Here is a 57,671-nt window from a genome sequence, read left to right as displayed (position 1 = left end):
CAGAAATCGACTCTGATTACAGGAACACGCAAAATGTTCGGCGTTTTCTTTCTCATCAGTGTGGGCCAGATTTCAAGTTCGACCGAGAGTTTATGGCGTGGGTGCACAACGGCACGACCAAGAACATGGGCGACTTGGCCGACGAATGGATACGCAGGGCAAAGCGCGGCTAAATACGACCAAATGCAACCACCCATATATAATTTTATGAATAAGAACATCGTCATCACATGTGTTGCGATTATTTTGGCACTTAATGCAAGCGCCGAAGAATTTATTCAATCTAAATCTAGCTATGACGCTGCCGTACAAGGCTCATTTGTAAATGTGACGACATCACCTGCATATGTGAAGATTATCGTGGTAAACGCTACCACCGGAGATGAGAAAGTACTCTGTACAACTGCGAACTTCCTTGCCGGCGCTCTTCATATACAACATGCCCTAAGTTATGATTTGAACGGCAGAAAGCAGGTAGCGGACATCGCTCTAAATAACATTCAGCATAAATTCATTTTGGACGAGCGTGCAATACAAAATCTCCCCGCTGCGCATACATTAGATGAGTTGCATGAAGTCAAACTGAAATTTTCCCCACTTACAAACGAGGAACTTATCAGGGGGCTTCGACCAATCGGTGGAGAACTGCATTACGCTTTCCCAGACCGCCGTTATCGAGGTGCAATCGCTTGTGTATTAATCGAGCGAGGCCTTTCGCCATATCAAGCGGATATAACTGGTCAGGTAAATATACGCGCTGACTAAGCGCTCACTTAGCTCGATAAACAGACTACTTTAGTGGGTAACAATAAGCAAAGCGCGTTAGCGGAGGATAGTAGCCCTGCGAGGGGTAAACTTAGACCTGCGGCGAGAGATTCTGTACCTAAGTATCGTACGATGGGAATGGCCAGTTTTGGTGAAGGAGTGCTATTAAGCATCCTATGCATAAAAGGCAGATTGTCCTCCCCAAAAATACAAGGATTACTAAATTTAGTTCGGTCTTGTAGATTTATAGGCGCGCACACTAAGTGTCTATAGCGTTACATTCATGCTAAACTTCCGTGCATGTTCATGCACCGCACAATTTACCGCTTTGCACTCTGGCTCGCCGCACTGGCGATGCTACTCTCGGTGCTGGCGCCAACCATATCGCGCATTAGCAATAAGAGTGATTGGGTGGAGGTCTGTAGCGTAGCAGGTAGTAAACTCGTGCAGGTTGTCGCCAACACCGATGGTGATCAACCAGCAGAATCCCGCGCTAAAATGGATTGTCCATACTGTGCGTTGCATGTCGATCTTGCTTTGCCTACTCTCCCACAAGTTGCGCTGATCGACCATATCATCCGACTTGCATTTGTACCCCGTCTATTCCTACAAGCACCGCAAGCCCAATTTGTCTGGGCACCGGCTCAGTCACGCGCCCCGCCTACTCTGGCCTGATCCATTGTGATTTGTCGTCACGGCATTCCTGCCGGGACAAGAATTCGATAGATTCAGAGGCCGAATGTCCTCGTATTTCAACAGCAGTCGTCCACTACTGGTATAGCCGGTGCTCTGTTGCATCTGTTTGTGCCAACTTACCGTGCTCGACCTGTGGGATATCCGCACACCTCTGCAACTCTCGAAGACACACACCAACGTGATCTTGTTTTCCCATTAGCTCTCAGCAAGGCAAAGTCTCGCCCCTAAATTCGCTATCGCGAAACGAGATATTCCTGTTAGCCAGACGAATGGGAAAGCAGTAATAGGAGGAAAAGATGCAAAGCATAAATATCTATAAAGCTTCGTTACATTTGCGCCCCCGCGAACAATTGCAACATTCACAGACAAATACCTTATGGCGCGTTAGTAAAGGAGTCTTGCGCATTGATCGCCAAATGGCAGATGAAGCATTGCACTTCGTTCGATTAGCGCTACCTGGCGATATCTTGGGTATTGAACGCATCGCTGGAGCCGCTCAGGACGATATCGTGAAAGCGATTACCAGCGCCTCTCTGACACCATTGACGGTTAGAGATGACGTCCACCTTGCCAGCCTGTTTCGAAACGCTACGCTCTGCAACTATCAGCGTTGCCGAGAAACAGCGAGTCTGCGCATTGGGACGGTAGACGAGCGGGTTCGTCGCTTGCTGCTACTTGTCGCAAACGGCAATGACAAACAGCGGGATGAGGTCCAAGTCACCACTATCCCTAGCTTGGTGAATATCGCCAGCATTATCAATGCAGCGCCGGAAACCGTTTCTCGCATCATCACAGGTTTTCGCGAAAGTGGTTTTTTGCGAGAGGAAATGCGGTCCAGAAGAGTAACGAAGTCTTTTGTAGGTCAGCCGCAAATTAATGAACATTGGGCGCTTGCCTGATCTGAAAAGCCTGTGTGACTGAACGCATATCGCAAACAAAAAAGCATACGAAATAAAAAATTTTCCAGACATCTAAGGAATATCTAAATGAAAAATAAAAAATCAGACACGCTCGTGCCTGTTCGTTTAATGTTGAACACCGCAATTGGTCTTGCCTTGTGTTCTGGGGCTTGGGCGCACGAAGCAAACCAGCTTCCCCAACTTCCGACTGTAACCGTCATAGGCGAAAAGGTGTCCGAGTTCGGCATGTCCATAGACGGAAAAAATTTGTCGTCCCGCCGATTAGCTACCAATGACACCGCCACACTTTTAGATGGTGTGCCAGGCATTAGCTTGTACTCTGGCGGTGGTGTTTCGAGCCTGCCAGCAATCAACGGCTTGGCCGACGACCGTCTGAAAATTACCGTTGATGGCATGAGTATCACATCTGCGTGCCCCAATCACATGAATCCAGCATTGTCGTATATTGACCCAGCGGCACTCAGCCAAATCAATGTGTACGCAGGCATCGTTCCGGTTAGTCAAGGCGGTGACAGTATTGGCGGTGCGATAGCAGTGAAGTCAACACCGCCCCTGTTCGCCAAAGCGAATGAAGGAATTAAGACCTCTGGTAATTTCACAGCGTTTGAACGAAGCAATGGGGACGTCAATGGAGTGAGCCTCCAGGCAAATGCTGCGACTGAGAATTTCAGCATAGGCTACACGGGAAATACGGTAGATGCGGAAAATTACAAGGATGGAAAAGGAAAGGAAGTGGCGGCAAGTCGCTACAAGGTACGAAACAATGCGCTGAAATTTGCCACGGTGTCAGGCCAAGACTTGTGGACGCTTGCTCTTGGCTGGCAAGATATCCCCTTTCAAGGGTATCCAAATCAGTCGATGGATATGACCTCAAACAAGAGCTTCTCCATCAATGCTAGCTACGCGGGAAGTTTTAACTGGGGGACCGTAGATGCTCGCGCATTCCGTCAGCATGTGCGCCATAAGATGGATGTACTTTCAGATAAAGCTGCAGCTGCAGGCTTCCCCGTTGCGGACTCCTATATGCCCATGGATACCGATGCGGTGGATCTTGGCTACTCCATCATCGCTACAGCGCCGCTTAACGAAAGCCAGATTGTCCGCTTTGGGCATGAGTTTCATCGTTACACGTTGAATGACTGGTGGCCTCCACTTGTTGGGTCGATGGGAATGGCGCCGAATACCTTTTGGAATGTAAACGGCGGACGGAGAGATCGGCTAGCGTTGTTCTCGGAACTAGATACGAAGTTAAGCAATAAACTATCGACCCAGCTGGGCGCGCGTGTCGAACGAGTGGCCATGAATACGGGTAAGGTGCAAGGCTACTATGAAGCCGACGCGCCATTTGGCGATGCTTATCAGACAGATAGTGCAACGTTTAACACCAAGGACCACAAGCGAAATGATGTGAACTGGGACTTGACAGCTTCTGCACGCTACCTGAACAACTCCAGTGCAACGTATGATAGTGGTTTTTCACGTAAAACCCGTTCACCTAATATGCATGAGCGCTATACATGGTCCAACGAAGCCATGATGGCCGGTCTCATGAATAACTGGTTTGGTGACCTGAACTCGTATGTTGGCAACTTGAATCTCAAACCGGAAGTGGCCTACAGTTTCAAAGCAAACGCTGATTGGCATGATGCAGAACATCGGGACTGGCAAGTGAAGATGTCGCCTTTCTATACATATGTGAAAGACTACATCAATGCAGTTCCAAATACGTCAACCAATCCGTACAACATGAGCGGAATATTGGGGCGTCAATCGCTGACGTTTGCCAATCAGAATGCTTACCTGTACGGCGTCGATGTATCGGGAAAGAAGCTGCTCGGCAAAGCTTATGGTGAATGGACCATACTGGCTTCTTTGAGCTATACCCGAGGGAAGACTACCAATGGTGAAAATCTCTACAACATCATGCCATTAAATTCCCGGCTGGTCATTGAGCATACCCTTGGTTCCTGGTCCAACACGCTTGAGACCGTGCTCGTCGGGGCGAAGGACAAGTTGAATGCTGTCCGCGCCGAGCAAGGTACGGCGGGTTATTCGGTTGCGAACTATCGCACTAGCTACAAGCTCAATAGTTCTGTCAAATTTGATGCTGGCATAGATAACGTATTCAATCGTCAATACGATTTGCCTCTAGGAGGATTGGAATACGTTTCTGCCAATATGACAAATGCACCTCGCCCTCTGCGTGCTATGGGGCGTTCGGTGAATATCGGCATTTCGATTAGCTATTAATTTTGCTTACTGCTGATTGATGTCGGTAGCTATAGGCACTCAATACACCCTCTATAACTTGGTCACGTTGCTCTCCTTGCGCAGGCAAAGCAACGTGATGAATCCATATCTAATACCCTCTAATTATGCACTTCGTTACCTATCCGCGTACGCTTACCAAAAGCTATTTTTTTGGCGCCTATCAGTCCGCCATTTTGCTAACTGCACTACTAGGAGTTACCGCCTTCGCCTATGCTCAAGAACAAACTGATGATGCAGCGCTGTATGTTGGGCGAGTTGACATCAAAGGCCAACGATCCGGGCCACTTTCCGCACGTAGCGTACTGAGCTCGGTGGATGTTTTGGGTGCTGAACTGATCGAAGAACAGCAAGTACAACATGCGTGGGAATTGTTCGCCCGAACACCTGGTGTGATGTTGACCCAATTTCGACAAGGTAATGAGTCGGGTAAGCTGTCTTTCCGTGGATTTAACGGCGAGGGCGAAGTCAACGCGGTAAAACTGCTGATTGATGGCATACCTAGCAATGATAATGCTGGCGGTATGCCTTTCCTCGATATGCTCTTTCCGTTAGAGATTAATAGCATTGAAGTGGTACGCGGCACCAATGATCCACGCTATGGTCTACATAACATTGCGGGCAATGCAAATATCAATACGCGTCTAGGTGGCAATGAAACGGTGGCCCGCGTCAGTTACGGTAGTTTCGCGACGAGAGAGTTGCAACTTGCACAGGGTATGGAAAGTCGGAATTGGGCACAAAATTACTTTGTGGGTTATCAAAAATCAAATGGCTACCGAAGTAATGCAGAGTTCGATAAATTTACCCTCAGCGGAAAATGGACATACACCAGCGACGATAGTCGCACGCGCTCCGGCTTCAGCATTCGCCACACTGAAGGTAATGGGGAAGAGCCTGGTTATCTTGAAGCAAAAGATGCACGCAGCGACCCTACGGCATCTTATGCCTATGCTCAGTCAACCGGTGGCAATCGCCAGATGAGCCAGATCAGCGCATATGTCAGTCGAGAGTTATCAGAGGGTTTATCGTTGACGACTAGACTCTATCGTAACAGCGTGCAGGATCAGCGCTGGCTGCGTTATGCAATTACCAGCTCTCAACAGGAGCGGATTATTGATGAGATACATACCGGCTTACTTGCCAGCGCGACATATCGTCCCCTTGGCATTACCTATGCATTGCTACGTGACGCGTCGATTGAAGCTGGTGTGAACGCGGAGCATCAGCATGACGCTAGTCCTCGCTATAGTACTAATAACAAAGTGAGGGTGGTGACCACACGCGACCAGCACTTCCGCTTCGATAACTATGGTGCGTATGTGCAGGCGGTTTTGCAGCCGGTTCAAGGCTTTAAGCTCATTCCCGGCTATCGCATTGATCAAGTTGAGGGCGAGTTCAAAGATACGTCGAAAAACGTGCAATATGCGATACAGGACTACGGCATTATCAAGCAACCTAAATTGAGCGCCGTGTACGCACTATCTAGTGCAGCAAGTATTTACGCCAACTGGGGGAAAACCTTCCAGATAGGTGCGGGTGCGGCAGCCTATCAGTCCGCTGGAAGCAGTGTGCGGCCATCGGTCAATCAAGGCTGGGAAAACGGCATCAAGTTTGCACCACTTGATTGGGTCAATGGTCGTTTTGCTGTGTGGCGGCAAGATGCCTCTGACGAGGTGAAGCGCCGTCTGAATGACCCTGCTGGGGGATCAGAGAATGTGGGCAGTACTCGACGCGAGGGGATAGATTTGCAATTGAATGCACGAACGAACAACGGAGCCAATGCCTGGTTAAGTTATTCGTTGCAGCGTTCCCGTATTGTTCGTCCAGATCCAGCTGCACCGGCCACACTCGGCAATGAGATAGACCATCTACCACGCAATTTATTCTCCGCTGGCTATGAGTTGCAGCTTAATCCTGCGTGGAAAATTTCGACTTGGGCGAATGGACAAGGCAGCTACTATCTGACCACGGCAAATGTTGGCAATAAGTATGGTGCGTATGCGCTGTTCAATGCAAGTGCAAGTTATCGGGTGAACGCCAATCTGAGTCTTGACCTACAAGTGAAGAATCTGTTCAACCGGTACTACGAGTACGTCTGGCTCAATGATCAGACTCGGCATTCTCCCGGCGATGGTAGAGCCTTGTATCTGGCTGCAAATTTTAGTCTGTGAAGCTTCCAGCAAAGCGGGTGCTATTCTTACTCCATCGTTGGGTAGGAATAGTGCTGGGGATATTCTGCGTTTTATGGTTTTTCTCCGGCATAGTGATGATGTACGTGGGATACCCCAAACTGACAGAGGTGGAGCGGTTACAACATTTACCTGTGCTCGACCCCGCTATTCCAATGCTGGCGCCTGCCACTGCGTTGCAGCGGGCAGGCGTATTCGGTCCGCTGCGGGAGTTAAGGCTGGCACAAGCAAGTGGTGCACGTCCGGTTTATCTGGCACAGCCTGCCACCGTGAACACTACGGTGCAAGCGGCAATGCCAGCTGTGATCGTAATTGATGCGCAAAGTGGAGTGCAGTTGCCGGCCGTTGATGTGGCACACGCTGTGGCCAGCGCACAAACGTTTGCGGGAAGACAGATAGGTTTGCAGTATCTTGATCAAGTCCAAGAGGATGCCTTTACGCACACAAGAGGACTTGATCGCCACCGGCCGCTACACCGAGTACTGTTAGATGATGGGGACAGGACACTACTGTACATTTCAGGACAGACAGGCGAAGTCGTGCGCGACGCAACCCGCAGCGAACGTTGCTGGAATTACGTCGGCGCGTGGATACACTGGCTGTACCCATTACGCGGCAATGTATTTCAACCGTATTGGTCGTTCTTGCTAGATAGCCTTGCTATCGCTTGCAGCGTGGCCGGGCTTTCAGGTGCTTGGATAGGGACTCTGCGCTGGCGTTGGCGTCAGCGATATCGCAACGGCAACAGTTCGCCATACCAGAATAGAGCGATGCGCTGGCACCACCTCGGCGGTCTGTGCTTTGCGTTGATTGTCGTGACATGGTCGTTCAGCGGCCTGATGTCTATGAATCCTTGGCACATATTTAATAGTGGACGCTCACCTTTACAGCAACAAGCAATTAGAGGCGACGGATTATATTTGACAGAAAGAGATGCGGTACCTGCGCTGCTATTACAGAGTGCTGGCGCCAAGATTCGTGAGCTTCGATGGCAACAGGTAGTGGGGCGAACTATCGTATTGGCACAGGCAGATACGGGCGCCCCAGTAATTCTTGATAGCGCCAGTGCGTATCAAATGGTGCTGAACCAAGACCAGTTGCTAGAAGCTGCTCGGAGTTTGTTATGGTCACCGGTGAGGGCCGTTACATGGCAAACGGAATATGATTTTTACTATTACAATCGTGACGCCCACAGCCTGTATGGTGACCGGATCAAACCGTTACCTATCATACGTTTGGAATATGACGATGCCTATAGGAGTTGGGTCTATTTAGATCCGCATACTGGCCAAGTTATAAGCGAGTTAGATCGACGCCAACGTTTTAGTCGGTGGCTATTCTCAATGTTGCATAGTTGGGATTGGCTTCCGTTGCTAGAAAATCGCCCCGCATGGGACATCCTTTTAATTACGCTGAGTCTGGGCGGATTATTAACGGGCGTAACAGGATGCATTATTGGCGCTCGTAGGCTAAGTCTCAAACTGGGAAAGCGATGATAGCTACTCCGGTCGATCGTGACTGAATCATTACTAGCTTTCCGGATACTCCGCAGACTTGTATAGATTCGCAAGCAAAGCAGTGTCTTATTATGCCTTTGAATAATTGGCAGCCAAAAAATAAGGAATTAGATATTTAGACGAAGGTCTGCAATGGGGCGGAAACGGACTCTTGGTTTGGCTGCTTAGTTATACTCAATTGCTGAAAAGTGATAATTGCCGTATTGTGTGGATGAGCACCTATTCTGGTGATCGTGACCGATGATTCCGGTGCATCGTGACTACTGCGCATCAGTGGTGTCACGCGGGTCAAATTCTAATTGCTGCGGTCACGATGGGTCGAGATTTTTCTCCTTTTTGCTGGTTTTTCGTTCCTGTCGCAGCGAGTCGCCGGTCAAGGTGACGCGGAGTTGGCGCTGCATGAGGCGGTCGAGGATGGCATCGGCCACGGCGGCGTCGCCGATAAAAGCATGCCAGTGCTCGATGGGTAGCTAGCTGGTGATTATGGTGGCCTTATGGGCGGCCCAGTCGTCGATGATTTCCAGCAGATCCGAGCGCGTGGCGCTTTCGATAGCGCCCATGCCCCAGTCATCGAGCAGCAGCACATCCGTCTTGGCCAACTGGAGCAGTCATGTAATGATGTAATGACCCAGCGTTTCCTGCTCAACTTAAGCCGCTAAAGCAAATGCCTCAGCGAGTGTTTTCATCCCCAGCGCTTGATGCGGGCGCAGGTTGTTGTAGAACCCGATCCAGCCGGCGATGACCCGACTGGCGTGCTGCAAACTCTCAAATCGGTGGTGGTGCACGCATTGTTCCTTCAACGTCCGGATGACGCGTTCCACCATGCCGTTTTGTTCCGGGCAATGCGGCGTGATGAACTCCTGGCGCAGTCCATAGCTGCGAACCAACCTGGTGTAGCTGCGACTAGTGAAAACCAGTCCATTGTCGGATCGGAGCAAAAACGGTGCCTCGACCCGGCCCAAGGTGCCATAGCGGGCAATGAGTGCCTGCTCCAAAGCCGCCTCCGCTGTCTTGGCTTTGCCTGAGCGGGATAGATGCCAGCCCAGTAGTTCTCGGGTATGGCAATCAATCACCAAGGCCAGCACAGACCAGCCATCACGGCCAGCCCACACGCGACACATATCGGTCGCCCAGTGCTCGTTCGGTGCTTTCGCTACCGAAGGCAAAGCTTGGACGCGTGGACGGAAACCGACTGGCCGTTTCCTCACCTGCCAGCCACGCAGCTGGAAGATGCACTGGACCGTGTTCTTGTTGAAGCCCAGCAGGGCTGCCACCGTGCGATAGCCGAAGGAAGGTTCCTCGTTGATCACTGCCTTGATCGGATCGGCAAAGCGTGGCTGCACCTTGGGCGCTGCCTTGACCGATTTGTAGTACACCGTCCCACGCGGCAGATCGAACCACTGGCACAGCTTACTGATCGAAACCTTGAATCCTTCTTCTTCCAGTCCCTGGCGGATCGTTTCGATCACTTCTCTTCCTCGCCCAGCAGGGACGCCAACTTTTTTCTGGCACGCAGTTCCAGCATCGCTTCGCCGTATGCTTCCTGGAGTTCCTTGATCTGGCGCTCATACTGCTCGCGCACATCCAGCGGCTTGGTCCGCAGGGCGTTCTCCATGCCGCGCTTGGCTTCGTCCACCCATTCCTCGATTTCCGACGGCGGCATATCGAAGGCACGACTAGCCTCTGCAACCGTCGTTTTACCCTGAATAATTTCAGTGACCAGCGCTGCCTTGCGCTTCGCCGTCCAGCGTTTGACTTCTTCTTCCATGACCATGCTCACGTGATGTCCTTTCCGTATTATCACCTGAGCAGGAATTCACTGGGTCATTACAGTCATTTGCCGAAGGCGCCGCTGCCGTGGCGCACCCGCAGCTCCTCCGGTAGGCGTGGGACGCGCTGGTAAAGGGCGCTATATCCACGCCGGAACCCGCTGCACCACTCAATCAGCACTAGAAACTTTGTATAGATCCTGCTAGTAGCCCGACTTCATGATGCTGCTTGAAGAACGATTGTGATTTAGTGAGACGGGCCAGAAATTGATTTTGGGTTGTCTCAAGATGGCGTTTGGTTCTTGCAATATTACGTGCGAGTTCTTCTTCGCTCAGCACAGAGCTAGGCACAATGGGATGCGATCGCCGTTTTAAATTTTTTGATTTTTTCATTATTTGTTGGAACACAAGAAATGAAGGTCCATAAATCGGCTTTTGATGACCAATGTCGTTAATTAGTCAATCTGTGTTATCTGCAGAGATGCCATGCTCTGTTCGCGTTGCCTGCAGCTTTTTGGCTTCGTTCAGAGTAAAGAGACCGAGACCTATTCCTAAAATAGCAACAATTGCGAGGAGTATGTAGTCAAGCATGTTAGTCTTCCGCAACGATAAATCCGAAATAAAGAATGACATGTAATAGCTTATTTGCCAAGATAAGAAGCTTTGCGGAAAGGTAAAAAAGATCACGGGATTCTTCCAACTTAGTCATGTGCGAAGTCTTAAAGCAATCTTTTAAAATTCCAGACGTTCGTGAACTATTTGATAATGCAGGCGTCAGTACAGTTTCAATTTAAGAACAAATCGACGGTTGTTCGTCTTAGGTGATGTACGCGACCAGATCCAGCGGGGCATAGAAAATTCTCTACCACATCAGGAAATGGATCAATTAACTTTCCATTATGGTACTAATGATATAAAGACGCACTGGAAAGAAAATATATTTGAAAGGGCAAAAAAGTGAAAACCGAAACTCGATCAGCTCACATAACTCCCATTAATGGAAATATCTTCAAAGACCTCGGGTTCAGCCCTAAGCAGGCCGCTGACATGAAGGTACGTAGTGATCGCATCATATCCGAGCAGTTGGTCATCAAGCATTCGCTCATGGAAAATCCAACTGAATTCAAGGATTGGGGTACACGCGCCAACCAGCGTAAGGCCTAATAGTTAAGGCGCTTTCAAAAATGAATTCTACTTGCCGGTAAAAGTCTTCTTGAACAATTTATACAATGATACGAACGGCGACCAATACATTGTCCAACCTTCACGTACACCTTGGTTCCAATTCTCAACAATAGCGTTCTTCTTCATAGCTACCTCTTACAAAATATTTCTACATAGATACGCTAGCAATTCCAGCGACCAATGTCAATTTAACAGTGCAACTGTAGTGCAAGTGAGCGTAATTGGTACTAACCGGATGCCCCCCATTTCCTCGTATGTGTTTCCTTCGTACTTGTCTACGTTCGAATGCACATTCACTTTTTTTACCATACGTATCGGAGTAATGAATGGGTGTTCGAAGCATGTTTACTTGTTCTAGCAGACTACGCAGTATCGCCAACGTTTGAATGCCTACCGGGGAAGTAAGGTTGCATTCACAAATTTGCGCATCACCATGAACTTCCTTACCTCCCTGATAGTAATTTCTGCTTCGAGGCCTAAATCGACAACTTAAATGGAGTGCCAAATGCTGTACATGATTATCACCAACCCTTTCGAAACTCTGCTGGTTCTGGCCGCTATCGCTACCATCGGCAACGTGGACCTGAGTTCCAACGAAACTGATGACGAATGGGCTGCTCACCCGATGAATAAGGAAGGCATGAACTACAAGGACTGAATCACCACTACTTTCCTAGATACTCTGCAGCCGTAAAAAATACCTCATTTCAAACTCGACTGGCGATAGCCGTTCATTGAAACTGTGTCGCCGCTTTGGATTGTAAAACATCTCGATGTAGTCGAAGACGTCTTGCCGGGCTTCGTCACGTGTAGTGTAGTTCTTGCGAAGAACTTGCTTCCGTTTCAGCAACTGGAAATAGCTCTCGGCATCCTTGGGGACACTGTAGTGCTTCGCCCAGGCATAGATACTGTGAATGCTCACCCCAAGCCGCCCGGCTACGTCGGCCGCCGGGTGCCCACGATCGGTTACATGATTGACCGCCGCAATCTTGAATTCTTCTGTGTACCGCTTTCCACTAAGTTCTTCCTTCCCCCGAAAACGCTCAGGAGAAATAGTGTGCTATCGGGGGCTAGTATGCTTATTGGTCGTCGACCTTTTCTCCATTTAACCTCATTGCCACCACCTGCAGTGCTGCAAGGTTGGAATGTTGCGGCGATGCCCATGGACTCGCAAAGCGTTTGCTGTGCTGCTCCCATAAGTAGTGAATATGTTTGATAGTTGTGCAGACATCAAATTCTTCAAGTTCTTCGACCATTTTCCTGCAGTGTGCCTTATGTTCTTCTGGAACATTGAGTAGCGTTGTGGGTGGAATTTTGTTAAGCGCAGTTTCCATGTTGATTTGGAATAACGCTAAGCGATCAATCGGGGCGCCAGTCTTATATTTGAATGCGCCGTAGTACGCGGCCGTGACGATGATTCGGCTATGCCCCAGCAACTCACTAATTTGCGCACGCTTTAGATCCAACACATCTTTTTCCATCTGATTGGCACTGCCGCCCAGTGTCGGTGGAATGAGTCCGGCGATCAGAGCAGAATTTTCGGCGTACTGGGCACGTAAACCGTGGCCTGTAACGCCGTCTTTCAGTTTGGTGATGCCGATGCTGGCCATCAGTCGATTGTAGCGCTTGATGTTATAGGCGAGCGACGCGATGGTGCCGTTTTCTTTTGTGTGCCAGCCTAGTGGCTCAGTCTTACCCACCTGCGATTTCACATAGTCCAGAACCTGACGTTGATCATTGTTGTCGATGAAGATGTCGCGCGGACGTCCGCCTTTCGCTTCGCCAGGATATATCACCAACTTGTTCCCGTGATCCGCTTTCCAGACTCGCGTGTGCATCACCTCTTTTCGGCGTAGGCCGAAAGCTAACATCATTCGCAGCATTAAAGAAAATCGCTTATCAATATTCTCAGCCAATGCGATTTTCTCTGAAATGTTGACTCCATTTTCCGTCCAGCCTTTGCTTACCTTGGCTACTTTTGTAACGCGTAATTCCTGCTTTGGAATATTGGGGAGATAATCTGGCAGCGATTTTACCATTCCCTTTTTGCCGATCCACCCCGAGAAAATACGAAACTTCGATAAATAGTCTTGTATCGTAGAAATCGCCTTATTTTTACCGTGCCAGTATTCGCATAGTGCTTTTATATGCGTTTCATTTATATTCCGTGGATTTTCTATCCGATACCCAATTTCATATAAAACATCGAAACCCATTCGCAATACTTCACCATAGGCGGTAGTTGTTCTATCGCTTGCAACTCGCCCATTAGTCCTCTTATGCGCATTTTCAGCCAATATCGTGCTGAGAATGCCGTGCAATTTCTCTCTACCTGATCCCATATATGCCCCTTTCTTGTCATTTACCTATAAGCAGCATGCCTATTACTTCGCTGGCTTTGCCAATTGGCAATACGCATGCTGCCTACTCTCAAACTCTATTGCGCATCGGGTGAAGGCCCTTCTTAAGAATACTCCCTTCGATCTGCATACCTTCTGATGCTATTTTTGCAAATCGCCCTGCCCTCACGGTCACAGGGTCACTTACCCGTAAGTAAGTCCCGGTCTGTCACGCGGTCCTCGCATAGCGCTTCTGGCCTCTAGCCAGTTGTGGGGTGGCGCTATCACCCGTCCTTAATGCTTTCCCACCCGTAGGTGTCGCAGTGTTCACCCTCCTTTGCCTTGCAGCTCCAGATTGTGTGGGCCAGGTACCCAACTGCACTGTCTTATATGGTCTTGCCTTACTCGGCGCGTTCCATTGCCTGCCTTAACCGCTCTTGGCGGATAGGTGAAGCATCTCGCGCTCTTGATGACTTCTTGCCCCTCCTCGGGTGACGCATAAAACTGTGCGTAAAAATGCAGTTCAGTATCTATTTAGTATTCCTAAATTCCTTCTATCCCTTATGTGACAACGATTTCGTCGATACTCAGTATTTCTAAGTACTGAACGCAGGGTTTAAAAAATGCTGACTATCAGACGCAAAAAAGCACGCCGATGTCAGCTTCGAAAATCTAATGAATGACCACCAGAGCGGTGGAAGATGTGCCGCATAACGGCTTTGGGAATCTTGGCTCTCTAAACTGGACAGCGAAGATAGGCAAATTGAATACTACGGGATGAAATGCCGGAGGCCGACAGAGCAGAGAATAGACCATTGCCTTCTGTAGCGCAATCCCCTTTACCATGATTTCTTTAATCGCCCGTATGTGACCACTCACGCCGGCGGGGACACCTCGGGGACATCTCGGGGACATCTCGGGGACATCTCGGGGACATCTCGGGGACATCTCGGGGACACCTCGGGGACACTTCGGGGACATTGAAACAATCGGCCCACGAAACCTAACGAATTTTCTAGTCTATTTGATGAGGAGTCATGCTTTGACAAGTCTATGATGGTTTGGAATAGCGCTCCTATGCGGCTAGAGAACACCATTTTGTCCGAAGCGGTGCCTTGTCTTGCTTTGCCTTAGATACAAAATTCACATGAGTGATCTGTCCCGAAATTTTCCGGCTGATGCAATCGAGGGAAATATTTCCATAAGTAAGCGATTGCGACTTTTGTTGCCAGAGATCGAAGAACTGTCCAGAAAGGGTATTCCACGAAGGATGATTCTGGAATATCTCAATTCGAACGGATTCAGTTTAAGCATGGATACCTACGCAACCATATTAAAACGTTGGAGAAAGGATGTAAGAAGTAAGAGTAGCGTGGCTTTAGTAAACGAAAGCAGTCCTATTACTACGGACAAGGCTGACCATCCTGTATCTGATGGATATGTGCGCCGCGTTCCAATCGTATTAGGGCAACGAGCAAAGAAATTTGAAGTAAACCCCTTCCCTTCGGGAAATTGGCTTAAAGCAGAGGATAAAGATAATGAATAATGTACATATGATTTTGACTGGCAAGGGTGGCGTAGGTAAGTCGTTTGTTGCACCTGTATTAGCGCAGTTTTTGGGCGATGAAACCTTTTGCGCCGACACAGATCCTGTTAATGCGACCTTTGCCAGTTATAAAAAGATCGGTGCCAAGCACTTTAATATCCGCTCTATCGATTCAGAGAACAACGTTGATAAGAGTATGTTCGACCAACTCATGGAAACCATTCTCGAACATGAAGGCGATACCGTTATCGACAATGGTTCGACTTCGTTCTTGCCTTTGATGGCCTATATGCTGGAGAACGACGTCATCGATATTCTAAGAGAGGCCGGTAAGAACATCATCATTCATGCGGTGCTAGTTGGTGGCCGTGGTCTTGGCGAAACGATGAGCAGCCTAGAAGCTCTATTGAAATCTCATGCGGCACCGGTCGTCGTGTGGGAAAACGAGTACTTCGGTAAAGTCGAGCGGGATGGCGTTAAGTTCATCGACACCAAGATCTTCAAAGAACATCAGAACCGAATTTTGGGTGTTGTGAAGTTGGCTAAATATGATTCGGACACCTATAAGAAAGACGTGGAAACCATGACGTCAAATCTGTTGACGTTTGACGAAGTCATGCTATCCCCACTGTTCTTTACGTTCAACCGTCACCGAATTCAAAAAGTGAAGACTGCTATCTATAGCCAGTTGGGGCAGATTGAGTTTGACTACGCATGATCGATCTTGAAGAACAAAAGCGCATAGCCGTAGAGATATTTGAGACAACCGGCTACAAGGTCGACCCTGAAGATCCGGTTGTCATCGCAGGTCTCTTTTATTCCGAACGTTTGCGAACAATCAGCCAAAAGCACGAGAAAGCACTGGCGGCGATATTGAACGCTTCACAGGAGGAAATGGATAAGCGCGCTATTGAATTGAAAAGTGGCATTCAAGCCGAAGTGATGTTAGCCGTGGGTGCGATGGCAGAAAATTTTGCAAAGGAGCGTAAGGCGATCAAAGGCGATTTTGATCAGATGGTCATTATTGCCAAGCAAGGTGCTTTGGGTGAGGTGCCGGGCATTAAACGTGATCTGAGTAGCTTCTTTGAAAAGATGAAGGCCTCACTTCCCCTCTCCGAAATTCAGGCGCTAACGATTTCGGTACCAGTATTTTGTACTAGCCTTGCATTGAGTATGCTGGCCGGCTCCCTTGCATCTTATATCTTCCTACACAGTAGACCTAACGACTTAACGACCGGGAATGTAGCCACGACAGGTCAATCCGTAGTGCGTCCTCTTGCCTCGCAGGCGCCCGTCGTAAAGAAGGAATCGCGCAAGTGATCCATAGTCAGTATCTAACAGTCCAGCAGATCCTTCAGCGTGGTTGGACAAGGCGGTTGATCGAGCACTATTTGGGCAAAGAGGACGCCAGAACTGCCCCAGGGCGGCGTTCTGGTCGCCCCGCGTGTCTCTATTCATTACATCGTGTTATTACAGTCGAGCGCACCAATCCAACGCTTCAAGGCGAATTGGCACTTGTGCAGGATCGAGCGGGAGCCGCACGCGATCGAATCGTACTGAAGTGCCAAGTCTTGCAAGACGTTGTACATCGAATTCCTCTCCCGCTCTTTCTGTCCCTCTTTCCGAATTGCTCACGGCTACAAGCGATGCCAGTGACTGCGAACATCGGGTTGCATTGGGAAAACTCGTTGATAGTATGGCCTCATTGGGTGAGCTATTAAACGTGTATGCCAGTCACCCCGGCGTTCGCGAAGCAAGGAAGGCTTTGCAGGTTAGAGTTCTTAACCATATTCGCGAACATTACCCCTTGCTCACCGATGAGGTTCAGCGTCAACTTGAACAACTCGCGGAGTAGCAAGTTAAGCAGCGATGGAATGAGAGGGAAGCACTATGTTCGCCAAGGAGCCGCAACTGAACAACGATAGTATCTGGAGCACCGATTTTTCGGCCGAGTCGCGTCGTAAGGCCATAGCTCGGATTCCAGCTATGCGCGTACGTACGCCTCGTGTCGCCGGCGCCGAAACAGTTGGTCGTGGTGTCTGGATGACCGACGTATCTGGTATGGATTCGCGCTCTGTCAAGCATTGGCTGCGTGGTGGCTTCTCAGCACGAATCCTCTGGTGGAAGGTCGCATCGGCAGTATTGATGCGGTGGCACGGTGGCTCGATGGAGCATTCGATGTATGATTTTCATCGGATGCATCATGGTGTAACTATTCTCCTGATAGAGTTCGCATCGGACTACAAGGCGATTGTACTGTGGGTAACTGGTCATCTCGCACCATCGCGAATTTGATCAAGTGTGGAAGAGAAATGGCGCCATAGGCGCCATTTTCACTTTCCTGTTCGTTCCGTTGAATTCCTTGGTCGTCGCGTTGTATTGGCATGCCCCTGCATCTTGCCCTGGTGGTATATAACTACCTGTCCCCCTAGCGCCGTGGTTCCTGTCATTACTCAGTTACTCGTGCAATGTCGCCGCTAAAAGTCACTGTGCCAGAGGTTCGTACTTTGCCTCTCGACAGTTGAGACAGAATGGCCAGCATCTCGTCCGCACCAGTCGGAGTTCCTGGCGCCAGAATTTGCCTAACGATTGCTACATATCACCCATTCATCATTTTGATCTACAAACCACTTGTTCGGACTCCTTTGGTTTTGATATTGGTCGCGTCAAAGACGCACGTTTGATTCGTAGCACCAACCGATACCGTCCAGCCTGATTCATCCTCGCCAATATTAATTAAGCAGTGGATCGCGGCCTTACAAAAGATCGCCCGCCATTGTGGCTTCAATATCTGTTCGATTGGCCATGAAATATTGAGCGACAACTTGCTGAAAGCCGGTTAGTTGCCCGCCAGTTGCCCGACCTATAGCTTGATTGGCGCCCTGCATCTTCAACTTTATGCCAGCAGCGAGCGCCAGCACCCGACAGCTTTACTGGGATCGGTTTTCTAGAATTTTCTTGTGGGCTAATAGCTAACAACGCTGATTTCCGTAAAGCTGGACCTCGCTTGCATTGGTACCTAGTGGCTAGATACTACCCCTATACCACCGTCGTTTTACCCGCCGCTTGTGGTAGAGAAAAATCTACTTTTAACTTAAGGAATATTCACATGAACTCCACCATTAAACATTCGCTTTCGTTGCTTGCGCTATCGAGCTTAACCGCTTGTGGTGGTGGCGGTTCAAACACTGGCAGCTCAACTAAGCCAGCTGTTCAACCGCCGATTATGGTTATCACTCCGACCGTAACGCCGGCAGATATCCAGCAAGCCGTTCCCTCTCTCACATATGCGGATTCGTCGCAGGAATTTGCTTTCGTTACAGCTTATAACAATTTTCGATCGGCGATGGGCTTGGGGTTGTTGACTCAAAGCGCGCCCTTGGATAAGGCCGCAAGAAATCACCTATCGTATGTAATGTCGAACAGTAGCATCAATGGTGGAACTGTTGATATGAGCTCGATTAACCCGATCTATAACATTCCAAATTTCCACATTGAAGACCCATCCAAGGCTGGCTTTACCGGAATCCGTGTTGCTGATAGGGTTAGTTTTACTGGTTATGTAAATACAGCTGCCATTGAGGAGGGAAGCTATGGCGCTGGCGCAGGTGCAACTGCGGCCGTTAAGACCTTACTCGCAACGATCTACCATCGGCAGGGTTTCATGAACCAAGGCATCCGTGATATTGGGGTAGCAGTTGGGGCTGATTTAGCCCAGACGACGATTATCAATCTCGGCTTTGGCGTGAAGTCACAGAGCAATTCCAGCGATTACGTCGGAGTGTATCCTGCAGATAAGCAGACGCTGGTCCCACTATTCGCATCTCCAGAAGCCCCCAACCCTTATACCGAGATTAGTGATGTTCTCAATGATACGCATCGCCGTACGACCTATCCTGTAAGTATCGCAATCAAGGAGGGTTTGAGTTTGGCGATCGAGTCTTTCACCATCACCGAGGCTGGTCACACCCAGGCCATCAAGGCTCGCATTTTTACTAGTGCGAATGACAAGGCAATCTCCTCCTCAAATGCTTTTGTAGTTGGCTATGAGCCATTTAAGTCGAACACGACCTACTTGGTATCTTTCAAGGGGACGGCGAATGGTACAGGCATCAGCAAGAACTGGACCTTTACTACTGCTGCTTCCTGCTTAAACGTATTTACTTGCAATTAAGGTTCGTGACTGATAACAACCCGCATTGTCGGGTTGTTATCTTTACAAATGGCATAGTAGCCCACCACGCATTCGTCAGTTTGACTGACGTATAGGATTTTGAGATTGACTGGATGTGGACGTGTAATCACAAGCGTCCCGATATGGGCCTCGGCGACTTCACGCCAAAACAGAAATCGGCGTTTGCCAAATAACCTCTACTTTTAACTCGCGTTAAAAAACGTGGGGACTAACACTGGGTACTCTACTGCCTTCAGTATGACGTCATAATTAGCTCACGAAAGGCATGGGGCTGCTGGATTTTCGCACATAGTTGCACAGTTTTTTGCGAGAATATTGAGTAAATTCCCATAGAAACAATGACATAGTTTGCTCGTCTTTAGAATCTCAGTTTCAAATTGATGGGATCTTTGCGGTAATCCTCTAATTAAGAATTCTCATAACTTTTGATCTCACTTCTTGCGACGTATTGGTCCGTTGCCTTCCTATTCTTCAGCAATTCTCCTTTGGTTTTCGTGCCCAGAGCATGAGGCCGCCGCCTACGATGTGAATGTTCGCGTTTGTATGCTTGCTCATGCCCAGCACTCTCCTTCCAGATAGTTCGAATTGGCTTAGGAAAATCAGCTAAATTCAACTAACCAACGGTTATAAAAATACCCTCAAAACCCTGCTTAAGCCGCTGACTTCGGATATAAACCCCAGCACTGCCTCGTGCCAGCCCTCTGCGCGGCAACAAAAGAGCAAAGAGAACAAAGAGAGTGAAGAAAGTCAAAAGCGTCTACAAAGGGACGGCCTCAGAATTCAGCGGCTTGCACCTATCAAAAGCACACGTAAAATGTCGGTTAGTTGAATATCGCCTAAAATGGCGTTGAATTCGTGGCCAATGTGGCTACCAGCCGAGAAAACACATGAACTCTGTAATCGAACAATGGGATGCAGACCCCATCTCCTGTTTTGGCAAATTCGTCGAGACGATTGAATTCGTTCGCACCGGCTCTCGCCCTGCAGATCAAACACGCGAGACACCCATGCGAGCGGAGGGGGCAAAGGTCTACAAGTTCATGTTCGGTAAATTCGCCCGCTGGTTGGCCAGCCGCGGCGTGCCCTTCTCCAAAGCCACACATTACGACCTGCTGATGTTTCTGGAACTGGGGAGCGTCGTGGGCAATACCCAGGTCCAAGACCTCAATAGCAAAATCTCGTACCGCTACCTTCGCCTGATCGAGCGTTGCTACCACCACTTGAAGATCGCGCCAAATCCGGCGCGACATGCAATATTCGGCGCCTTGAAGCAGCAGCGCTATTTCAAAGACACGGCAATGGTGGCTCTCAATGCTGGTGAAATAGAACGCTTCATGGCCGCCCTACCCTACTCCCTTGCGCCTGCAGAATGGCGTCGGCGGCGCGACCGCGCTATCCAGCTCACGATGCTGTTCGCTGGCGTGCGTGTGTCGGAAGTCCTTGGGCTGTTGGTGGATGAAATCAGCCTACAGGCCGAACTGGACGGTTCGCATAAAATCGAACTGACCCCACAGCAGAAGCATTCCACCAGCTACGAGCACACGACAATACTCCGGCCACCAGCGGTAAAGGATGTACTCGCGTGGCTTGATGAACGCAGCCGCTTACAAATCCCGGGCTCGCTCGCGTTCCCTGCACCCAGTGGCAAGCGCCTCAATGCAACGACAGTCTATCTGCAGGTGAAATCAACGCTGGCCAGCGCCAAGATCGACGTCAAGCGTTCCGGCGGCCGCACGCTGCGCAACACTTACGCAGTGCAGGAAATCACTCTCGGAACCGAGAAGGCTACGCTCACCAAGCAGCTCGGCCTCGCCCTTGAGCGCTCGACCGATACCTACATCAACGCGAAGCGCCAGAATGAAAATCCAGACCATACATGACGTGCTCCGAGCAGCTGGTCTTGAACCATTATCGAAGGCGCAGCTCGTAGCCATTGCTCAGTCACCGTTAGGGAAAAAATTCGAGGCCGCCCTCCTCGCCTTTGGCGCTGGCCAAACGCCCGCACGCCAAGTGCTTTCACTCGTCTCCACGGCGCACATGCCGGCAATCCGATCAAAGTTGCGTGCAATGGGCTTCGAATTTGACCAGGTGCAAATCGCCAAACTCCTCCTCGATCACGGCCAATCGGTCATCACCATGATCGACCGGGCAATGACTGATCCGCGGGAGAGGCAATTCTTCCTCGCATTCATGGCCGGCTTGGGCTTTCAGCCAACCCCTGAAGGCACAGATCCGAATGCCCCGCCCTATTACAGTTATATTCACTAAGAAGTGTAAAGAAAGTCGACTTTGCAAGCGCTCGACTGACATCCGTCGAGCGCAGCCGACTTAAAATGACAACAAGGCCTGCGATTCGCGTAGTTGTTTACGTTGTTCCAGCAGGTTCCTTACATGTTGTCGACGATGCATAATTTGCGCCTATTCATCTAGGACCCGTAGCCCGTCAATCTCGCAATAATTCTGGATTATCTTTGCAAACAGAGTGTACTGCCATACCAACGCCTACGCCGTGTAATTCTTTCATCTGCGGCAAAAAATAAACCATCATGACAATTTTTTTTTGTTCAAGCGGTGAGAGCTCACCCCACGGAACTTCCTTCGAGTAAACGCTCGTGGTCGCCTGTCCTGTATCCCTTGATGTAGCCGCCATCTCTGCGAACATATGCGATTGTTTGCCATGGGCACGCACCTTGGATAACTTTAGATTTTTCGCTTTTCCCCGTGGGCACCAGCAGTGTTCTCAGCAGCCTGCCAATATAGGGATTGATGGATGTCCAAGGGAGCAGAATTCGCGGGTACTACGAAAGGCGCTCGTCGAGGGCCCTAGCCTATTTGGTAACTTCTCTGTTAACAATCGGCAAGGGCTGCGACAGAAATGCTTCATTAAGTCCTCGTGAGTGTGCGTTATACGCCCAGGTAGCGAACTTTTCCATGAAGCGGTTGTTCTCCATCCGCAGCCGCTGGTTCTCGCCCTCAAGTCTCGCTATCCGCTCCAGCGCGGCTTGTAATTCAGAAGATGATCCGCCCTTTATGTCACTGCTTCCCGGCTTTCCTGTCACCGCACTCTTGCGGAGCGCGAACGCGTTTTTGATGCGCTCATGGTTGTTCAGGGCCTGACGGGTGTAGACCGCCTTGCTGCGCCGGGCGATCGCCTTTATGAGCAAGTCCCAGGTTAGCTTGCCCGACCATCCATCCAAAATTTTGACGATGGCTTCAATGTCGACGGTCGAAAGATTCTTGGCTCGTGTCATGCTTGATTTCCGGTAGAGTCAGGGCTGCTGGCAACCCTCAGGCCTGAGTATTCACGTTGTTGGCGCGCCTGTTCCAAACGGGAGGCCGAGATCACACCAGTTGGTTGGATGATGGCGCCGTCCGGCACTGCGGGGTCATCCAAAATAGCGCACAGTTGGTCCAGACGCTGGAGCGTCAAGCTTTGGTGCTCCACCCACCGGTTGGCGCCGAACTCATCCTCGCCGAACGCTTTCCTAGCACTGTCGAGCAGAGCGGTGGTCTCGCTTCGATGGAGGCGGATGGCTTGTTCGCGCACTTGGTCACCCTTGACGCACAAGTGCTCGTCGCAATTAAGGCAGTCGCGATGGATTTGGCACGGCAACATCGAGAAATCGTGGATGCAGTACCCGAAGTCTGTCGTATGGGCGGTGAGAACCTTTAAAGACGCAAATTGGTCGCGAGTGATGAGCGTGTTCTTCGGGATGTGCGCCAGAGGGCCAAACATTTTTTTTTCATCTCCGATAGCAGCACGCATCATTGCAAGCACATCGCGGTCGGATTGGTGGTCGTATACTGCGTTCTGCGCGACCTTCGCACGGCCGCTCCACTTTGCGATGTCCAGTTGGCTCAATCCGCCCATCTGCGCAATGGTATTCAAATAGTGTCGGAACTGGTGCGTGGTCAGGCGCAGAGGCTCTTTATTAGCATCCCTATATCCAAACTTCTCAAAAATAGTTTTTATGAGCGGCGTGCCAACTAGGCGGACCCGCACGAAATCGTAACCGACCAACATAAAGGCACAACGATAGGTGGTGTGTTTTGCACTCATCTCATTGCGAAGCACTAGGCAAAGCGCGTCACTGTAGCGCAGACCGGTTTCCTTGTTCGCAATAGGGAAACCGGACGGCAGCAGTGCCAGCACAGCCCGCTCTACGTCAGCAAACGCAACCGTATTGCATCCACCTTGTTCACGACTACCACCCTCCCAGCGGGACTCGATATGGTGCGTGGCGCACCAAGCTGCGCCACGCTGTTCGTCGCGCTTGATATTAGCTGGATCCCGGAAGACAACGGCACAGACTTCCGGGTTCGTGAGGCGCACCTTGGTCCGCAAATGCTCGAGATGCTCCGGTATATAAAGTTTGTCGGGATTCTTCTCATACCAGAGCGCAACAGCTCGAGCTTCTTTGGATAGCTTACGCAGATTTGCCACGGCTTCTTGGGCCACGCTAGCCATCGAATACACGACCCACTTAACTTGGGCTTCTCCGCCTTTGGATGGCAGCCAGCGTAGACCGTACGTGGCTTGCCCATCAGTATCCGTTGTTTGCACTTCGCAATCAAACGGCATATGCAACAGTTCGTTGATCCGGCTAGGGGCTGATGACAGAATGGCGCATACACTGGTCACGAAGATATCTGACGGGTCCTTCGCGACATGGAAAATCTCCGCGATGGCACTAAGAGCATCGGCTGATGGAAGCCGAGCATTTCGGAGGGCGTCAAACTCGGGGCCGACACGTAACATACCGTTCCAAGTCTTCGGTTTCGCTTTTCGCCACACAATAGGCGTCGAAACCAGATGATTCTCTGCGAGGAATTGCGAGATGCGTTCTAAGTAAAGGAGCGAGCTATCCGGGTTCTGGAATCGCTCGGTCAGAATTTGCGAGGCTCGCTGGAAGTGACGCAGGGTGGTCATGGTAGGCGAAGCAACCGGTTCAACATCCTGCAAGGCTTGTGCGAGTGCGCGTAAAGCAGCGATAGTGTGTGCCCCTACCTTGGCCTCGCTCAGGGCATGATGGTTTCTTAAATAGGCCTTGGCAAAGGACTTAAATGGCTCCGGCATTGGTACGCCGTCTCTCTTGCCGCGGCCAGACGGGAAGCAAGTAAAGCGCAAGCGCAGGGTAGTGTTTCGCGCCTTCAATGATGCCTTTGCTGTGACGTCCCATTCATCGGATTCAAAGTCCAAATCGGAACTGAACGTGGTCAGCTTCTCCTTGGCAAACTCGACAAAGTCCCTCAAATTCGCTTCTGCGTCGCACTCCGACTTTGGCTTAAAGAGTAGCACCTCAGCCATTGGTGCCCTCCTTCACCACTCGGCAAAGTTGAACTACTTGGGCGACGGCCAAAATCGTTCGGTCGTTGACCGCACTAATGCGGGGGTCCGATACTCGAGTACGTTCATTCAGAAGGTGGTCAAGGACGGCTTCGTGGGGGCCGTCCCACCAGGGCTCGAAGCTCTTGCAGGTGTAACAGGCAATCGGCGCGGAAAAGCCGCAGAAGCTGTGTTGACCGCATGAGCCCATAGGAGATGCGCTGCGATCAATCCGAAGGTCGACGATGCGACTGCGCGCATCGGCTCCTCGTGTGGCTTCTGATTCGTTCTTGATGAGATGTCCACGAAAAGCCTGAGCAAGGGGAGCCATTTGAAGAGCGATTGCTTTGTCAATACGACCAGCGAGTTCGGGGGGCGCAGCAATATAGACGCCAGCGCTTTCCGTGCCGGAGTGGTCAAGGAGCTCAGCAATGACGAGAAGCTCGTGACCTTCCTGGGCTGCGTTGGTACCAAACGTTCGCCGGAATCTGATAGGCGGCATATTGAGGCGTTCGCCGGTGCGCTCGGACATCACTTGTAGCTTGTCCAACGCTGTCTTCAGAGTTTCCTGCAGCCCAGAACGATTACGGTGAAACTTCGCCCAGCCCTCAATATTGCAAGATGCTTCGTATTGTTCCTGCACCGGAAATAAAGGTGACTGCCCCGTATCAGCGAGTTTACCATCAAAGCGAGCTCTAACCTTCTTGGCATAGGCATACAGTGGCTTGCCGATTTGACTTACCAAAGGGCGAGCCTTGAAGGCGTCTCGTGGGGAAGCGTTACGTTGCTTAGCTCGAGGCACTTGAAGGACATAAGCCTCAGTCCCATCCGGTGCTACTGTCCGCGACAGGTCACAGACCTTCAAAGCGGAAATTTGGACAGGCCGAGAACCCAAAGCGATAAAAAGCCAAGCCAACAAGAACGCTTCTTCGGTCACCTTTCCGGCACTGTACGCATCGTTTAAGGCATCCTGTATACCGGCCTGCTCAATAGGAGAGAATGGACCCATTATTGGGTCGAGCGTCATGACCGCCACGCCAGTCGGCGCGCCTTTTGTTCGAATCTGATCCAGTACTGAGATGACGTCGTTCGACACGCCTGGGAGTCGAAGACCCGTCCATTTGCGGAGTACTGAGGCCACCTGCTTTAGGCGGTGTCCAAAGGCCGCCCGTTGATTTAACACGTCGGTGCCAGTGATGACGCTTAGGGCGTCGTCAGCCGAATCGTACAGGTTTTCGACGAAGAACGAGAACTCTTGGAAAACACTTTCCATGTAGCGCGCGGAGCGGTTCTCTGCGAACCAAATCAGCGTGCACTTAAAGGAACGAAGCAATTCCTCGGTCATGGGCAGCTCAGAGTAGTCTAGACGAATATTGTCCAATCCATCGCGGAAGTTCCAAAGATCATCCTGCGGGTTGAACACTGCACCTCCCTTCGTCGTCACAGACTTGGGCAGTAGCGTGGTATCCCAAGCTATCAAGATAGCAAGATCAGATGCCATTGTTCTTCTCTCCCAGGCGCAGTTTAGCTTGCAGGGCCAAAGAGGCGTCCTTCGCTTTCTTCCGAATATGGCGACGGGTATAGACGCTTGCCATTGACGAGGTGTCCGACCAGCCCATGAGGCGGGTGCGCATCTTGTGTTCTTCTGCCTCAGACACGCCGGCCAAATCCATCTCCGCTGAAAACACATCGTTCCATGTGTGGCGCATCACGTGAGCGGACAGCGACTTAGGTAGGTCTGGTACCCGTTCACGCAGAGTAATGAATATTTTATGGAACCCCGAGAGGCTCAAGGGGGCACCGCTACCGTTGGCTACCCACAAAAACTCATGCTTTCGAGCTCCCTTGATTGCGCGGCGATTTTTCATCACATAACGTCGCGTGAGCTCGGCTAGATCTTCATCAAGGGCGAGTAGACGGTCGTTCGTTTTCGTGCGTGGCTGCTGGGCACGTAGGTCAGCAGGATCGTCCGCCCGTCGAGGAATCAAAACCTCGTTCGTCTGAAAATTGATGTCTGAGACTTTCAATGTCAGCAGTTCCCCCCGGCGTATCCCGAGCGATAAAAGCCAGCGGAGTATCAGGTAGTTGCGTAATTGCGCATGGGCGTTCTTCCATGGATTTTCCGACGAATGCGGGTGAATGACTTCGATGAGTCGCTCAAGAGCAGCAGAGGGGATACCTTCGCGAGCCTCAACAGTATTGCGTCCCCCGCCGCCAGGCGTACGTGCGTCAATGGCACCCAGCACTATGTCGGAAATAGCTCGCAGCCCCGCAAAACGAGGATGTGTTGGGCCGATTCGCAAAAGAGTATCTTTAGTTAGCCAATCGAGATAGCTTCGAATAGACCGCAAACGCATTCCAGCGGTGAGCGGGTCGACGGTCTCAGAAGTTTTTTGATGCAAATGAAATACCTTGCTGTCCGTATCGGGACTGAGTTCCTGTAGCGTAAATTTGCACTTGTTTGCTAGTTCTTCAACTTCAACCAAGGTTAACAGCTGGCCCGATTCAAGACGATCGGGCAGGTGAACATCCAGCTTGTCGAGAATAATGTAAAGCACCATCAAGGAACGAAGCGCCTGCTGGATGGTGGCACTCGCTTGGTTAGTAGCTCGCAGTTCGGTTAGCGACCAAAGGGTTGGGCTGTGTAGGGGGAGGCCAGTGGCGCGGCAGCATAGAATCGGGAGATGTTCGCCCGTGGACAACCGAATTGACTTAACGAAGTAGGGACTAATGTTTACACTTTCAAAGGTGAACTATATTTTATTATAGCAATAATCCATAATAAATGTAAACAGCATGGAATCCTCCTTTAAAACAGTGAGTTAGGAAATTTTTCTTTACTTTTTAGTTAGGTGAATATTCTTACAGCTTCAAGATTTTCGGTCAATCGGCAGCATTAACAATCAGCGAGGCTCGAACGCGCAAGACAAACCTGTTCACCGTACAGGTTGATGGCGCGCGTGGCCTGACAGTAGCTGACCGCACGACGTACAACTGGCAGAGCAAGTTGGTCTTTCAGTTGTCACCAGCGGAGATGTACCAGCTGCTTGCGGTTCTTGAACGCAAACTACCGGGCGTGAAGTTCACTGGCCACGGGCCAGCGCACGATAAGTTCATGGACTGCAAAGTGCAGGACGGCGGCTTCTTTGTTCGAATGGGGCAGACTGGAAGACCGATCATTCCAGTACCGATAGTTCCGGCCGATGCTGTTCGAATCATTAGCCTTCTGTACAAGCAGATACTGGCAAACGACACGCATTTATGTGCCTCAGATCTTCAGCAGCTAATATCCTCCATGGCATCCATGATGTCGACCAGCACAAGCACCTAGTACCTGACGGCGTTTCCTGCCAATTATGCGGCCAACAAAAACAGTGACCTTACGCATACAGTCAGAACTAACGAGCCTCCAAAACTCAACGGCAAAGTCACGCTTTTTGTACCGGTGAATCACAAAGTTATGTTTTTGAGGCACGCAAGCAGGTCAAAGTCACTGTTTTTGTAGGAAATTTGTGAATACTCACTCTCATTGAAACCCGCATTAACATGGAAAGGTCACTAAATTTGTAGTAGTTCTGGCGCCAGACAATAGAATTCCCGCGAGCTTCACAAGCTATACCCAACGAATCACAACAAATTTAGTGACCTTTTCAATTTAAACCGAGAAAAAAACAGGTGTATAACCGCCGTTCTTCAAATCCAACAACAAATCTAGTGACCTTTCAGTCCTCAAATGCTGGCCACGCGCTGATGACCTAATACCAATATTTTTAAAAAGTACATTTTTAAGGCTGAAACTTATCAAAAATTCACCTTTTAGCGTTCATTTTTAGCGACAACAAATACAGTGTCTTTGCCCTACAAATATAGTGACCTTCGTATTCCCAGAATCGGAACCCTACAACAAATACGGTGACCTTGCGCTACAGAAAATGACCTATCTCTACAAATCTAGTGACCTTGCTCATCGTAAACGTGACCTTTCTTCACTAAGTCCTTGTTTTATAAAGAAAGCCGATTCCTCTGTATGTATGTTTTGTTTTTAAAAAAAACTAACTTACGGCCAAAATTCTGTGGATAACACAAAAGACTCAGAACATTAAATTCGCGAATCAGACACAAAGTCACTGTTTGTGTTTTGACACGGTGACTATTTCCAGTCACTATCTGTCACTATGAATCTGACGAACAAAACCAAGGATCGAACTGTGAACGATGACCGACAACTAGCACTAATGCTGTTTGACTCTCTTTCACAGCAAAGCAAAAGCATTACCAGTGCCCCCACCAGTCTCGGGTATCGTCGCAATAACGCTTTGGTTCAAATCGTTGATTTGTCACTGGCAGGCCGCCGATTGCTCGATGTTGCTTATTTCATCGTAGCTACTGAAAGCGAAGTAAAAAAGACCTATTCAATTGAACTGGGTCTGTTTAAGTGGTTGCTTGGCACAACAAGCGATAACCGAGCGCACATCAAACGTCTGATTCGCGAAGCGCAAATGGCTGCTATTGAACTCAATGGGACTGAAATCCAATCCGATAACACGTATCCATGGGGTTCTATTCCATTGATGGGGACAGCACGCATAAGCAATGGTCGGTTTATCTTCGATCTAGCTGAGGAACTGCAATTGGTCATTCGTGACCCACGTGCTACGCACTTTTTAGCGCTTCGATACGTCTTCAAATCGGTCTACACTAAAATTTTGTATGACCGCCTACAGCCCTACATGCAAGAAGGTGCAACACCTTGGTTTGGGTTAGAAACACTCCGGATATGGTTGGAGTGCAACAAAAAAACGTACGAGTTGTTCAAACACTTCAGATCACGCGTTCTCGACGTTGCGATCGCTGAAATCCACGAGGTGACTGGTCTAGAAATCACTATGGTCACTCAAAATGTACCAGGTTCTAAAAAGGTAAACGAAGTTCGTTTTGTGTGGGACGAAAACAATCGTGCCGACGAACAAAAGGCTGCCCTGGTTATTCTGAAAACACTATATGAGACGCTCAGGAACGAGATTGGGTTAAGCCACGCGGATATCGATGAAATCATCAAGGACCGAGCTCGTTATTCTGATGAAGTAATCCAGCAAGCCATTGACTACACTCGCCACGCTGCTGCTGCCGGCAAGATTAAGATTCGGGTCAGTGGTTACTTTATGAAAGCATTACGCGAAGGCTACATCATAGGGACTCTGGATCAAGATCTCCGCCAGCGTAAAGCGATAACGGCAGCAGATAGTCTGGCAGGCGCCAACGCGAAAGAAGTACGAGAAAAGTCGGCAGATAGAGAATTCACAGCCAAGCAGAAACGTGACGCAGACGCCGGCTGGGAGGCCTTCGAAGCAATGTCAGCCGACGATCAAAATAAGTTAGCCCGAGCATTTGCAAACCTATCTACTTCCGCCCTATTTGCCACCAGACTTGGTATTGAAACTCATGAGCTGATTGACCACCTGCAAGAGCCAATCGTGCATCAAAGTTTCGGCGCCTTCGTGACACTCCAGCTTCAGCAACAAAAGAAGGCAGCCAAGATGAACAAAGGCCCTGGACTATTTGCTGCCGACAACTCCTAATCTAACAAATAAAACGGAGTCGATTTTTTAGAACCGACTCCGTTTTTATATGGTCACTAAAATTGTAGGACTATTCTGTTAGGCCAAAGCGATCGCGTAATTCTGCGATTAGCTTCTGGCGCTCTACGGCATCGATAATCTTTACATCGAAAGATACTCGACCCGAATCCCACGTTTTCATAGATCCGATATCACGACCGTCGCGCGTAATCTTATATGCACGCGACGTTTCTTTCTGCTTACGCGCAGTTTTTGGTTTCTCGTAAATTTCACGTGCGTCGGTGATCGTTTTACGACTCACCTCCCCTGCCAAGATCCCTTGTGTCAATTCGATAGCTTGTTCAATCGGTGCCGATTCAGCGAACAGCTTCAATTCATATAGCAAACTAACTTTGAACTGTACCGGGTTCTCACGCACAATTGCCAAGATGGGTTCTGGCAATCCCAAAATAGCCATTGTTTTATTGATCGATGGCAGTGAATAGCCGGTTACTTCTGCGATTTCGGTTTCACTGGAATACACGCCTTTATCAATCAGGTTACGCCACGCCAATGCATTATCGAGCGCAGTTTCTTCTTCGCGATCATGATTCTCACGGAAGCTTTTTGCGTATAGCTCTTGGTCGCTCATAGGCGGATAAACAACCAGCAGCATTGGACGACCAAGGCGCTTGAGAGCCTTCCAGCGATAGTGGCCAGCGATCAGAATTACCTTATCATCTACAGCCACCGCTGAGCCCGGCGTTTCTTGTCCATTAGCGCCAATACTGGTCGCTAGTTCATTCACTCGCTCTGGCCGATAGATGTGCCGCGCATTAAAGGGATTCGGTTCAATTTGATCGAGTGGAACTTCACGCAATACTCCACCGCCAGCAACCAAGACCGGTGCGGCTGTTGTAGCTTGTGCAGCAGGCACTGTCGCATGAATTGTTTCGACAGGAGCACTCTGGGTCGTGGCTTCCTCTTGAGGCTGAGAGGCAGGAAGCACTGGATTGAGTTCCGCCCTAGCAGCAGCGTGTGCAAACCGATTATTCAAAGTGGGCGCAGACGAGACTGCAGAGCGCATCCGCTGAGATAAATCCTGTTTTTTAATCTTGTTCATTTCTTAGCTGCCTTGGGTTTTTTGAGATTCAGACCAACTTGGTTCGCCAGTTCATAGGCAACCGCCTCGATTTCATTTTTTGCTACAGATGCACCAAAGGCTCCTACAGAACATCCGTAAGCCTGGCACTCTGGGTAAGCATTCCGCATGCCGACCTTAGAACTCATGATTGGGAGTTTGCTGTCCTCTTTAAGGGAGTCAAGGCAAGTATCAAACACTTTTCCTTTTCGCATCACACTTAAAAGGTACGTCGCGCCCAGCACTTCGTTAGGACGTTCGTCGCGTGCTTTAATAATAAGATCTTCAGCTATCTTCGATGCCCATACGTTATCAAGAACAGGGATGACGGGGATCACGGCGTAATCAGCAATCAGAAGCGATGTCCATGGTACTGGCGATTCAATCGCCGGTGGGCAATCCACTAGGATGACATCGTACTTATCTACTAGCTGCTCAACTTTGTGAATGAAGTTCTTACCGAGCGGCGCAAAATTCAGCACTTCAGCTGGGAATGGAGCTTCAGCAGTTGCTTGCAAACTCCATAACTTGGCCGTGTTTTGTGGGTCCATGTCGATAATGCAAACCTTCAATCCAAGCATGCCCCAAGTACCACCAACCTGCATGGTAGTCATCGTTTTAGCACAACCGCCCTTCTGGTTGAATATCGTCACAATCTTGGCAGTCATCCCATCCTCACTTTCACCGGTGAAAGCGGCATACCGTTACGCCGCGATAAAGCAACATCATATTTTATTTTTTATTTTTACGCAAATAATAAAAATTATGTTCACAAAATTACTCGCAGAAATTTCGGTGCAGTATTCTACTAATTGCATACAGGCTTTCACCGGTGAAAGTGGTGCAATATTGAATCGATGAGCCGCAAATAAGTCGTGTCATCTGAGTCGAAAGCGGAAATATCAGAGTCTTGAGTCAAGGTAGATGCGAAGGCCTGGCACATTCAAATAGAACACAATCGCGTACCGAATATGACATATTCGGCGTGTCAACTTTACGCATCGCTACCGATCAATTTCGCCGGTGAAAGTGGACGAAATTGGGCTGTCCAAAAAAGGACCGAGTAGTGCGCAATAGCCTTCAATGTTCTCTCCAAACACGTAATGACAAGCCACTTTCACCGGTGAAAGTGGCTCAAGAGAGGTATCAAATACTCTTCAGCAGCTTTTGCTTAAACAGGGCAGTAGCCCCCTCAACTTGGAATGTTAATCGAGGCATAGCCTGTCCCACGTCACGCATACTGAGACTGGCAAAAGGCGAACTGGCATCCAAGAACACGAAATTATCGCCCTGTATAGCGGAACAGCATGGGCAAGTATTCGCCCAATACTTCCCACCATAAGCGCGAGAACTTGCATACTTAATTGAACTAGGTGCCGGTGACGGTGGCGCAGTTTCAGCAAAGGGGACGCCAGGCCACCAGTACAGCACAATATCCTCACTGCATTTATAGCACGACACCACTGCCCCTACATAGGGATCATTAGGTAGTAGTTGACCGCGCTTATTCGCAACTGCCTTAATTTTTCTCGCTTGATCTCTACAGTCCGGGCATAGGGTGTCTTTCAATCGTTCTTGCGTCGGCTTCCAGTAGTACGGATCATTAATAATGTCCTTGGCATCTAACTCTATCCATGCAACCCGAAGTGCTTCGCCCTTCGCTTGATCCACAGCGTGTGTATTGATCACTTCGATTGCTAGAACCGCACTATCTCCCCTGTAGGCCATTACATCACAGCGAAACGCACCCTCCTGCACTTCATTCACCGCGCGATCAAAGGCTCTACTACCGAGCACAGTATCGAACTGCTTTCGACACTTGCGACACGTACATGACAAACGCAACTCCTTAGCTGAGCGAGTCATTTCATTAATCACCTGTGCAACGAGTTCCTTTGCAATTTGATGGAGCACGGATTCACCATCACAACGAGATCCAACGTTGTGAGCGAAGTGGCGAACCCGGAGATCGCCAGCTTTAAGTGTTAGCGGTGCGGCACAACTTAAACAATGGTACGGCTCCGTCGAATCAGCATCATTTGCACATACAAGAACACCATGTGAGTTGATCCCGTATGGCACGGCCAGTCCCTCAACCTCACGAGGCCGAGTAGCCCAGAATCTCTGTGGAGGTGGCGAAGATATCGGTGGTGAAGGATGCTTTCTGCGGCCACCCTTCAAACGTAAGTAAGCATCTGCGTCATCAATCGTTGCCTGAAGTTGCCCGGGTAATTTCGCATTGCGCATGGAATACGGATCGGGTATGCCTGCCTGTCTTCGAATGTCTGTAAGTGTGAGCAAAGCTCGATGGCGAGTGATGCCTTCTCGACTGTGATTGTCATGAATGAGGTGATTAATTTCTTCACCTGAGATGCCGATCTCTAGCATTTTAAGTTGCTGAAACTCCAACTCTTTATGCAAGCTATCAGGGATAAAGCTAACAAGACTCAGCAACGCTCGAAATTTGAATTTTTCATCTGCTACATTCATTTATCACACCATGAATTCGGGACACATGATCGCCGTGAGGGCGGGGAGGCGTGCTTGACACTATAGACTAGCCGACCAGGTTGGAGTTCGGCTATTCCATGAAATTAAGGTAACAAAACGTTTTCACTTTCACCGGTGAAAGCTGCGCTGCAATTAACTGCGATCCCTAGATTGATGCGCTGGGATTACAGCAATTTCTTTAAGCCATGATACCGCTGTGGTAATATATGACGGTCGCCATGCGGCATATCCCTTCATTACCGTCTAGCTGAGTCAACGATTCAGCTATGCACAGCATCCTTTAGCTGGCCTGCATTTCCAACGCCGATTCTCGGCATTCGCTCTACGATCGCCATCGCATGCTGGTGCGTCGCAAAGTACTTCACCTCAATGAGCTCGCCAGCTCACAATCAATAAGGATCTCATCATGATTAATGCAATCTATGCGGATATGCTCGCCATCATCAATAAACATCAGTTCGAAGTCGCCACGTTGTACCCAGTAGATCTGATCTGTGATCGCAGTCGGCTGGAGGCTAGTGCGACTTCAGGTGCATCTATCGCATGGTGCGTCGGCAATACCCATATCCACATCGTGTTTCTTGGGCTAGAGCCTGAAAATAATGAGATGGTTCATTGCTTTACAAACCTCAGTGCCGGCGACAAGTTCTACCTGATCAAAATCGGACAGAGCGACTACTCCTTCAAAGAGATGGATCGCAAGCAGTTCGCCGACCTCGCCAGTACCAGAATCCCGTACCGCATGCTGGGTACTGCGAGCGATTTCACGCTGTACAAAGATACACGTCGTCTTGCTCGCTGCGTCACTCAACGCCACGGCACTTACGAGAACGTCGTTTTCAAAACCAAGATCACTGCGTTCGAATCGCTACATAAACATGATCGGGACGCGGTCGAGTTGTGGTGTAACCGCAAGATCAGCGAGGCCAGTGGTTCGGTGTTCAGCAAGCGCGAACTCGACTGGCAAGAATCAGGGCAGGCGTTCCAGCTGCAAGCTGCGTAACTCCACATCGCAACATCGATTCAATCAGCAGTACTTACAACACCCACCAATACGGCGGCCAGATCCGCCCGAAGGGGAGGGCGGCCGCAAGGAAGCTGACATGCAAACTCATATTCAAACACCTATCCATATCGCTCCGAATCTGGGCGATTACTACTATCCCGAGGATTACTCTACCACCGGCAATTCCCTGATTTTTGATCGTTATGCCAACAGCGTCATGCGAAGCTGCTTATCCAAACTCATCGGCGTGGAAGTACGCGGTATTCGCGACACTGAGGATGCTCAGGCAGATTGCTCGTTCGATGACACTCATCCGCTGATCTTCTCGGTCTTCGTGACTGCTCGCGATGGGGGAGGGGAGCGCGTCGGAGACTTCTCGTCTTATGCCGATGCTCGATATTTTGCGTCTGAACTAGGTATGGAATATTACTTACCGGTCCACGACGCGATCCAGGTGCAGTACGAGCGGTATGCGAAATTCCATTTCGTAGAATACCGGGCTGATGATCTAGTGGACGCATATCCACTTTCCAACGGCCGTACTGTATTTCGACGACTGGCACCAAACGGTTCCAAGGTCGTCTTCATGATGGATCGAAATACATTATCTGAAGCAGAGTTCCAAGAATTCCATCGACTTCTTCGGCGCAGTTCGGCAGCCTTGAACTGACCACTTCAATAGTTAATGCCACCCAAGACCCGCAAGGTCTATGGGTGGCATTTTTTTTGTCCAGTCGAAGTAGGGGAGATTACGCTTCCTGAATCAGCACTTCGATTTCAACTGCACCAGAAAGTAACTTGTTCAACTCGCCGTTAAGTTCGTCCCGGCGATCTTGCGTGACGTTTTGATGGGCGTTAGCAAATTCCTTGAGCGAATCACTCGAAACTCTTCCTCGCCAAGATGGCCATGGATCAACGGGAGATAAGTTGTCTTGAAGCATCTTTTTCAACTCAGCACCGTTCCACCAGAATGCGAACACTTCGCCAGTGGATTGTCCATGTTGATCTAGGCCAGTCAGATGTACATCTAATACCGTCATAACAAAATCCCTTCAATGGGAAAAGTGAGTCAGAAAAACACGAAAAACGACGACAAAAAAATGGCGTCTCAGAGGTCGTGACATCACTCTATCAGTTCCTTCACTAATCGAGAATTTAATGAACCACATATACCACTTCTGCCCGCTTGTTCACCGCAAAGTTGTGCTCAGGCCTCTTACACTCTATCTCGAACCACTTGTCGGATCATCTCGACCGATAATCTCGACTGAGTGTGCATGTTCCGAGGAAGATCAATGCGTCTCTAGCCTCGATAAAGCTTGCCGGCGACGACAGATCTGTGACCAATCCTAAATCTTAGTGAGTGGACGGGCAAAGGCTAAATGGCTTATGCCCGTCCCTTTTTTTCACCACGCTTTGCGAAGTACTTAGCACCTTCCTCCAAGATGCGCTTGGTCTTCGCCTGCACGTAGATGGCCGTGGTGGATGGACTCTGGTGCCCCATGATGGCTTGAGCAACATCGAGTGGCATACCATCTTCGACGGCCAGCGTTCCCCACGTGTGCCGCAGCGCGTGAGGCGATGCCGCCTCCAGTTCATTGAATTGCTCGCTGGTGAATCCTTCAATCGCGTCCGGATCGAATTTCAGGCGCTTGAGCGTCGCTTGGAAGAGGCGATAGAGCGAGTCACCGGTATAGCCCACGACATTGGGCGTGGCATGACGCTCGATCGCTCCCTTATGCTGCGGAATGATGAGTGGCGCCAGAAGTGGTATGGGCTGATCTGCCTTATCGAAATCGAGCCCGCGATCAATCCAGTGCGCGCGCAGCGCATCCAGCGTGCGGGGGCTAACCGGCACGATCCGCTCGGCGCTGCGCTTGCCGATCACGGTCAGCTGGCCAGCGTCGTATGCCCATTTATTCGGTTTGAGCGCGTCGCGCATCGCGCCGGCGGCTTCTTCACGGCGCAGGCCGGAGTCGCCCAAGAGCAGCATCATGGCCAGCGCAATGCGGTCCTGGCTGTTCTCGGGCAGCTCGCACCGTTCCGTCAGCCGGTCGATGACTTCATCCCACAGGTCGCGCGACAGGGCTTTATCGATCTGCATCTCGTGCACTTTCTTGACCACGACCGGATCTTTGACGGCCAACCACGGGTTGCCGGCCAGGTAGCGCACTGCGACGAGGTAGGCGAATGCCGAACGGATCACGACGATGGCGTGCAGTTGCGAAGCAGGGGAGAGCGGTTCCTTGCTGAAGGGACGCCAGCGGGTCGAAGAGCGTGGCGCGCGGTCACCGACAAAGCGGGCGCTTGGGCGCTTCAGAAACGCCTTGTAGGCCTCGCAATCGGTCACCAGCACCGAGGAGAGCGGCTTATTTGCCTCCAGCACGCACCAGTACAGGAACCGCTCCAGTTCCTTGGTGTAGGAGCGCAGCGTGTGCGGCTTGTCGCTGAACCGGTCTAGATAGGCTCGTATTGCCTCCAGATCGTTCTGTGCGCTGATGAAATTGAACCGATGGTCACGGTTGATACCGGCCGAACCATCGAGCCAGTCGGGCGCTTTGGCGTGCTTAATCGGCACCATGTACTCGTTCTGGCCAACGCCGAGCAGTTCGAGCTGGGTAGGGGAGGGGACATAGTTCCCCGTATAGATGCTGCCGAGGCTCGCCTCGTGTTTGCGCATCCAGTTGGCGATCGCCTCGGCGCGGTGTATGCCCACACGCGGCACCCCGCGCCACCAACTCGGACCGCGGCGCAACATAAAGGCGCGCAAGTCACCCAACGTGACTAGCTGCTCGGCCTTCAGGGCGGCCGTCGTGCGTGGCCGCATCCACATGGCGATGGTTTGCTCGGGCTTAGGTGTCGCCGGCGGCGCCTCGGCGATCTGAATCAGGAGATCCAGCGTGCGCGAGGTGATATGGCCGTTACGTCGCGCCGTTTTGAGGTTGTCGGCCAGCAGCGGGTTGTTCACGCTGGCGCGTTCGATCAGATCGTCGCGCATGGCGATCAGGTAGCGTTCCAGACCGGTTTCGAGCTGGGGCGCGTCATGGCTGTAGTAGCGGTCGGCGATCACATCGAGGGGGATTTTGAGGCAGAAGGCGCGCAAGGCGGTGTAATCGCCGCGGGTGTATGCCAGTGTTGGCAGAATAATATCGCTATGTTGCGCCATCGAGCTATCCTGTATGAGTGATCCCCAAACAATAAAGTTTGACACTGCGATTGCAAGCGCGAATGCAGCAGCTGGTCGCGATAATAAAGTTTGACACTGATCCGGGCTGGAGGCCGCATGGGACCGTGAAGCCCCTCGGAATTCGCACTGCAATGGTGCAAATAATTGTCAGACTTTTTTATTTATTGTCAGACTTTATTCCTGCAAGAAATTTTCCCCGTGTCTAAACCCCTCCATAATAGCGTTTCACGGCTAAAAACACCATAAATGCTTTCCCGATAATTCGGATTATCAGGTAAGGAGATCCCCAAAAAAACGCCCATTGCGCTGAATCGCCACATGAATCGCAAAAGTGACACTTTTGCTTTCCCACTACGGCTTCCTGGCCGCGCTAGACGCCGAGGGCAAGAATGAGGACAATGACCTGTGATGCTCGTCTCACAACTGACAAGGCATGCTTGCGTCAGCCCCCCGGTGAGGTGTGTTACAATACTTGAAAGCCCTTTTGAGGATGTTGTGATGCTAACAAAAGAAATGAAACTTCAGGCTTTCATGAAGCTGCGCACCGAGAACTACCGCGCCAGCCTGCGCCTGGAGGGCTTGACTCCGCGCCCGACTTCCACCCACAAGCCCGCGTCCACCACGGCCACGCTCAAGACCAAACATGCTCGATAAGTACGGCACTGGCGGGGACACGCAGTACTGCTATCCCGGCTCCGACGTATTGATCAACAAGCTCGGCCTCACCAACGAGGCTGAGCTGGAAGCGGCTGAAGTCGAGCTTACCCAAGCGCGCATCGAGCAGTTCCAACCCAACTTCGACAACATCTCCCTGTCGGGCTTGCGCGACATCCACCACTTCCTGTTTCAGGACGTTTATGCATGGGCGGGCGAGCTGCGGACGGTCGACATCAGCAAGGGCTCGACCCGTTTCGCCAACGTGAGCCGGGTCGAACCTGAGGCGGACAAGCTCTTTCGGCAGCTGGCGCAAGAACGCTATCTGGTTGAACTGCCGCGGGAACGCTTCGTGGCCCGGTTTGCGCATTACTTCTGCGAGCTGAATGTCGTCCATCCTTTCAGGGATGGTAACGGACGCGCACAGCGCTTGCTGTTTGAAGTGATCAGCATAAACGCAGGCTACCTGCTGCATTGGGAGCCGATCGGCCGCATGGAGTGGCTGGACGCCAATGTCTCCGCTTACAACTGTCAGCTGGAGCCGTTGATGGCTCTCTTGGATCGGGTACTGACGCCGATGTGACTGCCGTGAAGCGGTAACAGGACAAGCCAACAGGACGCCAGGCTGACGTCACTGGACATGCCGTAGAAGAAAGCAATTGTCTCACCTGTTACAACGCTTGCTTCCCTCTTGACCGTTATTGGAAAGTGACACATTTGCGGGCACGTCCAAGACTGCAATTGTGTCAACGTGCTGGCCGCCCGCTTTTGGTTAACCCACTTTTGCCAGCATCTTCGTAAATTGCGACAAGTGACAAATCGTGGTCGGCGGCATATTTCTCGATAACATCCAGCTGATTTTTTGTTGAGTATTCTTGACGCTCAGTGGACATACGGACGTATGCTACCGCCCTGTTGGTTTTTTGTGCCGCTATCTCAGATGACGACGTCTCACCTAGTCTCTTTGTCATCCCATCCCCCCAAGGCAGTGCTGATTCCTTGATTCGTCGCAACGTACCTAATGTAGGATAGGATGAGAATTATCAAATGACAAAACAGGCGTATAAAGTCTTTCGCATGGGGGTAGCCATGGACCGGATTGGCACCGCCTTATCTCATGAGGAAAAGAGTAAATCAATGCGATGGGCCGTGGCTTGGGGCATCGCAAGTGGAGCCGCAGTACCCCCACGTTTTAAATTAAGGGTGCGTGACGTTCTAATCAAGACCAGCTGAATTTTACTCAGGTTTGCAGAATGGAGTTGCCTAGTCCTGATGTGAGATTTCGTGGCTTCTTAGGGATGAGTAAGTAGTGGTCCAATGTACCTGGATACTGATTTGGGTGAAAATGCTGGCTATGTAAGGGGGGGAGCAAGCAGCGACGTTTTCCTCGGGGTTCAAACGGCATGCGGCATGCTTGGTGCTTCGGGCAATTATCTTTTAGGTGAAATGGTGTCGACTGATTTCGAATTTCGCATGCGCAGTGAACTAGCAGCTGTCCCTATTCTTGCAAATGCGGTAGAGGCATGGTGCGAACGACAGTTACTAGCGTTGAAGGAAAATTTGCAACTAAATTTAGTCATAGAAGAGTTAGTGACGAACGTCATTGTTCATGGTTGGCATGGCAATAGTGAAGGTCACATACGACTTAGACTAAGCTGCAGTACCTTGGGCATTGAACTCGAACTTTCCGATGATGGCCCGCCCTTCAATCCGTTGCGTTACCCTGCTCCGAACGTCAATACGTCATTGGCTGAACTGCCGGTAGGGGGCTTGGGCATTCACCTGGTACGTAGCCTGACGACGCACGGAAGTTATCGCCGCCAGAATGAGAAAAACGTATTGTGTCTTTGCAAACCTTTCAGCGTTCTGTCGGATTGACAGGCCGTGCAAATTCATCAAGGCCTCGCTGCACTCGTAGTTCTGTATCGTGACTGGCTTGCTGGATATCCCTCCGCAACCGCTCTATAACCGCTAGATTTCAAGCCAGTTTTACTACAATCAAAATATTGCGTACCCTCTACCTATCCGAGCTAGCAACAGGGCGCTCTCCAAATTGTGACAATTTGAGGAATTTTCTAGCGCCTGAATTGCTATCCTCGATAGGTGTATCTGGCCGTGTTCGGCCACAATCGCCAAAAGCGGCCTATCGGTTTTATTTCAAAAAATCAGGAAGTATTTTTTATGCCTGAGCACAACCATAATTTTTCAAGCTGGCCCTTTCCGAATGCGGTGAACACAGCCACTTAGTTTGTGATACTTCAGGCGCAAGAACAGGACGATCCGCATCGATTGGGTCAGTTTGCCGAGCGCCTTAGACTAGGTGACCTTGTCGACGAGAAGTTGAGCAGCGACCATGTCGCGCTTTACGGTGAGCAAAAAGTCGATGGTTTTACTGCGCTGTCCAGTCCGGCGGCCGTGCGCCGTTATTGGTCCCGCCGATTCAATATATATACACATCAGAATATCACAATTAAACAGTAGACTTGCCTTTAATGTGATACTAAACTGTGCATATGGATGAACACTGCACATTACAGGTCTATCTCGATGGCCAATGGCACGATGCGGCCGCCGTGACCTTGCAAGGCGATGTCACGCGCGGCACGGCCACACCGACATGGCTCAGCTACACGGTCGACTATGCGCTGGCCCATTTTGGCCGGAGTGATGCGGCCGCGCTCTCGATCAACCACCCGATCGGCATTGCCCTGCTCAAGCACGACAACTGGCCGCCCTTTCTGGTCGACTTGCTGCCACAGGGCTATGGCCGCCAGGAGTTGCTCAAGCAGCTACAGCGCGATGTCCACGCCGGCCCGGCGGCAGACTGGGCTCTGCTGGGTGCCGGTGCCGGTAATCCCATCGGCAACCTGCGCATCAAGGAAGCCCACGCGTGGAGTGGGGAACAATCCGCCAGCCCGCCGCGCGGTTTTACCCGCGACGAGGTGGCGCAGCGGGCCGGTGACTTCAATGAATATCTGGCGCAGCATGGTCTGTTTCTGGCCGGCTCGTCGGGGGTGCAGGGCGAATGGCCGAAGATTTTACTGACCCAGGCCCGGGACGGCCTGTATTACCTTGACCATACGCTACCCGACCAGCTGGCCCAGCGTCACTACATCGTCAAGTTTGGCCGCGGCAGCGACCCTGCACTGGCCACGATCCTGCGCTGTGAAGCGCCGTATATGGCACTGGCGCGCCAGCTCGGCCTGCGCGTGCATGGGGATTTGCAATTGCATGGGCGCTCCCTGTGGATCCCCCGCTTCGACCGGCAGATCAGCAGCGGGCAAGTGCTGCGCCATGCGCAAGAAAGCCTGGCCTCCGTGTGCGGACTGCACCAGTTTGGTGACGTTCCTAGCCATAATGTATTTTTGCAGCGCTTGCGCGCCAGCGTGAGCGACTGCGCCAGCGAAACGGTGGAATATCTAAAGCGCGATGTAGCCAATATCGTGCTGGGCAATACGGATAATCATGCGCGCAACACGGCCATCCAGCGCGACGCGCAAGGCCGGGTGCGTCTGACGCCCCTGTTTGATTTCGCCCCCATGTTCCTGCATCCGGACGGGATTGCCCGCCGCATGCGCTGGGCGAAAGATGACCACGGGGCGCCCGTCTGGGCCAGTGTCATCGCCCAGGCGGCCCAGGCCAGCGGGGTCGATGCCGCGCTGCTGCGCACGGCCCTGCAAGCGATGGTGGCGCCCTTGCGGATGCTGATGGCACAGGCCCAAGCACTTGGCATTGCCGATGTGCTTGTCCTCAAAGCCCGCACCATCGCCGCGAACCTTGAGCAATTACAGGCACTCTGATGGATAAACGTTATTCCGTGCTGAGCCCCGCCGAGCAGGTCGCCCTGCGGCGCGACCTGATGCTGCGTCTGGAGGCGGCGCCGGCCATGCCGATTCCGGCCGTGATACGCGAGATCCGTAAGACCTTGCGCCTGACCATACCCGAATATGCCCGCCTTTGTCAGGTCTCGCCCCGTACCTTGCAGGATATCGAACGGGGCGTCGCCAGCCCTACCTTGAGCACGGTCGATAAACTGCTGCAGCCCATGGGCTTACGGGCCGGTGCCGTCGCGGCCGCAAGCTGGCCATAGGACGGGCACGGCTGGGCTGGTCCGCCCAGATCATCTGAGGGGAATTGCCGACCAACAGACGCTCTGGCGCCAGCGCCCCGCCATATGCTTCCTAGCCCAGCCCCCACTGCACCGGTGCAGTGGCACTGAAATACGCTACCTGGGTGGCCATCCCAACGCGCCGTAGCGGAGCATGGCTGCGTCCGGCACCTCGATGTCGCTAGTCTGCAGGCTCGGCTGGGGGGCAGTGCGCATCCGGCTACCACATTCGATAAACACTTCGCTGCGCGCCGTCGCAATCCCACGTTACGCATCCGAGAAGTGGTTCCGCTTGATTGGACAGCCAAATCGTTGGCTTAAGTGGAGCCTTGCGTAAAGAAGCTTATCCACGGCGCCGCTCGTCGCCCCATGATCAGGGCACGAGCGTGGGGCGCGGTGGGTAAGCTGGACCATCGCCTATGCCGCCAGTTTGAGCGGCGGCTGGTGCGCGCAGTAGAACGCATCCGGTGTCGCTCCGTCAAGCGCCTGGTGGGGCCGGCGCCCATTGTAAAAGGCGAAATAACGAGCCAAGCCGGCGCGCGCCGCGCTGACACTGTCGTAGGCATGCAGATAGACCTCTTCGTATTTAACCGACTTCCACAAGCGTTCGACGAACACGTTGTCGCGCCAACAGCCTTTGCCATCCATGCTGATGGCGATGCCGTGGTTGCGCAGCAGCTGCGTGAATTCGAAGCTGGTGAACTGGGCCCCGCGGTCACTATGATGGATCAGGGCGTCGTCACGCTCGGGCTGACGGGCATACAGAGCCTGCTCCAGCGCGTCCAAGACGAAGTCGGTGCGCATCGAACTGCTGACACGCCAGCCGACGATGCGGCGGGCGAACACATCAATCACGAAAGCGACGTAGATCATGCCTTGCCAGGTCGAGACATAGGTGAAGTCGCTAACCCACAGCTGGTTTGGCCGATCGGCCCGGAACTGGCGATTGACCCGGTCCAACGGGCACGGCGCAGCAGCATCTCCAATGGTGGTGCGCACGACCTTGCCACGCACGGCACCGCGCAGACCGGCGCGACGCATCAAGCGCTCGACCGTGCAGCGTGCCACTTCGATCTGCTCACGCTTGAGTTGACGCCAGACCTTCTCGGCACCGTAGACCTGCATGTTGGCATGCCACACGCGATGGATGTGAGCACTCATGAGTTCGTCACTGTGGCTGCGTGCGCAGCGCAGGGCCGGATTCCTTCGTTGGGCAGCGTGAGTATTCTCATCAAGCCGGACACTCATTCGCATCTCAGGCCGGACACCCAGTGGCACTTGAAGTCGGACACCTGTTGGCATGACAAGCCGGACACCGATCCTCCTATCCGGACACCGTCAATTAGCAAATGATGGGCATGTCTGCCGTCCTCGTTGAATTGTGGGAATGTGTGATATTTTCATTTCAGCAAGCTGGTATCCTGTTGTCTTGGGCCGAGATCGGCCAATAGCAGCCATTGAATATTGAGAGCGAAATTTTATGAGGACGCGTGTCCCAGTCATTTTTGCATTGCTTGTGATTACGCAGGCGCAGATAGTTTTTGCCGAACCTATGGCCTGTTTCAAATACGAACCGGAAACAGTTGTGGTGACTGGGACGCTGCACAGGGAAACGTTCCCTGGTCGCCCAAATTACGAAAGTGTAGCGAATGGCGATGAGGCTGAGACTGGCTTCTACTTGTCACTAGATTCACCAATTTGCACGGTTGGTGGTAACGGTGCGGACCGGGCGCCCTTTGACTCGGTTCGGGAAATTCAGCTTGTGCTTAACGAAAAGCAGTACGCTGCACTTAGGCCAAGACTAGGCAAGAAAATAGACGCACGAGGAAAGTTATTTTCAGCCCATACCGGACATCATCATGCGAAGGTATTGATGCGAGTTTCAGAATAATAGGCAGAAATCGGCCAATAGCAGGCTCTGTCGCATAGAAAGATAAAAATGAAACGAATGAAACTTAAGAGTTTTTTCGCAGGTGGAATTGGAGCCGCCAGCGGCACCATCATTTGGGAATGCTACAGTAAGAGTTGGGCAAATGTTGATTGGTACAGGGTCGTCGTTGTAGCGACGTCAACCATCCTGTTAGTAGCCCTTGCATCTGTTTTTCTACCAAATAGAGATACGGAAAAATTAGGCTAACTGCCAAGAGCAGTCTCTTAGATTCAATCAGAACTACTACGCACTCGCTAAGAATAACTCCATGCCTTTAATAACGCCGCCTAACTGCTTTGCATTGGTACTTATGAGCAGTGCACTTACGTTCTTACCCGTGCATGCTGCGGCACCTGCATTTGCGACTACTAAGTTCCGATTGTGTCAATCTTGTTCGATGCCAGCTATTCCAGTTACGTTACCCCACCAAGGTATTGTCCTCTCATTCGGCTCTATCTTCGGTGAAAATTCGAGGTGGTATGTGGTCGACTTGGAGCGGTCAGAGGCTACTCGAATTGTCGCCCGCGTGGACAGGGTTACTAAAGAACTTACGATTGTCGAACGTGTGACCCAACCCTTGTCGTCTGGCCCTCAGTCGGAACTTACCCAAATCGCTAATCGTATTTGGGGTTGCGAAGATGCGTTGCCGTCGAAAATGGCTACCGACGTGGTCTGGAGTTTGTGGCTATTGGATGGGGATGACGTGCGGCACGAATCTGCAGCTGGCAGACCTGAGGGGATGGCGAAGGATATCGAGCAAATTATGGCCCGGCTAATACGTTAGGAATACCCGCTGGCTAAAGATAGAAGTCTATAAAGATATATGTTTGGTGAGAAGGATTATCGCAGCGCATTTACTGCTAACGGCCAAAAGCAGCCGCCCATCGCCGCCCAAAATCGGACATGTGAGGGACTGGTCTATTCAGAATCCTATGACTTCTATGCGGATAGAATGACTGGATTCAGATTTGTCGTACCTCTTGTCGTTGATACATCAAGGCATTCGACTTCACCAATCACATTTCCTAACTATTCAGTAAATTATGGACAGTAAAGAACAGCAGAATCGACAAGCTTTCTTAGATGAGATATCCCGCTACCCATATATCCGGCAGGACGGTCGGCTTATCCTGGAGCCGTTCTGTGTATATCTTTCTCACTGTTTTGGCTTCGACGGCATTCTTAAATTTTCTCCCCAGCCAAGAGACGTATACATGCTTCTAGTCGAAATGATTCGTGAGCGGTTGGGCGACGACGAAGCAAAGAAAAAAATCCAATTTCAGAATATCGTTGACTGGCGACCGGAGTTAGCCTACATCTACCCGGAAAGGTTCATGACCTGCATTCACATCGGAGCCCTAGTAATGGTCTCACACGATTGGATTTACGACATTGGCCACTCCCTGATGGGGATTCCTGAGCCTGAAGAGCCTGGAAAGTATTTTGCTTGGGCTAAGGAGGAATGGCTAGCTGTTCACACTTTCATTAACGGTTATCACAATGCATTTTTCTCTTTTCAGAAAGAACTTGATAGGGAGGGAATAAGCAAGTCAGGATTTTCATTGTTTGAAGCATTGCACTTGGCCCAAGCTAAAGACATCGACTTTGACGAGGCGGTTAACGAGTTAAAGGCGCGTCATAGCGCTTACCAAGCAGCGATAGACCAAATTACAAAAGCCTTGCAGGATGGCTACTATCTGGAAGCAATTGCACTCGAGGAGTGCTTGATTAGCAATTGCTTATTCAACTTCTTGAACCGTATTGGCAGCAAGCTTTCAAACCCGTCATTTCACTCGTTACTAAAGGAAGTGTCGGATAGGCAAGATACGGCGTGGGACTATCCACGTGAATTGCTGGGCGAATTGGATAAATGGCGCAAAGCAAGAAATACCGCTATCCATGGGTTCATATCCTCAACAAGTGTAGAGCTAGACTTTTCACTTGCGAATTTCCGCGAATCGGTCAAAGCCACTGCTCTATCTGGGGAGGAATACTGCAAGGCTATAGTCTCGTGGTATGAGGTTGAAAGCGTGAATTTCGTCCGACATGAATTCCCTCGGGAGCGTAAGGTGACTGTTCACTGATTGGGCCGCTGCTTAGTCCCAAGTATCGGTCATCGCCACATTGGGACTCGTGAACGTCAGCACTAGGGCGGATGCGTCACCCTGGTGAACGAGTACAATCGGCCATGAGCAGACTTTCGAAAGTATTTTCTTGCAGATTGGACCTCAATTGGCACTTGAGGTATTCAGATAAATTTTTGTCTTCTTACATCCCAGCACGTTAATGCGCGCAAAATCCATATCTGTTATAGCATTCACTCTCATACTTTGCAGTATCTTTGCAATTTTCTTTCCACGTTCTCAGCTTGGGAAAGACGCAGAAAGAGTAGGAAGCCCCTCCAATCCCAACTTGCACTCTTTTGTTTTCCTTGGATGCTCTGGAGACTGGAAAGATAAGAATTTTCAGCCTCAAGTGTGGCGGGCTGGAGCAAAGGACAAAATCTCATTCTTAATAAAGCACCCGGCTACATGTGGCTATACAACTGCGTCTGCGCCTAATGCAAGTATCACAGATTCTTCAATTGTATTTAGCTATTTGATGAGTAATGAAAGTGGGCTAGCGGCTGCGTGCGATTGCGAGTACTGGGCCATTTTTGAGTTGAAATCCGCGCCAGAAGAAATTACAAAAATCTCAGTCAACGGGGTAACTGCTCAGTTGATGAGTGGTTTGTCGCAAAACAACTAGATTCGGAAGTGAAGCACCGAAGTTGACATAATTCTCTTAGCCGTCGAGCGACTAAATTAGATGAACATTGCAATGGTGTATATCAATTGGCCTGACGAAGGACTTTGGCGAAGCGTCAAGCATGTATCGCAAGGGCCGCTGCAGCATGTTTCCCTTTGATGTGATAATTCGTGAACATTCAAAAAGGGCAAGATGTTACCCTTCGAATCTTCGGCCGACAACGGCCAACACCCGACATTGTCACAAAACTGTATTGTTTAACCTTGATATTGAAAGTGGAGCTGTGATGGCACGTCGACCAAAGAAGAGTCATCTAGCGCAAGCAATCAACAACTCTAGCCCGGGGGTAAAACTCTTCTGGCAAATCGTGATTATTTGCGGACTCGCTTTCGCATTTATCATGGTAATTGCAGGCGGTCGCTAGCGGCCATAAACTGCCTTTCGAATTCCAATCCAAAACTACAAAATTGCGGCTACATGAATTCCATCCTTCAAAGCGGTCGCGTTTTCTCATAGGCAGAATAATGGCCCTTCCGATCAAGTCCACCGCCCCATCCGCTAGCAAAATTGCAGCGCGGTTACCAGGTGCGTATTTCCATGATGCCTGGGCCATACCAGCAGCTTTGCCGGAATTGGACGCATTGGGGCAATTTCTCCGCGTTGCGCGCTCTACACCTAAGTGGATCGACCGAATGATGGTCCTACGAAATCAAGTGGTTGGCTTGTTTGGACTAAAGAACCTCGGTCGGATTGCCGGTGTCGATCCGTCCAAGCAGAGTTCCGACTACGTGCCTGGCGAAAGGGTCGGCATTTTCACTCTTATCGAAAAGACAGAGCGAGAAGTTCTCCTCGGCGATGACGACAACCACCTCAGTGTCATTGTGTCTGTTCACAAAGACGTGGATTCCTGTGATGGACAAACTGTCATCACAGTGACGACTGTCGTCCACGTTAAGAATTGGATCGGTCGCTTGTACATGGTGCCGGTAGCCCCAGCACATCGCGCTATTGCGCGTACGATGGTAAAGGCTGTCGGAAATGCTGCCTAGATGCGCCGAAATCTGAGCTGAGGCGGACTCGGCAAGCAAGACGTTCAGGTACTTCAGCGATTTTCGCCCCGGCATCAGTGATCCGAGTTAGCGAGCCAGAGGAAATAGTGCTTGCCATTGATCCAAAGCACGACCTTAGCGAGATGCCGTCTATCGCCCCGTCGTGGTAGCCGTCGACGCAACCCATTGGCGGATTGTCTCGTGGGTCACGGCGATGCGCGGGATGACGATCAGCTCCTAGATGTCGCAAAAGCTTAGCGAGAACCGGAAACAAAGCTCCCAATGACTGATGATCTCGCGCGGGTAGCGGAAACCGCGGAAACGTTGGGAATTTGTCATTCTAAATTTTCAATGACGCATGGCGGGGGCTGCACCTTGAGAGTGCCGCTAAGATTCATGCAGTTGTTGATGCATTGGGTACCCGGTGTGCTGGCTGCTGACCGGCGGCGAGGTCGCTGACATATCGCATGCCCAACCGCATCTTAATGGATTGCAGGCTGACGCGGTATTTGAAAAATCGCCATCATCGATGGCATTATGAACGTCCAGGCAAGATTTGGAACACGCATGAGTGTACGAAACTTCATATTTGGGCTTGATTCAAGAGAAGCTCCTTCTGCTCCGGTAGTTCGGATTGACATCACTCGACCCGAAGGGGTGCGATATTATTTGCAGGCTTCGCCGACCGTCGCACAAGAAGGGAAACGGCCATTGGTGATCATTCTGCATGGTGGAGGCTCATCGGCAGAACAAGTTCTCGGGATGGCGTTCCCAGCCTCGCCATTGTCGGTCTGGTTGGAAATTGCCGAACGGGAGCAAGTGGTCGTGATCGCGCCCAACGGGAACAGCCAAGCGGGGCGGCGCGCTTGGAACGATGGATTTGCTGATATCCCGAGCAACCCCAGCACGGATGATGTTGGTTTTATTTCCGCAATAATTGATCGTGCAGTTGTTGAAGAAGCCGTTGATGCTAATCGCATCTACGTAATTGGCGTTTCCAAAGGAGGGATGTTGGCATATCGCATTGCCGTCGAATTAGCGCCTCGTTTAGCCGCATTTTCAGCTGTTCTGGCAGCGATGCCAGAGCGGCCCATTTATGCGCAGCCGTCGTTACCCTTGTCCTTCCTACTTGTGGCAGGTACGTCTGATCCCTTCATCCCCTACGTTGGTGGAAAATTTTGGCACACCTTAGGCTTCATTGGTCGTACAAAGAGCGTTGAGGCAAGCGCAAACACTTGGTGTAGCCTCGCCCGACTGTCAGACTTGCCGGTCACACATACCGACGGAGCGGTAGTGCGGCAAGTTTGGAGGAGTGATTTCACTACCTTACAAGTCAAGTTGATCAAGATCGTAGGGGGCGGGCATGCTGAGCCAAGCAAGAAAAAGCGCTATCCGGGCCTATTTAGATTGTTTCCTGGCATACAAAATGGTGACTTTGAATTAGCCGAAGAAGCATGGTCTTTTTTCAAAGATAAGCGCAAGCTGAATCCGGTCCCGTGACGCCTCGGCCCTTGCACCATCGAAACGAGGATAGGAGGCAAAGCGCCAAGCGCGCTTAAACGTTGTAAAGGTGGAAGGTCATCTGAACGTCCGCAACGGGGCGTGCTCGACAGGCCGCTTTGGGGCGTAAGCGGGCGCTCGCATCGCTTACACCCAGATGAAATTTTGGGTATTCTGGCATCGTGACCGCTCATTCCGGTCAAGTGCAAAAATCGGTCACAATGGACCAGAATAGCCGGTCACGATAGACCAGAATCGGCGGTCACGTTCGACCGGAATGGACGGTCACGTTCGGCCAGAATACCCAGCTTTAGATCAGCCATAAAAGAAATCGCGCGGCCGCCTCACTTCGAGGTAGCAGGGCTTTTTTTTATTCTCCTCTGTAACTTTGCTGGCCCGGGACGTTCGTCCTGCTAGCGTGCAGCGTTCATGCGCTGAACAGGGCCTGCAGCATCTGCTGTAATTCCATGCGCTGATCTTTGTGCAGCAAGGCGATCTGCTCTAGCAGTTGCTGGCCTTTTTCCTTCAGATGAACTTCCACGCAGCGTTTGTCGGCGCGGCCTGCCCGCCGCTCGAGCAGCCCGGCTTTTTCGCAGCGCGACACCAGCGCTACCACGCCGTGATGATGTGCTTGCAAGCGCTCGGCCAGTTCTGCAATGGTGGCCCATTCTCTGCCCGGAAAGCCCTTAATCTGCAGCAGGAGCAGGTATTGCAGATGGGTGATGCCATGAGCTTGCGTCAATTCCTCGCTAAAGCGCAGGAAACTGCGCAAACGATAGCGAAAATCGGCCAGCCGTTCGTAATCGTGCTTGCTGAGGGGCGGCTGGGGAGCAGTTGAGGGCATGGGCGTAGGGGGAATTGGATCAGCCGACGATCATAGCTGATTGCTCCAGTCGGGCGTAGCGATTTCTACCCTTGCCCCGGTGCCTAGTCGCCTAAATATATATCACAAGATGATATAATTAATCTCTTTCCTCTTAACCACATACGTCGGCCGCCGCGCTTATTGACCGGGCTGCCCTTGCCCGATCATGATTATCCGACCCAGGCCGAAAGGCATAGAGTATTTTCTGCTATTGCGCGGATCGATATTGCCGAATATCTGGCGCAAGCTGGCCGTCACCATCGTCATGGCCGTGCTCGTGACGCTCATGCATGGGGCGCTCTACCACGTCAAAATCAGGCTCACCACCATTCCTTTTACGCTGATGGGTCTGGCACTGGCGATCTTTCTGGGGTTTCGTAATTCCGCCAGTTACGAGCGCTATTGGGAGGGCCGCCGGCTGTGGGGCAGCCTCGGTACGGCCAGCCGTAATTTGCTGCGCCAGCTCTATGCCTATCCGCAGGTTTCGGACAGTGGCGGCCCGCAGCAACGGGCGCAATTAGCGCAGTTGCAGAAGCACATGGCATACGCGACGATCGCCTTTGCGCATGCTTTGCGACACCAGTTACGTGAGGAAAGCTGGGGTGAGGAAATTGCCCGCCTGCTGCCGGCTGAGCGCGCCCTTTGCTGGCAGCGGCTGCAACATCCGGCAGCCGCCATCTTGCAGGCCATAGGCAGCGATGTCGGTTGCGCTATGGCCAGAGGCTGGCTGGCTGCGCCACTGGCCCAGGAGATCGACCGTAGTCTGAGCCAGATGAGTGAAGCGCTAGGTGGCTGCGAGCGGATCAAGAATACGCCGATTCCATTTTCCTACTCCGTTTTGCTGCACCGTACCGTGTATGTGTACTGCTATTTGCTGCCATTTGGCCTGGTCGACTCGATAGGCTTGCTGACGCCCGTAGTGGTGGGGGTGGTGGCGTATACCTTTTTCGGGCTCGATGCCATCGGCGATGAGATCGAGGAGCCTTTTGGCCTCACACCCAATGATTTGCCGCTCACGGCCTTGAGCTATGGCATAGAAATTTCGGCGCGCGAAATGATGGGGGAAACGGCGATCCCCGCCATGCCCCCCCCAGTTGATTATTGCTTGCAGTAAGGGGGAGCCCAACCCAGCAGACGGGGCTTGCCTTTTAGATTTTATGTCATATGATGATATAAATGCCGATGCAATGGCTCAGGCAATGCCCACGCTGACTAGCTGTCCCACTCTATCCGGGAGCAATATCATGAACCTGGTGAATCTAAGCAAAATGCCTTTTTCATTTCATGCCGGCTGGGATGAAGTGGCCGTCGTCCATCATCCCGTCATCAAGACCTTCCTGCTGCTGGTGCTGCCTTTTGCGCTGCTGCCGCCGGCGATTCTGTTGTACGCCAGTAATGAGCCGGGCTCACTATTGCGGCTCAATGCAGCGGCGGCCCGCTGGCACGAAATAGCGCTGGTGTTTTTTGTGGCTGAACTGCTGACGGTACCGCTGATGGGCTGGCTGATCAGGGCTAGTGCAGCGGAGCGCAAGATCGCGGCTAGCTTCCGGGACACATTCCTATTGGCGGCCATTATTGCTATTCCCATGTGCCTGTCCAGTCTGGGTTTGCTGCTGCCAGACTGGTGGAGCATGCTAGGGCTGGGGCTGGCTGGGCTGATGGTGGCGGCCAGCCTGCTATACCACGGTATGTATGTGGTGTTGAAGATGGACGAGCAGTTCGAGGCGCAAGCGCTGGCCTATCAGGTGTTTGGCTTTGGGGCGCTGGCCTGGGCCTTGCTGTCGGCCTATATCTTGTTGCAGCTGTTAGGCTAGGCGGCGCTGCGCCAAAGTAAAAGCGCAGCCCGAGGCTGCGCTTGCTTTGCTCAAGCGGGACTGCGCACGGTATAGCGTGTGCGCAGCTTGGGCTTAGGTGCTCAGTGGCTTGTAGCGGATACGCTTAGGCTTGGCGCCTTCTTCACCCAGACGTTTCTTCTTGTCGGCTTCGTATTCCTGATAGTTACCGTCAAAGAAGGTGACTTGCGAGTTGCCTTCGAACGCCAGAATGTGGGTGGCAATACGGTCGAGGAACCAGCGATCGTGCGAGATGACCAGCACGGAACCGGCGAATTCCAGCAGCGCGTCTTCCAGTGCACGCAGGGTTTCCACGTCCAGATCGTTGGACGGTTCGTCCAGCAGCAGCACGTTGCCGCCTTTGAGCAGGGTCTTGGCCAGATGCAGACGGCCGCGCTCACCACCGGACAGATTGCCGACGATCTTCTGCTGGTCGGAACCTTTGAAGTTGAAGCGGCCCAGATAGGCGCGCGACGGCATGTCGAAGCGGCCCACGGTCAGCATGTCGGCACCGCCGGAAACGTCGTCGAATACGGTCTTGTTGTCGGCGAGCTTGTCGCGGCTCTGGTCCACCAGCGAGATGCGGGCGGTCTGGCCGATCACGACTTCACCGCTGTCTGGCTTATCCAGACCGGCAATCATCTTGAACAGCGTCGATTTACCGGCACCGTTAGGGCCGATGATACCGACGATGGCGCCCGGCGGAATGGTGAACGAGACGTTTTCCATCAGCAGACGGTCGCCGAAGGCTTTCGACACGTTCTTGAATTCGATCACGTCGTTACCCAGACGTGTAATGACCCAGCGATTCCTGCTCAACTCAAGCCGCTAATGCAAATGCCTCAGCGGGTGTTTTCATGCCCAGCGCCTGATGCGGACGCTGGTTGTTGTAGAACCCGATCCAGCCGGCGATGACTCTGCTGGCGTGCTGCAAACTCTCAAAGCGATGGCGGTGCACGCATTGCTCCTTCAGCGTTCGGATAACCCGTTCCACCATGCCGTTCTGCTCCGGGCAATGTGGCGTGATGAATTCCTGCCTCAAGCCATAGCTGCGAACCAACCTGGTGTAGCTGCGGCTGGTGAAAACCAAGCCGTTGTCCGACCGCAGCAAGAACGGTGCCGCAACCCTGCCCAAGGTGCCATAGCGGGCAATCAGCGCCTGCTCCAGGGCCGCCTCGGCCGTCTTAGCCTTGCCCGAGCGGGACAGATGCCAGCCCAATAATTCTCGGGTATGGCAATCGATCACCAAGGCCAGCACCGCCCAACCGTCACGACCGGCCCATACTCGGCACATGTCGGTCGCCCAGCGTTCGTTTGGTGCTTTCGCCACCGAAGGCAAGGCTTGAACGCGCGGACGAAAGCCTACTGGCCGCTTCTTCACTTGCCAGCCACGCAGCTGAAAAATGCGCTGCACGGTGTTCTTGTTGAAGCCAAGCAGGGCCGCAACAGTGCGATAGCCGAACGACGGCTCCTCGTTGATCATCGCCTTGATTGGCTCGGCAAAGCGCGCCTCGTAAAGGAAAGCAAATTTGTCTGCAAATTCTGGAGGCTCTCCCCTCTGCGCGCATGTTTTGCAGACAAATTTCCCCGCACGCACAAGAAAGTAAATTTGTCTACACAGAGCATTGGCAAGTAAATCTGTCTGTTCGCAGCTTCAGGTCGTCACCAGTCGGCGTAAGTTGTTGAAATCATGAATGAAACACGCTTCCAATCTGCTGTTTCAAACGCCAGGCCGCGAGGTGTGCGCGTCATCGAGGCGTACAGCCCAAAACTCGGTCGGCGATTGCAGTGTTTTGGCGAACATGTGTTCGGCCAATGGGTTCGCCTGGAAGCGGATCCAACGGTTCAGGCATTTTGCGAGCGTCCTGCCTACCTGGATCAGGCTGGCAAACATTTAGCGGACTTTTGGGTACTGCAGGAAGACCGGGAAGCGCTTCTCATCGTCGATGGGGAAGACCAGCCTGCAACGATCACGATCGGCGATGCAGAATTGCATGTTCGCAGCATACCGCCCGCCGAACTGGCGGCTGCCCGCATCTGGATCGGTAACTGGGAGCGCATGCTGCCCGTAATCACTTCCTGCCGACCACAAATGGCGCCAACGTTTCTGCGTTCTATCCTGAAATTCGTTTCCGAGCCCATGCAACTTTCGCGTATCGAGCAGGAATTTGTCACAGGCGATCCGACCTTGGTGCGCGCGGCAATCTTTAATCTGCTCCACGCCGGGAGCTTGCAGGCACCGCAGCTGCACACGGAACAGCTTTCGTTTCTAACCTGCTTTCAACCCGTGAGGCCCTGCCATGAATCGTCGCCGCGATGACCTTCAAAACATTGACACAAGCGCGTGGGCTGCAGTAGATCCGAATGCATTGGCAGCCGCAAAGCGAAAGACGTTCGAGGCGCGCTACGAGGCGATCAACCTTTATGCCACCGGACAAACTCTACGCGAAATCGAGAAGCGGACCGGTATCAACAGTCGCCAGCTCTACGGACTGCTCGATCGCTGTCTGACACAGGCAGACGATGGACGGCTCGTCGGTTTTCGGGGCTTACTCAAGCACGATCGCTTCGGGTCCTACGCGCGCACCGCCAAACTGCCGGCTGAATATTCCGCCAGCGGGAGAGGACTGGTTGGCGCGTTTGCGTTCCTGCTTGAACAGCATCCGCCGCTGGCGCAATGGCTGACGCAAAAGATTCGCAAGCACGCCGTCACGCTACATCAGGTCAGTACTGATGGCCCGCTAAAGACCAGGCTGAACGGACTGGGCAATCTGCACGCCGGCTTTCTCACGCAGTGCAGAGCCGTCGGCATCACGGCCGCCGACTACCCTTTGAACACGGATCGCATGGGCATCCGGTCATTGTCTGCCTACGTGACGGCGCAAATACTCACCAACTTCGGTGACGCGGCGCGCACGGCCGGCGCCACCCATCTCAAGGGCATGCCCGGCGGCGGCGGCCGCGGCGCCGTTCGTCCTTACCAGATGGTCGAATTCGACGGTCACCGGCTCGATGTGCGCTTGAAGATTGTAATCCGTGACCCGCTCGGTTTCGAACAGGAATTCGAAGTCGAGCGCATCTGGCTGCTTGTGATCATCGACGTGTGCACCCGCGCGGTGTTGGGCTACCACCTGGTCCTGTCGCGCGAATACAGCCGTTACGATGTGATTAAGACGATCGAGCAGGCGCTGACTCCGCACCGGCCGCGCACGTTCACCCTGCCTGGCGTCGGCTATGGATCGGCGGGCGGCTTCCCATCCGGCAAACTGCCGGAGCTGGGTTACGCGATATGGGAACGCATGCGACTCGATAACGCCAAGGCGAATCTGGCCAGCGACACCATGACGGCATTGTGTGAATTCATCGGCTGCGCCGCCGACGCCGGCCCGCTACATCATCCCGACGACCGACCCTATATTGAACGTTTCTTTGGTACGGTCGCTAGCACGCTATCGTCCCGCCTGCCCGGCTACACGGGCTCGAATCCCAAAGATCTCCGCCGCGCATTGGCCGACCCCAAGGGCAACCTGCGCTTGTTCGTATCACTCGCCGAGATGGAGGAATTGATGGAGGCCTCGATCGCTGGCTACAACGCCACACCGCACGATGGTTTGAACGGCCGCACGCCGCTGGAGGCGATGGAATACCTGGTGCGCGGCAAAGGACAGATGATCTGGTGGCTACCCGAGGCGAAGCGCCGCACGATGTGTCTGATGCAGACGGCGCACCGTTGCCGGGTCCGCGGCTATCTGGCGCAAGGCACCAGGCCGCATATCAATCTGTTCCAGGTGCGCTATACGAGCGAAGTGCTGGCAGCCAGCGGTGCGTTGCTTGGCAGGGAGCTGCGCGTCTATTACAACAGCGATGACCTGCGCACCGTGCGCGCCTTTCTTGCCGACGGATCGGAGCTTGGGATACTCAGGGCGCAGGGTGCTTGGGGCGAGATCAGGCACGACTTGAAGCTGCGCCGCGAAATCATGAAACTGCGGGCCAAGAAGCGGCTGGCATTCACGGTCACGCAGGAATTCATCGACCGCTTCGTCGAAGAAAAACGGAAGAAGGCGAAGCACAGCCGGCACGCTGCCAGCGACCTGGAACGAACGATGCGCACCCTGGCCAATGCGCCAACGGTCAACACGCCGCCAGGGCAGCCAAAGACCGTACCGGTAGCGCCGGCCGCCCCGCTGCCGGCGGCAACAGATTCGGCACTCCCGGCACAGATTCCCCAGAAAATCGAGCCGCAAGAGCTCACGATCCCTTCCGGCTTCACGACAGTCATCTAAACGATTCTTTCGCACAAGGAGAAGTCTGATGTCTATGAAAATGCCCCGGCCCATCGCCCCCGATCTGCATCCCATCGCCACCGGCAATTACCGCATCGCCACACCGGCCATCCAAGAACTGCACGAGCTCGTCATGCGCTGTCTGCGCTACCGGACCACCGGTGCGCTCATCCATGGTGCCTCGCGCATCGGCAAGACCCGCGCCATCGAATATGTGCGGCTGCTGCTGGCCGAGACCCATCCCAAGATCACCACCTACCACGCTCAAGCCGAACACAAGCCGCGCCATGCCGAAGGCCCCTTCCTCTCGAATCTGCTGGAAGCCGTGGGCTATCCCGACCCGGACCATGGATCGAATCCGACCAAGCGCATTCGGCTCATCAACAAGATCAGGGAGGCCTGCGCCAAGAATGGCGGCGGGACGGTCATCCTGTTTTGTGACGAGGCGCAGCGTTACGACGACAACGAGTACGAATGGCTGCGCGACGTGCATGACCATCTGGACCGGTTGCAGATCAAGCTGTTCACGATCCTCGTCGGCCAGCAGGATCTGCTGGCCATCAAGATCGCCATGCAGTGCG

General features: G+C 51.9%; 48 protein-coding genes and 6 pseudogenes (1 of these 54 running past the window's edge). 32 read left to right on the top strand and 22 right to left on the bottom strand.

Going from position 1 to position 57,671, the window contains the following annotated elements:
• The 7 genes from GTP23_RS21440 to GTP23_RS21410 all read left to right on the top strand — a co-directional run.
• On the top strand, positions 1–173 hold the 3' portion of the coding sequence (locus GTP23_RS21440) for a DUF6434 domain-containing protein (RefSeq protein ID WP_161037009.1). 40 nt of this gene lie to the left of the window's left edge; 173 of the gene's 213 nt are visible here — the last part of the coding sequence; its start codon lies off the left edge, out of view; it ends in the stop codon at positions 171–173.
• Positions 174–207: 34 nt separating this feature from the next.
• On the top strand, positions 208–765 hold the full coding sequence (locus GTP23_RS21435) for a hypothetical protein (protein WP_161037008.1): 558 nt from the start codon (positions 208–210) through the stop codon (positions 763–765).
• Between the two features lie 300 nt (positions 766–1,065).
• On the top strand, positions 1,066–1,440 hold the full coding sequence (locus GTP23_RS23100; protein ID WP_371866963.1) for a DUF2946 domain-containing protein: 375 nt from the start codon (positions 1,066–1,068) through the stop codon (positions 1,438–1,440).
• Between the two features lie 317 nt (positions 1,441–1,757).
• A complete protein-coding gene (locus GTP23_RS21425) occupies positions 1,758–2,360 on the top strand; it encodes a cyclic nucleotide-binding domain-containing protein (protein ID WP_161037006.1) in 603 nt (200 codons plus the stop codon).
• A gap of 87 nt (positions 2,361–2,447) precedes the next feature.
• Complete coding sequence (locus tag GTP23_RS21420) at positions 2,448–4,631, top strand: TonB-dependent receptor plug domain-containing protein (protein WP_161037005.1); 2,184 nt, start codon at positions 2,448–2,450, stop codon at positions 4,629–4,631.
• A gap of 125 nt (positions 4,632–4,756) precedes the next feature.
• Positions 4,757–6,823, top strand: a complete 2,067-nt coding sequence (locus tag GTP23_RS21415; RefSeq protein WP_161037004.1) for a TonB-dependent receptor — start codon at positions 4,757–4,759, stop codon at positions 6,821–6,823.
• On the top strand, positions 6,820–8,337 hold the full coding sequence (locus GTP23_RS21410) for a PepSY domain-containing protein (RefSeq protein ID WP_161037003.1): 1,518 nt from the start codon (positions 6,820–6,822) through the stop codon (positions 8,335–8,337). The genes GTP23_RS21415 and GTP23_RS21410 overlap by 4 nt, the downstream gene beginning before the upstream one ends.
• A gap of 329 nt (positions 8,338–8,666) precedes the next feature.
• Here GTP23_RS21410 and GTP23_RS21405 read toward each other — a convergent pair.
• From GTP23_RS21405 to GTP23_RS23160, 4 genes and pseudogenes are all read right to left on the bottom strand, one after another.
• Positions 8,667–8,957, bottom strand: a pseudogene (locus GTP23_RS21405) (ATP-binding protein).
• 48 nt (positions 8,958–9,005) lie between these two features.
• On the bottom strand, positions 9,006–9,827 hold the full coding sequence (locus GTP23_RS21400; RefSeq protein ID WP_161037002.1) for an IS3 family transposase: 822 nt from the start codon (positions 9,825–9,827) through the stop codon (positions 9,006–9,008).
• Entirely contained in the window at positions 9,824–10,156 is a 333-nt protein-coding gene (locus GTP23_RS21395; protein WP_371866965.1) for a DUF1153 domain-containing protein, read from the bottom strand. The genes GTP23_RS21400 and GTP23_RS21395 overlap by 4 nt, the downstream gene beginning before the upstream one ends.
• A gap of 38 nt (positions 10,157–10,194) precedes the next feature.
• Positions 10,195–10,281: pseudogene (locus tag GTP23_RS23160) on the bottom strand (AAA family ATPase); the annotation flags it as partial.
• A 1,536-nt stretch (positions 10,282–11,817) separates the two neighbouring features.
• On the opposite strand from GTP23_RS23160, the gene GTP23_RS21385 reads away from it, so the two are divergent.
• A complete protein-coding gene (locus tag GTP23_RS21385; protein WP_161037000.1) occupies positions 11,818–11,970 on the top strand; it encodes a hypothetical protein in 153 nt (50 codons plus the stop codon).
• A 15-nt stretch (positions 11,971–11,985) separates the two neighbouring features.
• On the opposite strand, the pseudogene GTP23_RS21380 reads toward GTP23_RS21385, so the two are convergent.
• The 3 genes and pseudogenes from GTP23_RS21380 to GTP23_RS21370 all read right to left on the bottom strand — a co-directional run.
• Positions 11,986–12,180, bottom strand: a pseudogene (locus GTP23_RS21380) (IS3 family transposase); the annotation flags it as partial.
• Between the two features lie 24 nt (positions 12,181–12,204).
• Positions 12,205–12,366, bottom strand: a pseudogene (locus GTP23_RS21375) (transposase); the annotation flags it as partial.
• Positions 12,367–12,391: 25 nt separating this feature from the next.
• Positions 12,392–13,654 carry a site-specific integrase gene (locus GTP23_RS21370; RefSeq protein ID WP_161036999.1) on the bottom strand — a complete coding sequence of 421 codons (1,263 nt, stop codon included), beginning with the start codon at positions 13,652–13,654 and terminating at the stop codon, positions 12,392–12,394.
• A gap of 1,144 nt (positions 13,655–14,798) precedes the next feature.
• Between GTP23_RS21370 and GTP23_RS21365 the strand changes: the two genes are divergently transcribed.
• The 7 genes from GTP23_RS21365 to GTP23_RS21335 all read left to right on the top strand — a co-directional run bounded on the left by GTP23_RS21365 (position 14,799) and on the right by GTP23_RS21335 (position 21,660).
• Positions 14,799–15,197 (top strand): hypothetical protein, encoded by a 399-nt coding sequence (locus tag GTP23_RS21365; RefSeq protein WP_161036998.1) that lies wholly within the window; start codon positions 14,799–14,801, stop codon positions 15,195–15,197.
• On the top strand, positions 15,190–15,915 hold the full coding sequence (locus tag GTP23_RS21360; protein ID WP_161036997.1) for a P-loop NTPase family protein: 726 nt from the start codon (positions 15,190–15,192) through the stop codon (positions 15,913–15,915). The genes GTP23_RS21365 and GTP23_RS21360 overlap by 8 nt, the downstream gene beginning before the upstream one ends.
• Positions 15,912–16,517: a hypothetical protein gene (locus tag GTP23_RS21355; protein ID WP_161036996.1), complete on the top strand. Its 606-nt coding sequence runs from the start codon at positions 15,912–15,914 to the stop codon at positions 16,515–16,517. Before GTP23_RS21360 ends, GTP23_RS21355 begins: the two co-directional genes overlap by 4 nt.
• A 570-nt stretch (positions 16,518–17,087) precedes the next feature.
• A complete protein-coding gene (locus GTP23_RS21350) occupies positions 17,088–17,492 on the top strand; it encodes a hypothetical protein (RefSeq protein ID WP_161036995.1) in 405 nt (134 codons plus the stop codon).
• 814 nt (positions 17,493–18,306) lie between these two features.
• Positions 18,307–19,371 carry a CAP domain-containing protein gene (locus GTP23_RS21345; protein WP_161036994.1) on the top strand — a complete coding sequence of 355 codons (1,065 nt, stop codon included), beginning with the start codon at positions 18,307–18,309 and terminating at the stop codon, positions 19,369–19,371.
• A gap of 908 nt (positions 19,372–20,279) precedes the next feature.
• On the top strand, positions 20,280–21,272 hold the full coding sequence (locus GTP23_RS21340; RefSeq protein WP_161036993.1) for a tyrosine-type recombinase/integrase: 993 nt from the start codon (positions 20,280–20,282) through the stop codon (positions 21,270–21,272).
• Positions 21,250–21,660 carry a hypothetical protein gene (locus tag GTP23_RS21335; RefSeq protein ID WP_161036992.1) on the top strand — a complete coding sequence of 137 codons (411 nt, stop codon included), beginning with the start codon at positions 21,250–21,252 and terminating at the stop codon, positions 21,658–21,660. Before GTP23_RS21340 ends, GTP23_RS21335 begins: the two co-directional genes overlap by 23 nt.
• Before the next feature lie 175 nt (positions 21,661–21,835).
• Here the strand turns inward: GTP23_RS21335 and GTP23_RS21330 are convergent, their stop codons facing one another.
• The 5 genes from GTP23_RS21330 to GTP23_RS21310 all read right to left on the bottom strand — a co-directional run bounded on the left by GTP23_RS21330 (position 21,836) and on the right by GTP23_RS21310 (position 27,279).
• On the bottom strand, positions 21,836–22,054 hold the full coding sequence (locus GTP23_RS21330) for a hypothetical protein (protein WP_161036991.1): 219 nt from the start codon (positions 22,052–22,054) through the stop codon (positions 21,836–21,838).
• Positions 22,055–22,220: 166 nt separating this feature from the next.
• The gene (locus GTP23_RS21325) at positions 22,221–22,643 is read right to left on the bottom strand and encodes a hypothetical protein (protein ID WP_161036990.1); all 423 of its coding nucleotides are present in this window, start codon (positions 22,641–22,643) and stop codon (positions 22,221–22,223) included.
• Entirely contained in the window at positions 22,640–24,700 is a 2,061-nt protein-coding gene (locus GTP23_RS21320) for an integrase (protein WP_161036989.1), read from the bottom strand. Before GTP23_RS21320 ends, GTP23_RS21325 begins: the two co-directional genes overlap by 4 nt.
• Positions 24,693–26,219 (bottom strand): site-specific integrase, encoded by a 1,527-nt coding sequence (locus tag GTP23_RS21315; protein ID WP_161036988.1) that lies wholly within the window; start codon positions 26,217–26,219, stop codon positions 24,693–24,695. Before GTP23_RS21315 ends, GTP23_RS21320 begins: the two co-directional genes overlap by 8 nt.
• Positions 26,209–27,279 carry a tyrosine-type recombinase/integrase gene (locus GTP23_RS21310; protein WP_229256228.1) on the bottom strand — a complete coding sequence of 357 codons (1,071 nt, stop codon included), beginning with the start codon at positions 27,277–27,279 and terminating at the stop codon, positions 26,209–26,211. Before GTP23_RS21310 ends, GTP23_RS21315 begins: the two co-directional genes overlap by 11 nt.
• A gap of 1,647 nt (positions 27,280–28,926) precedes the next feature.
• On the opposite strand from GTP23_RS21310, the gene GTP23_RS21300 reads away from it, so the two are divergent.
• Positions 28,927–30,297: a replication initiation protein gene (locus tag GTP23_RS21300; protein ID WP_371866962.1), complete on the top strand. Its 1,371-nt coding sequence runs from the start codon at positions 28,927–28,929 to the stop codon at positions 30,295–30,297.
• A 70-nt stretch (positions 30,298–30,367) separates the two neighbouring features.
• On the opposite strand, the gene GTP23_RS21295 is transcribed toward GTP23_RS21300, so the two are convergent.
• From GTP23_RS21295 to GTP23_RS21285, 3 genes are all read right to left on the bottom strand, one after another.
• Positions 30,368–31,399, bottom strand: a complete 1,032-nt coding sequence (locus GTP23_RS21295) for a ParB/RepB/Spo0J family partition protein (RefSeq protein WP_161036984.1) — start codon at positions 31,397–31,399, stop codon at positions 30,368–30,370.
• Positions 31,396–32,085: an AAA family ATPase gene (locus GTP23_RS21290; RefSeq protein WP_161036983.1), complete on the bottom strand. Its 690-nt coding sequence runs from the start codon at positions 32,083–32,085 to the stop codon at positions 31,396–31,398. Before GTP23_RS21290 ends, GTP23_RS21295 begins: the two co-directional genes overlap by 4 nt.
• Positions 32,086–32,563: 478 nt before the next feature.
• The gene (locus GTP23_RS21285; protein WP_161036982.1) at positions 32,564–33,907 is read right to left on the bottom strand and encodes a competence protein CoiA family protein; all 1,344 of its coding nucleotides are present in this window, start codon (positions 33,905–33,907) and stop codon (positions 32,564–32,566) included.
• Between the two features lie 427 nt (positions 33,908–34,334).
• Between GTP23_RS21285 and GTP23_RS21280 the strand changes: the two genes are divergently transcribed.
• Complete coding sequence (locus GTP23_RS21280; protein ID WP_161036981.1) at positions 34,335–34,931, top strand: hypothetical protein; 597 nt, start codon at positions 34,335–34,337, stop codon at positions 34,929–34,931.
• 100 nt (positions 34,932–35,031) lie between these two features.
• Positions 35,032–35,604 carry a hypothetical protein gene (locus GTP23_RS21275; RefSeq protein ID WP_161036980.1) on the top strand — a complete coding sequence of 191 codons (573 nt, stop codon included), beginning with the start codon at positions 35,032–35,034 and terminating at the stop codon, positions 35,602–35,604.
• Positions 35,605–35,683: 79 nt separating this feature from the next.
• Here the strand turns inward: GTP23_RS21275 and GTP23_RS21270 are convergent, their stop codons facing one another.
• Both GTP23_RS21270 and GTP23_RS21265 read right to left on the bottom strand, forming a co-directional pair.
• On the bottom strand, positions 35,684–35,974 hold the full coding sequence (locus GTP23_RS21270) for a hypothetical protein (protein WP_161036979.1): 291 nt from the start codon (positions 35,972–35,974) through the stop codon (positions 35,684–35,686).
• A gap of 347 nt (positions 35,975–36,321) precedes the next feature.
• The gene (locus GTP23_RS21265) at positions 36,322–38,100 is read right to left on the bottom strand and encodes a site-specific integrase (protein WP_161036978.1); all 1,779 of its coding nucleotides are present in this window, start codon (positions 38,098–38,100) and stop codon (positions 36,322–36,324) included.
• 519 nt (positions 38,101–38,619) lie between these two features.
• On the opposite strand from GTP23_RS21265, the gene GTP23_RS21260 reads away from it, so the two are divergent.
• A complete protein-coding gene (locus GTP23_RS21260; protein ID WP_155436745.1) occupies positions 38,620–38,775 on the top strand; it encodes a YhfG family protein in 156 nt (51 codons plus the stop codon).
• Positions 38,765–39,358, top strand: coding sequence for a putative adenosine monophosphate-protein transferase Fic (locus tag GTP23_RS21255; protein ID WP_155436744.1), 594 nt, complete (start codon positions 38,765–38,767; stop codon positions 39,356–39,358). Before GTP23_RS21260 ends, GTP23_RS21255 begins: the two co-directional genes overlap by 11 nt.
• A 163-nt stretch (positions 39,359–39,521) precedes the next feature.
• Here GTP23_RS21255 and GTP23_RS21250 read toward each other — a convergent pair whose 3' ends face one another.
• Positions 39,522–39,746 carry a recombinase family protein gene (locus tag GTP23_RS21250; protein WP_155436743.1) on the bottom strand — a complete coding sequence of 75 codons (225 nt, stop codon included), beginning with the start codon at positions 39,744–39,746 and terminating at the stop codon, positions 39,522–39,524.
• Between the two features lie 346 nt (positions 39,747–40,092).
• Between GTP23_RS21250 and GTP23_RS21245 the strand changes: the two genes are divergently transcribed.
• The 3 genes from GTP23_RS21245 (at position 40,093) to GTP23_RS21235 (ending at position 42,865) form a co-directional block, all read left to right on the top strand.
• Positions 40,093–40,653, top strand: a complete 561-nt coding sequence (locus GTP23_RS21245) for an ATP-binding protein (protein ID WP_155436742.1) — start codon at positions 40,093–40,095, stop codon at positions 40,651–40,653.
• 635 nt (positions 40,654–41,288) lie between these two features.
• The gene (locus GTP23_RS21240; RefSeq protein WP_155436741.1) at positions 41,289–42,575 is read left to right on the top strand and encodes a type II toxin-antitoxin system HipA family toxin; all 1,287 of its coding nucleotides are present in this window, start codon (positions 41,289–41,291) and stop codon (positions 42,573–42,575) included.
• On the top strand, positions 42,575–42,865 hold the full coding sequence (locus GTP23_RS21235) for a helix-turn-helix domain-containing protein (RefSeq protein ID WP_155436740.1): 291 nt from the start codon (positions 42,575–42,577) through the stop codon (positions 42,863–42,865). Before GTP23_RS21240 ends, GTP23_RS21235 begins: the two co-directional genes overlap by 1 nt.
• A 435-nt stretch (positions 42,866–43,300) precedes the next feature.
• Here GTP23_RS21235 and GTP23_RS21230 read toward each other — a convergent pair.
• Positions 43,301–44,104 (bottom strand): annotated as a pseudogene (locus tag GTP23_RS21230) (IS3 family transposase); the annotation flags it as partial.
• 259 nt (positions 44,105–44,363) lie between these two features.
• Here GTP23_RS21230 and GTP23_RS21225 point away from each other — a divergent pair.
• The 4 genes from GTP23_RS21225 to GTP23_RS21210 all read left to right on the top strand — a co-directional run bounded on the left by GTP23_RS21225 (position 44,364) and on the right by GTP23_RS21210 (position 50,110).
• Complete coding sequence (locus GTP23_RS21225; protein WP_161036977.1) at positions 44,364–44,774, top strand: DUF4431 domain-containing protein; 411 nt, start codon at positions 44,364–44,366, stop codon at positions 44,772–44,774.
• A gap of 1,082 nt (positions 44,775–45,856) precedes the next feature.
• Positions 45,857–46,897, top strand: a complete 1,041-nt coding sequence (locus GTP23_RS21220; protein ID WP_161036976.1) for a hypothetical protein — start codon at positions 45,857–45,859, stop codon at positions 46,895–46,897.
• Positions 46,898–48,085: 1,188 nt separating this feature from the next.
• On the top strand, positions 48,086–48,610 hold the full coding sequence (locus GTP23_RS21215) for a DUF2867 domain-containing protein (RefSeq protein WP_202412300.1): 525 nt from the start codon (positions 48,086–48,088) through the stop codon (positions 48,608–48,610).
• Positions 48,611–49,177: 567 nt separating this feature from the next.
• The gene (locus GTP23_RS21210) at positions 49,178–50,110 is read left to right on the top strand and encodes a CE1 family esterase (protein WP_161036975.1); all 933 of its coding nucleotides are present in this window, start codon (positions 49,178–49,180) and stop codon (positions 50,108–50,110) included.
• Between the two features lie 427 nt (positions 50,111–50,537).
• On the opposite strand, the gene GTP23_RS21205 is transcribed toward GTP23_RS21210, so the two are convergent.
• Entirely contained in the window at positions 50,538–50,954 is a 417-nt protein-coding gene (locus tag GTP23_RS21205; RefSeq protein WP_161036974.1) for a MarR family winged helix-turn-helix transcriptional regulator, read from the bottom strand.
• A 187-nt stretch (positions 50,955–51,141) separates the two neighbouring features.
• On the opposite strand from GTP23_RS21205, the gene GTP23_RS21200 reads away from it, so the two are divergent.
• Both GTP23_RS21200 and GTP23_RS21195 read left to right on the top strand, forming a co-directional pair.
• The gene (locus GTP23_RS21200) at positions 51,142–52,089 is read left to right on the top strand and encodes a bestrophin family protein (RefSeq protein WP_161036973.1); all 948 of its coding nucleotides are present in this window, start codon (positions 51,142–51,144) and stop codon (positions 52,087–52,089) included.
• Between the two features lie 85 nt (positions 52,090–52,174).
• Complete coding sequence (locus GTP23_RS21195) at positions 52,175–52,789, top strand: YIP1 family protein (protein ID WP_161036972.1); 615 nt, start codon at positions 52,175–52,177, stop codon at positions 52,787–52,789.
• Positions 52,790–52,882: 93 nt separating this feature from the next.
• On the opposite strand, the pseudogene GTP23_RS21190 reads toward GTP23_RS21195, so the two are convergent.
• Together GTP23_RS21190 and GTP23_RS21185 are read right to left on the bottom strand one after the other, a co-directional pair.
• A pseudogene (locus tag GTP23_RS21190) lies at positions 52,883–53,608 on the bottom strand (ATP-binding cassette domain-containing protein); the annotation flags it as partial.
• A 19-nt stretch (positions 53,609–53,627) separates the two neighbouring features.
• Positions 53,628–54,404: an IS3 family transposase gene (locus GTP23_RS21185; protein WP_371866961.1), complete on the bottom strand. Its 777-nt coding sequence runs from the start codon at positions 54,402–54,404 to the stop codon at positions 53,628–53,630.
• Positions 54,405–54,497: 93 nt separating this feature from the next.
• On the opposite strand from GTP23_RS21185, the gene GTP23_RS21180 reads away from it, so the two are divergent.
• The 3 genes from GTP23_RS21180 to GTP23_RS21170 all read left to right on the top strand — a co-directional run.
• Positions 54,498–55,127 carry a hypothetical protein gene (locus GTP23_RS21180; protein WP_161036971.1) on the top strand — a complete coding sequence of 210 codons (630 nt, stop codon included), beginning with the start codon at positions 54,498–54,500 and terminating at the stop codon, positions 55,125–55,127.
• Positions 55,108–57,090, top strand: coding sequence for a TnsB C-terminal domain-containing protein (locus GTP23_RS21175; RefSeq protein ID WP_161036970.1), 1,983 nt, complete (start codon positions 55,108–55,110; stop codon positions 57,088–57,090). The genes GTP23_RS21180 and GTP23_RS21175 overlap by 20 nt, the downstream gene beginning before the upstream one ends.
• 28 nt (positions 57,091–57,118) lie before the next feature.
• The coding region (locus GTP23_RS21170) for an AAA family ATPase (RefSeq protein ID WP_161036969.1) at positions 57,119–57,671 on the top strand (553 nt) is incomplete at its 3' end.

This window comes from Duganella fentianensis (assembly GCF_009857835.1).
Lineage (GTDB): Bacteria > Pseudomonadota > Gammaproteobacteria > Burkholderiales > Burkholderiaceae_D > Rugamonas > Rugamonas fentianensis.
The sequence above is the reverse complement of the archived record's forward strand: the minus strand, read 5'-3'. Positions and strand labels throughout refer to the sequence as shown.

Bases quoted from the DNA above. Each gene is read 5' to 3' on its own strand.
- GTP23_RS21330 (WP_161036991.1), bottom strand. From the start codon at position 22,054: ATGTTCGCAGAGATGGCGGCTACATCAAGGGATACAGGACAGGCGACC.
- GTP23_RS21275 (WP_161036980.1), top strand. From the start codon at position 35,032: ATGCAAACTCATATTCAAACACCTATCCATATCGCTCCGAATCTGGGC.
- GTP23_RS21245 (WP_155436742.1), top strand. From the start codon at position 40,093: ATGTACCTGGATACTGATTTGGGTGAAAATGCTGGCTATGTAAGGGGG.
- GTP23_RS21265 (WP_161036978.1), bottom strand. From the start codon at position 38,100: ATGGCGCAACATAGCGATATTATTCTGCCAACACTGGCATACACCCGC.
- GTP23_RS21320 (WP_161036989.1), bottom strand. From the start codon at position 24,700: ATGGCTGAGGTGCTACTCTTTAAGCCAAAGTCGGAGTGCGACGCAGAA.
- GTP23_RS21345 (WP_161036994.1), top strand. From the start codon at position 18,307: ATGAACTCCACCATTAAACATTCGCTTTCGTTGCTTGCGCTATCGAGC.
- GTP23_RS21180 (WP_161036971.1), top strand. From the start codon at position 54,498: ATGAATGAAACACGCTTCCAATCTGCTGTTTCAAACGCCAGGCCGCGA.
- GTP23_RS21250 (WP_155436743.1), bottom strand. From the start codon at position 39,746: ATGACAAAGAGACTAGGTGAGACGTCGTCATCTGAGATAGCGGCACAA.
- GTP23_RS21325 (WP_161036990.1), bottom strand. From the start codon at position 22,643: ATGACACGAGCCAAGAATCTTTCGACCGTCGACATTGAAGCCATCGTC.
- GTP23_RS21290 (WP_161036983.1), bottom strand. From the start codon at position 32,085: ATGACTGCCAAGATTGTGACGATATTCAACCAGAAGGGCGGTTGTGCT.
- GTP23_RS21415 (WP_161037004.1), top strand. From the start codon at position 4,757: ATGCACTTCGTTACCTATCCGCGTACGCTTACCAAAAGCTATTTTTTT.
- GTP23_RS23100 (WP_371866963.1), top strand. From the start codon at position 1,066: ATGTTCATGCACCGCACAATTTACCGCTTTGCACTCTGGCTCGCCGCA.
- GTP23_RS21215 (WP_202412300.1), top strand. From the start codon at position 48,086: ATGGCCCTTCCGATCAAGTCCACCGCCCCATCCGCTAGCAAAATTGCA.
- GTP23_RS21420 (WP_161037005.1), top strand. From the start codon at position 2,448: ATGAAAAATAAAAAATCAGACACGCTCGTGCCTGTTCGTTTAATGTTG.
- GTP23_RS21355 (WP_161036996.1), top strand. From the start codon at position 15,912: ATGATCGATCTTGAAGAACAAAAGCGCATAGCCGTAGAGATATTTGAG.
- GTP23_RS21280 (WP_161036981.1), top strand. From the start codon at position 34,335: ATGATTAATGCAATCTATGCGGATATGCTCGCCATCATCAATAAACAT.
- GTP23_RS21310 (WP_229256228.1), bottom strand. From the start codon at position 27,279: ATGGTGCTTTACATTATTCTCGACAAGCTGGATGTTCACCTGCCCGAT.
- GTP23_RS21340 (WP_161036993.1), top strand. From the start codon at position 20,280: ATGAACTCTGTAATCGAACAATGGGATGCAGACCCCATCTCCTGTTTT.
- GTP23_RS21270 (WP_161036979.1), bottom strand. From the start codon at position 35,974: ATGACGGTATTAGATGTACATCTGACTGGCCTAGATCAACATGGACAA.
- GTP23_RS21200 (WP_161036973.1), top strand. From the start codon at position 51,142: ATGATTATCCGACCCAGGCCGAAAGGCATAGAGTATTTTCTGCTATTG.
- GTP23_RS21205 (WP_161036974.1), bottom strand. From the start codon at position 50,954: ATGCCCTCAACTGCTCCCCAGCCGCCCCTCAGCAAGCACGATTACGAA.
- GTP23_RS21315 (WP_161036988.1), bottom strand. From the start codon at position 26,219: ATGGCATCTGATCTTGCTATCTTGATAGCTTGGGATACCACGCTACTG.
- GTP23_RS21385 (WP_161037000.1), top strand. From the start codon at position 11,818: ATGCTGTACATGATTATCACCAACCCTTTCGAAACTCTGCTGGTTCTG.
- GTP23_RS21360 (WP_161036997.1), top strand. From the start codon at position 15,190: ATGAATAATGTACATATGATTTTGACTGGCAAGGGTGGCGTAGGTAAG.
- GTP23_RS21335 (WP_161036992.1), top strand. From the start codon at position 21,250: ATGAAAATCCAGACCATACATGACGTGCTCCGAGCAGCTGGTCTTGAA.
- GTP23_RS21425 (WP_161037006.1), top strand. From the start codon at position 1,758: ATGCAAAGCATAAATATCTATAAAGCTTCGTTACATTTGCGCCCCCGC.
- GTP23_RS21255 (WP_155436744.1), top strand. From the start codon at position 38,765: ATGCTCGATAAGTACGGCACTGGCGGGGACACGCAGTACTGCTATCCC.
- GTP23_RS21260 (WP_155436745.1), top strand. From the start codon at position 38,620: ATGCTAACAAAAGAAATGAAACTTCAGGCTTTCATGAAGCTGCGCACC.
- GTP23_RS21235 (WP_155436740.1), top strand. From the start codon at position 42,575: ATGGATAAACGTTATTCCGTGCTGAGCCCCGCCGAGCAGGTCGCCCTG.
- GTP23_RS21225 (WP_161036977.1), top strand. From the start codon at position 44,364: ATGAGGACGCGTGTCCCAGTCATTTTTGCATTGCTTGTGATTACGCAG.
- GTP23_RS21370 (WP_161036999.1), bottom strand. From the start codon at position 13,654: ATGGGATCAGGTAGAGAGAAATTGCACGGCATTCTCAGCACGATATTG.
- GTP23_RS21210 (WP_161036975.1), top strand. From the start codon at position 49,178: ATGAGTGTACGAAACTTCATATTTGGGCTTGATTCAAGAGAAGCTCCT.
- GTP23_RS21175 (WP_161036970.1), top strand. From the start codon at position 55,108: ATGAATCGTCGCCGCGATGACCTTCAAAACATTGACACAAGCGCGTGG.
- GTP23_RS21220 (WP_161036976.1), top strand. From the start codon at position 45,857: ATGGACAGTAAAGAACAGCAGAATCGACAAGCTTTCTTAGATGAGATA.
- GTP23_RS21240 (WP_155436741.1), top strand. From the start codon at position 41,289: ATGGATGAACACTGCACATTACAGGTCTATCTCGATGGCCAATGGCAC.
- GTP23_RS21365 (WP_161036998.1), top strand. From the start codon at position 14,799: ATGAGTGATCTGTCCCGAAATTTTCCGGCTGATGCAATCGAGGGAAAT.
- GTP23_RS21195 (WP_161036972.1), top strand. From the start codon at position 52,175: ATGCCCACGCTGACTAGCTGTCCCACTCTATCCGGGAGCAATATCATG.
- GTP23_RS21285 (WP_161036982.1), bottom strand. From the start codon at position 33,907: ATGAATGTAGCAGATGAAAAATTCAAATTTCGAGCGTTGCTGAGTCTT.
- GTP23_RS21435 (WP_161037008.1), top strand. From the start codon at position 208: ATGAATAAGAACATCGTCATCACATGTGTTGCGATTATTTTGGCACTT.
- GTP23_RS21350 (WP_161036995.1), top strand. From the start codon at position 17,088: ATGTTCGCCAAGGAGCCGCAACTGAACAACGATAGTATCTGGAGCACC.
- GTP23_RS21295 (WP_161036984.1), bottom strand. From the start codon at position 31,399: ATGAACAAGATTAAAAAACAGGATTTATCTCAGCGGATGCGCTCTGCA.